The organism is Phenylobacterium sp. LjRoot225 (assembly GCF_964252855.1).
Classification (GTDB): Bacteria; Pseudomonadota; Alphaproteobacteria; order Caulobacterales; family Caulobacteraceae; genus Phenylobacterium.
This window is the reverse complement of the sequence record NZ_CAXUPL020000005.1, coordinates 1-55,844: the sequence shown is the minus strand read 5'-3', so window position 1 is coordinate 55,844 and position 55,844 is coordinate 1. Positions and strand designations below refer to the sequence as shown.

Genomic DNA, 55,844 nt, shown 5'->3' with positions numbered 1-55,844 from the left:
CCAGGGCGAATAGCGCGCCAGCCGCTGGCCGTTCAGCTCCACCAGGCCCTCGACATTGTAGGGATCGTCGCTCGGCTTGTAGTGCATGTCGATCACGCCGACGGCCAGGTCATCGCTATCGACGTCGCGCGGCGTGGCCTTGGTCGGGTGGTCCTTGAGCGGGCCGAAGACCTTGCTGAGCTCGACCTGCATCTTCGAGGTCGGCTCGACGTCGTCGAAGACGATCACGCCGCGCTCTTCGAAGACCCGGTTGATCTCGGCGCGGACCGCCTCGTCGGCGAGCGCCTCCCAGTTGACGCCCGCCACGCGCGCGCCGAACGCCAGGTCGTCGCTGAGATTCTGGACCTTGATACCCGCCATTTGCATCCTCCCTACCCTGTCGCCTAGGGGTCGGCGGCTCGCCGCCCGGACCCCGCTGAAGCGCTTGTTTCCCGACCTTACCCCGCACGCCCGCGATTGAAAATTTTCGTTCGCAGTTTGCGACGCGGCCATGATGCGATTGCGGCGGCAGGCAAGGCGCCCGCGCGCGGCGCACGACCCCCCCGGCGTTTCGGGCGCGGTCAGCTGCGGTGCGACAGCTGCCGCGCCGCCGTGAGGACCGCCTCTTCCAGTCCCGCCAGGCGGGCGCCGTCCAGCGCGCTCGCCCGGCCGATCGTATTGATGCCGTGGCTCACCGACCCTTGGGCGTCCCAGACGGGGGCGGCGATGGAGATCATGCCGGAGATGAAGTTGCCGGCGTCCACCCCGTAGCCCAGCTCCCGGGTGCGTTCGACCTGCTGTCGCCAGGTCTCGTAGTCCAGCGGCTGGTCCCACTTGATCTGGGCGAACCGGGCCCGGATCTCGTTCTCCGGGTGGCCTCCAAAGGCGGCGATGCACCGCCCGGTCGCGCTGGTCAGCGCCGGGAAGCGGGTGCCGATATGGGCGCTGAACCGGAAGGCGCCCGCCGAGCGGGAGATGGCGATGATGGTCACGTGGTCCAGGCCGAAGATCTCGGTGGCGACCACGGTGACGTCGAACGCCTCGCTGATCTGGTCGAGGTGCGGCTGCACCAGATCGCCGAACCTGTTCTGGCGGGACCAGTATTGCGCCAGGGTGAGCACGCCGGGGCCGAGCGAATAGCGTTTGGTGTCCGGATCGAAGGCGACCATCTCCTCGGCCAGCAGGGCCTGGAGCAGGTAGTAGCAGCTGCTGGTCACCACCCCGAGCTGGCGCGCGATCGCCTGGACCCCGAGCGGCGTGGGGCTTTGCCCGAGGATATGCATGGCCGCGAGCGCGCGCGAGATCGAAGGGACCTTGCCGCCCTTGGCGACGGTCGCGGGGTCGCGCTCCGCGGTCGGCGCCTTGGACCCTTCCCCTCCATTCGCCCCCCCATCATGCGGCATCGGATCATTCCTGTTCTGGCCGGGCGGAGAACTCCGCGCCCGGGCGCGAAACTCTGCGAGCGCTCGCCTGCGCCATCTGCTTACATGCCGCCGCCGTCGCCGGCCAGTATCTTTCTATATGTAGAAAGACTTTCTATATCGACAAACCGCGGACCGGCCAGTAATCAGCCTTGCACACTCGCGGCGCCGCAAACCGCTTGGCGCAACAGGGAGACAAATAATGGGCGTACCCGTCTACGAGCGCATCCTGCAGCTTTTCGAAGCCGAAGGGATCAACACCCTGTTCGGCATTCCGGACCCGAACTTCGTCCACCTGTTCCTCGAGGCGGAATCGCGCGGCTGGACCGTCGTCTCCCCCCACCATGAGGCCGCCGCCGGCTTCATGGCCGAAGCCGCCTCGCGCATCACCGGCAAGCCGGCGCTCGCCATCGGGACGCTTGGCCCGGGCATCGCCAACGCGATGCCGGCGATCCAGTGCTGCAAGGTCGAGAATTCGCCGGTCATCTTCATGGGCGGCCAGCGCGCCCGCATCACCGAGCGCCGCGTCCGCCGCGGCCGCATCCAGTTCGTCCGCCAGGAGCCGATGATCGAGGATTCGGTGAAGTATTCGGGTTCGATCGAATACGCCGACCAGACCGACGAAGTCATCCGCGAGGCGATCCGCCAGTCGATGTCCGGCACGCCCGGCCCGTCCTACGTCGAGTTCCCCTCGCACGTCATCCTCGAGGAGCTCGACGTTCCCGAGCCGCTGCCGCCGCACCGCTACCGCCTGGTCAACCAGGGCGCTGACGGTGACCGCCTGGCCGAAGCCGTCGAGCTGATCCGCGCCGCCAAGAACCCGATCCTGCTGGTCGGTCACGCCGTTCACACCACGCGTTCCGGCGCGGCGGTCAAGGAACTGGCCGACCTCATGCAATGCCCGGTCATCCAGACCTCGGGCGGAACCGCCTTCATCCCGGGCCTGGAAGAGCGCACCTTCCCCTACGGCTTCTCGGAAGTTTCCATCGACGCCGTGGTGGAGTCCGACCTCTGCCTGGCGCTGGGCACCGAACTGGGCGAGCCTTCGCACTACGGCCGCTGGCGCCATTGGGTGGCCAACGAAGCCAACCGCAAGTGGATCTACGTCCAGCAGGACCCGACCGCGATCGGCGTGAACCGCCCGATCGACGTGCCGCTGGTCGGCGACCTGCGCGCCGTCGTCCCGCAGCTCGTCCGCGCGCTGAAGGACACCCCGCGCCAGCCGACCGAGGCCCTGTCGCGCTACATCCAGCGCGACGCCCAGCAGCTCGAGGAACTGGCCGCTGAATCGCGCACCAAGGCCGACGGTTCCAACGGACCGATGCACACCTCGCGCTTCGTCGTCGAGGCGTCCAAGGCCTTCCCGAAGGACGGCATCCTGATCCGCGACGGCGGCGCCACGGTGATCTTCCAGTGGACCTACTCGCAGTCCAAGCCGCATGACGTGATCTGGAACCAGAACTACGGCCACATCGGCACCGGCCTGCCCTACGCCACCGGCGCCATGCTCGCGGACTACGCGGCCACCGGCAAGAAGCGCCCCGGCATGCTGCTGACCTCGGACTCCTCCTTCATGTTCCACATCGCCGAGCTGGAAGTGGCGGTCCGCAAGGAGCTGCCGCTGGTCTGCATCGTCGGCGTCGACAACCAGTGGGGCCTCGAGGTCGGCGTCTACAAGCGCACCTTCGGCCTGGGCACCGCCGAGACCGGCACCCACTGGTCGAAGGAAGTCCGCTTCGACAAGGTCGCCGAGGGCTTCGGCTGCCGTGGCGAGTACGTCGAGAAGGCCGAGGACATCGGCCCGGCGATCGAACGCGCCTACGCCTCGGGCAAGGTGACGGTCATCCACGTGCCGATCGACCCGAAGGCCAACTCGGAAGAGATGCCGAACTACAGCGAGTTCCGCACCTGGTACGCGGAAGGCACCCAGTAAGAGGGACCTCGGTCTCTCAGCCTTTTGTGATGCCCGCGTCGCGCCGCAAATTGCGCGGCGCGGGCATTGCGTTTAGGCCGTTCGAAAATAGCCGTTGGCGAAACCAACCGTTGGAAAGTCAGGAAGCGGGCATGCGCGAATATCTGAAGTTCTACATCGACGGACAATGGGTCGATCCGGTCGAGCCCAAGACGGCCGACGTCATCAACCCCGCGACGGAAGAGGTCTCAGGCCGGATTTCCCTGGGCTCGCCCGCCGATATCGAGAAGGCGGTCGCCGCCGCGCGTAAGGCCTTCGCCAGCTGGTCGGAAACCACCCGCGAGCAGCGCCTCGAGGTGATGCTGGCGATCCAGGCCGAGTACGAACGCCGCAAGCAGGAGATGGGCGAGGCCATCACCGAGGAGATGGGCGCGCCGCTCTCCCTCGGCACCGGCTTCCACACCATGCTCGGCTCGGGCCACCTGCAGACCGCCATTGAGGTGCTGCGCGAGTTCAAGTTCGAGGAGCTGCGCGGCTCCACCCTGATCCGTCATGAGCCGATCGGCGTCTGCGGCCTGATCACCCCGTGGAACTGGCCGATGAACCAGACCTGCGTGAAGATCTTCCCGGCCCTGGCGACCGGCAACACCGTGATCCTGAAGCCCCCGCAACTGGCCCCCTATTCGGCGCAGATCCTGGCGGAAGTGCTTCACGCGGCCGGCGTTCCGGCCGGGGTGTTCAACATGGTCCAGGGCTCAGGCGCGGTGCTCGGCACGGTGCTCTCGAAGCACGAACAGGTCGACATGATCTCCTTCACCGGCTCCGAAGGCGTCGGCGTCCAGATCTCCAAGGATGCGGCCCCGACCGTGAAGCGCGTCGGCCTCGAGCTCGGCGGCAAGAGCGCCTATGTCGTGCTCGACGACGCCAGCCTGGCGGCGAACGTCGGCGCCGCCACCGGCGCGATGATGGGCAACTCCGGCCAGACCTGCTCGGCCGGCTCGCGCCTGCTGGTGCCCGCCGCGCGCATGGCCGAGTGCATCGAGGCCGCCCGCACCGCCGCCAACAGCGTGACGGTCGGCGATCCGCTGGGCAACGCCGCCATGGGCCCGGTCGTCTCCAAGGGCCAGTACAACATCATCCAGGAATACATCCAGAAGGGTCTGGACGAGGGCGCGGAGCTGATCGCCGGCGGCCTCGGCCGTCCGGCCGGCCTGGAGAAGGGCTTCTATGTGAAGCCGACCGTCTTCGTGACCACCAACGACAAGGTCATCGCCCGCGAGGAGATCTTCGGCCCGGTGCTGGCGATGATCGGCTACGACGACCTCGACGACGCCGTCGAGATCGCCAACGACTCCACCTTCGGCCTCGGCGGCTATGTCGTCGGCGAGGATCTCGAGACCTGCCGCACCGTCGCCAAGCGGATGCGTACGGGCGCCATCTGGGTCAACGGAAGCTTCGACTTCCACGCGCCGTTCGGCGGCTACAAGCGCAGCGGCAACGGGCGCGAGTGGGGCGACTTCGGCTTCCTGGAATACCTCGAGGTCAAGGCCATCATCGGCTACGGGGCGACGCCCGCCCACCCCGCACAGATCTGAGGCCCCTCCCCGCCCGGCCCTCGGCGGCCGGGCGGGGCTGCGGCGCAGAACACTTCCACGATCATCTCCAGTACGGCGTCGTGTCGGCGCGAAAAGGATACACAGGATGTCTCTCTCCGAGATGGAGCAGCATGTGTTCGCCTACTTCGTGGCGAACGGCGCGCAGGACTTCGCCATGGTCGGCCGGTTCTGGCCCTACGGCGAGCTCACCATGGTGCTCGAGGACAAGATCCGGATCGCCACCCGCAAGTTCGGTGCAAAGGCCGGAGCCGCGGCGCCCGCCGTCGCCAAGGCGTTTCTCGACCTGATCATCGAGCACGACGCCTTCTCGACCGTCAAAAACAAGTTCGGCGGCACCATGCACCAGTATCAGGCCGACAAATACCCGGGCTACATCAAGGACCTGCAGCAGACGAACCCGATCATCCAGAAGGCCCAGGCCGCGGGTCCGGCGTTCTGGGACGAGACCTTCGCCGCCCTCGGCTGAGGGCATCGGAGACCTCCGGGAGATGGCGGGCGTTCTGGAGGGCCGGAACTAACGAACGGCCCATTATTGTCGCGGAGGCAAGTCATCCGCCGTGGGGAATGAAGGTCATAACCAGCGCGGAGCTTTCTCCTCCGCGGTCATGGCCCGTTCGCGACATGCCGTGCGCACAAGATGAAAGCAGAACCAGACAATCGATCTCGGCGCGGAGTTCGACGTAGTCGCCTGCGCAGCACGCTGGCTCCCGCGTAGCGTAGCTGCCGTTCGGGGCTACGCTTGTGGTCATGAACAGGTTCCAGGGTTGCGGCGCGTCGAGTTGCTCGACGCCGAAACGCGACAGCGTCGCCGACAGTCGCGCTGTGCAGCTTGGAGGGTCCCGAAGGGGCCCCGACCTGCGCGAGAGCGCCGGACTACAGGCGGGGATAGAGCTGTCGTGCCGCCCATGGGAGATGTCGGCAAAGACCCGTAGGATCGCTCCATGATCGCTCGCAACCAGCAGATCACCTGGCTCTAGAAAGACCTTCCGGATCAAGGCTTGGCTGTGAGTCATCGACACGCGGCGCTCGAGGTTCGTGGCGTCATAGGCCCAGAGCGCCACGACTTGAACTTCGTCCAGCGCCGTCACCCTGACATGTCGGCCGGCCGGCATTCTCAGCAAGAGCCATTCGCCTACTGGCAGGAGATCTATCTGGGCCGCCCCAGGCGCTCGCTCTTGTGAGGTCGACAGGCTGGCCCCAAACATCGTCTGCTCTCCGAGTTGATTGACTAGCCAATCAACATAGTGCTAAGGCCAGATTGTCAACATGCAGGGGCCGGCCCAGCCGGGGATCAGTCGATGAAGGCTCTCGTGCTCAGTTCTAGTCCGCGGCGAGACGGGAACTCCGCTCAGCTAGCGCAGGCCGTCGCCGAAGGGCTGCGCGAGGCGGGTCACGACGCGGACTTTGTCTTCGCCGCCGACATCCTCAACGGCTTCCTGCGGGACTGCCGAACCTGCCGCAACGCGCTCGGGGAATGCACGATCGACGACCGTTTCGAGACCACGTTCCTTCAGAGCTACCTGCCGGCTGAGGGGTTCGTCGCCGCAACGCCGATCTACTGGTACGGCGTGTCCGCCCAGTTGAAGGCCTTCTTCGACCGCATGTTCTGCAACGTTGCGGCGTCGTCGCCACGTTCAGCTCGGGTCGTGACCCAGATGCAGGGCAAACGGGTCGGCCTCGTCCTCAGCTCGGAAGAGACCTTTCCCACGGTCACGGCCGGTCCCGTGCATCAGGTCCAGGAATTCGCCCGCTACACTGCCTCGACCTTCGTGGGCGTCGTTCACGGCGTCGGCAATGCGCGGGCCGATGTTCCGAAGGATCCCTCACGGCCTCTGGAGCGTGCGCGCCAGTTCGGTCGCGAATTCTTCGAGCGGCACGCCACCGACTACCGGATCGACACGCCCAGAGCCGGACGGGTCTGGGGCTGAATCCAGCAATCCACAACACTCACAGCGAGTAATCTCAATGAGCGGTACTGCGGCGGAACTTCTGAAGCATCTGGACGAACAAGGTGTCCAATACTGCTATGTGACCTTTGTCGACATCCACGGCGCCTCCAAGACCAAGTGCGTGCCTCTGAGTCACTTCGACGCGATGGTCCGTGGATCGGAGTTGTTCACAGTCGGCGCCCTCGACGGCATGGGGCTGGTAGGGCCGCACTTCGATGAGTGCGCGGCGGTTCCGGACCTGGCGAGCGCGATCATCCTGCCGTGGGACCGCCGCTACTGCTGGTTCGCGGCGGACCTTCATTTCCGCGGCGAACCCTATCCGAACTGCAGCCGTGTCATCCTGAAGCGTGCGCGCGAACGCGCCGCGCGGGCCGGCTTCAGGTTCAATCTAGGAATCGAGCCCGAGTTCTACATCTACCGACGTACCGCCGAAGGCCTGGCGCCGCTCCAGCCGAAGCGGTTCGGCGGGGTGACGCCAGCCTACGACCTTCACCAGATGTCGCAGGCCCAGCCCTTGCTCGAGCAGCTGGCCGGCTATGTCGATCAGCTCGGCTGGGGGCTGTACTCCTTCGACCAGGAAGGGGGCCATGGGCAGTTCGAGATCGACTTCGGCTACGCCGACGCGCTGACGACGGCCGACCGCCTGACCTTCTTTCGCTTCATGGTGAAGGTCGTCGCCGAGCAGCACGGGGCGATCGCCACCTTCATGCCCAAGCCCTTCAGCGACGATTTCCGCTCCGGCGCGCACTACAACATGTCACTGGCCGAACTCGAGGGCGGGGCGAACGTCTTCGATGCCCGGGCCGGCGGACCCGGCCAGCTTGGCGCCCGCTACGACCTGCAGACGACCGACTTCTGCCTGCAGTTCGTGGGCGGATTGCTGAAGCATGCCGATGCGCTCTGCGCCATCACCTGCCCGACCTACAATTCCTATAAGGGGCTCGTGGCGCGCGGCGACATGCCGGACATGTCCTGGGCGCCGGTGCTGCGGGCCTATGGCCGCAACAACCGTTCCGCCATGCTGCGGCTGCCGATGAACAGGGCCTGCATCGAGAACCGCACGCCCGACATGAGCACCAACTTCTATCTCGCCGCGGCCTTCAGCCTGCATGCAGGCCTGGAGGGTATCGACCTGGCGAGCGATCCAGGCGCTCCGCTGAACGACAACCTCTATCTGGAACCGGCGGGACGCAACGCTGTGCAACGATTGCCGCGGACGCTGCTGGAGGCCGTGGACGCCCTCGACGACAGCGAATTCGCGCGCACCGTCCTCGGCGAGGCCTTCGTCTCCCTCTTCGTCGCCCAGAAGCGGCGTGAATGGGACGCCAGCTTCTACGCTGTCTCCGCCGCTGAGCGGGAGAAGTTCCTCGAGTTCGTCTGAAGGCGCCCCGATGACCAGATGGACGAGCGTCAGGAGTCCTGAGATCGCCGCCCGCATCGCCTCGGGGCGGACTGTGGCCGTGCTGCCGGTGGGCGCCACCGAGCAGCATGGCCCGCACCTGCCGAGCGGGGTCGACACCTTGCTTGTGGAGAGCATTAGCGCAGCCGCCTGCGAGCGGCAGGACGTGCTGATGCTGCCGCCGCTGGCCTACGGCTGTTCGCACGGGCACACCGGTCGGTGGGCGGGAACCCTGTCGCTCTCACCGCGCCTGTTGGCGACCCTGGTCGAGGAGATCGCGACCTGGGCCGTGCGGGCGGGCGTGGACCGGCTGCTGATTGTCTCGGGTCACGCCACCAACGGCCCGTCGATCGAGTCCGCCATCCTGCAGCTTCGCCATGACCTGCCGCAGGCGCGCTTCGCCACGCGAGGCCTATGGGAGCTTTCGCCTGAGGCGCTGCGCCTCTACACGATGGACGGCAGCGACGTGCACGCCAATCTCGCCGAGACCGCCATGCTGCTGGCGCTCCGCCCCGACGAAGTCGATATGACTCTGGCTCGGGATGTGGAGGACGTGACGATCGGCAAGCTTTGGAGGTACGACATGCCAGCCGTGACGGCGAACGGCGTGGTCGGCCGCCCGAGCCAGGCGACGGCGGAGTTCGGGCGCGAGATGTACGAGCGTCTCGTCAGCGACCTGGCGGCCCTGCTGGCGGCTGCCGAGGCGGAAGCATGGCCGGGGCCGCCGTCCTGAGCGGCGTGGCGAAGAGGGCGTTGGGATGAAAAAGAGCGGGGCCGCACCTCGAGCAGACGCGTCCGGCGAGGCGCGCCCCGGGGTGGACGATCGCCGTGAGGCGATCGCGGACGCCGCCCTCAAGCTGTTCTCCGAGGTCGGCTTCGACAATGTGACGAACAAGGACCTGGGCCGTGCGGCGAGCGTGGCCCCGGGCCTGATCTACTACTACTTCAAGGATAAGGACGACCTGTTCCGGTATGTCCTGCGCAAGTCGCTGCAGGACATGCTGGCCTGCTACGCCGAGATCAAGGGCGAGGGCCGTGGCGAGGATCTCAACGCCTGGATCGCCAGCAACATATCTCTGTCGCGGCCGACCTCCGGCTTCCTCAAGATCATGCTGGACTACGCCGTGTCCGACCGTCGCAGTGCTGAGACAGACGAGGCGATCCGGCAGTTCTACGCCAGCGAGACAACCATCCTCACCCAGTCCCTTGCGGGACGCGATGACGCAGCCCAGCTCGCGATCCTGGTGTCGGTCTTCCTCGACGGCCTGATGGCGAGCCGGATCATCCGGCCGGAGCTCGACATCCAGCGCCTGACGCAAGCCTTTATTGCCCTCCTGGCCTCGCGACCGGCGCGCTGAGCTCATTCAAGGTGGAAGCAAGGGAGCGTACCAGATTTGGGCGGTTCGTTAGTTCGGACCTGAAGGGCGGTTCAGGGGTGGATGGCTGATAGCCGACGCTGAATGGTGGTCATTCAGCCCCCTCACAGGCGCCTATCGCCCCAACCCTGGTTTTTCTGGGCCCAACAAGGGGGCCTGAGCGCCGTCCGACTGTTCGCTAAGCCAGTCGACGAAGGCCGCGACCAGGGGCCTGGCGAGGGCGGCCGGGCTCGCCACGGCGGCATAGACGGCCCCGGTCGCCCAGGCCGGCGCCGGCGCGACGAGGCGCCCGGATGCGAGATCCGCCGCGACGAATAGATCCGGCAGGAGGGCCAGGCCCGCCCCCGCTCGCGCCGCCTCCAGCAAGATGAAGAAATGCTCCAGTTCGAGCCTCACCGGCGGGGCGTCGCCGGGAATCTCCACGCCCGTCGCCCGCGCATAGGCGCTCCAGGCGTCGGCGCGGGTCGTGTGCGCCAGCCGCGGCGCCCTCCAGAAATTCGCCGCCTGCTCCAGACCATGGGCTTCAGCGAAGGCGGGCGAGCAGACCGGCGACATCCTTTCCTTGGCCAGGCGACGCACGGACAAGGACCGCCAGCCGCCCCGCCCCCAGGTCAGGACCACGTCGACCGTGGATGGATCCCAGTTGACCGGATCCTTGTGGGCGTCCGCAAAGTCGGCGTCGATCATCACCATCGACACGGTGACAGCCGGGTGGGCCGCCAGGAAGCCTGGCAATCTGGGCGCGAGCCACAGCCCGCCGATAGATGGCAAGGCGCCGACCCGGATCGAACCGGCGATCACGCCGCCAAGGTCCCCGCGCATGCGCTCGATCAGGCGCATGGCGTCGCCGGCGGCTTCGGCGAGGCGCAAGCCGTCGCCCGTGATCGCGATGGCGCGGCCGCGGCGGGAGAACAGCGCGACGCCCAACCCCCGCTCCAGGGCCGCGATGCGGCGCGACAGGGCGCTCTGGGTCACGCCCAATTCCCGCGCCGCGCGGGTGAGGCTGCCGAGCCTGGCCGCCGCCTCGAAGGCAGGAAGCGCGGAGAGCACCTGAGCGTCGCTGAGGCCGTGTGATGAGTCGATTTTCATGAGTTTTGATCATGTATGGGTGCGCCATCGGGCACTATACCATGCACTCTGATCAGCCTAGAGCTGGCCGCGCGGACCCAAATCGAGGGAGATCATGCGCCCGTTCCACCTTGCCTTCACCGTCCATGACCTGGCTGCGGCGCGGGCCTTCTACGGGACGCTGCTGGGCTGTCCCGAGGGGCGCAGCGCCGAAACCTGGATCGATTTCGATCTCTATGGCCACCAGATCGTCGCCCATCTGAAACCGGACATGAGCGTGACGGAGGTCCACAACCCCGTCGACGGTCACGACGTTCCGGTCCCCCACTTCGGCGTGGTGCTGGAGATGGGCCCGTGGGAGGCGCTGGCCGCGCGTCTGACGGCGGCCGGCGTCCAATTTCTGATCGAGCCCCACGTGCGTTTCAAAGGCCAGCCGGGCGAGCAGGCGACGCTGTTCTTCCTGGACCCCTCGGGCAATGCGTTGGAGTTCAAGGCGTTCGGCGACGACGCCGGATTGTTCGCCACCTCGGCCCCCGGCGGAAAGGCATGACCATGGAGATTCTCCGAACCAAGGCGTCCGAAACCGGGCGGCGGCAAGACATCCTCGTCATCGGCGTGGCCCAGATCGCGCCGGTGTGGCTCAGGCGGACGGAAACCCTTGAGAAGGCGTGCGCCGTCGCGGAGCTGGCGGCGTCGCAAGGATGCCGCCTGGTCGTCTTCGGCGAGGCCCTGGCCCCCGGCTATCCGTTCTGGATCGAGCGCACGGACGGCGCCCGTTTCGACGACCCCAAGCAGAAGGCGATCTTCGCCCAGTATCTCGATCAGGGCGTGGTGATCGAGCGTGGCGATCTCGAACCGCTCCAGGCGGTCGCCCGCCGCCATGGCCTGTCGATCTATATCGGCGTGATGGAGCGCGCGCCCGACCGCGGCGGCCACAGCCTCTATTGCAGCCTCGTCTATATCGACGCCGAAGGCCGCATCGGCTCGGTTCACCGCAAGCTACAGCCGACCTACGAAGAGCGCATGGCATGGGCTCAGGGCGACGGCCATGGCCTGCGCGTGCATGACCTTGCGCCCTTTCGGGTGGGCGGCCTGAACTGTTTCGAAAACTGGATGCCGCTTTCGCGGGCCGCCCTTTATGCGCAGGGCGAAGACCTGCACATCGCCGCCTGGCCAGGCGGACTGCACAACACCCAGGACCTGACCCGGTTCGTCGCCCGCGAAGCCCGCGGATTTGTCGTGTCGGTGTCGGGCCTCATGCGCCCGCAGGACTTTCCCGCCGACACCCCGGCTCTGGCGGAGATACTGGCGAACAGCGGTCCGTTCCTGGCCAACGGCGGATCGGCCATCGCGCTTCCGGATGGTCGTTTCCTGGTCGAGCCGATCATCGACCGCGAGGTGCTGATCGTCGCCGAACTGGATCACGCGCTGGTGCGCGGGGAACGGCAGAATTTCGATCTCGCCGGGCATTATGGCCGGCCAGACGTAACCCGCCTCACCGTCGATCGCCGTCGTCAACGGATAGCGGACTTTATCGACGAGACCGGATGAGCCGGATCCTCCCCCATCGTAGGGCGATAGGGGAGGTAGACGTCCGGCTCAGGCCTCGACGAGGTCTTTCGTCAGGACGAGGCCTTCCATGCCGCCCTCGGCGCGCCAGTCCTCGAGCAGCTGTTCGAAGACGTAGTAGCCAGGCCCATAGGTCTCGCCCAGGTAGGAGCGAAGCTTCTTTTCGCCCTTCTGGTTCACCACTTCCGAGCCTTCGTTGTTGAAGTAGCTGGGCGTGCACTCGCGCTGGAAGGCGGAGATGTCGATCGCCGTCGCGCGGATATGGTCGACGTAGGCGTTCTGCGCCTCGAGGCTGGGCTCGACGGCGGCGACGCCGCGCTCCAGCGCCTGGCGGATGATCCAGGCGATGTGCTTGCCCTGCTGGCTGAAGGTCTCCGTGGTCGAGGAATTCACCCCGCCCTGGATGAAGCCGGTGAAGAACTGGTTCGGGAAGCCGTGGGTCATCATCCCGTGGAAGGTGCGGAACTCGGCGGCCCAGTGATCGTAAATCGACGCGCCATTGCGGCCTTCGACCACATCGATGCCCCAGCGGCGGTCGAGATCGCTGGTGACTTCGAACCCGCTGGCGAAGATCAGGCAGTCGAGCTCGTATTCGACGCCGTCGGCGACGAAGCCGTGCTCGGTCAGGCATTCGACGCCCTGGGTCTTCGACACGTCGATGACCTTCACGTTGGGCCGGTTGAAGGTGTCGTAATAGTCGTCGTTCGAGGCCGGCCGCTTGCAGAGATAGCGGTACCAGGGCTTGAGGATCTCGGCGGCCTGCTTGTCCTGGACGATGCTTTCGACGCGACCCCGCAGCCGCTCCATCACCCGGTAGTCCATGACCTCGCGCCTGGCCACGTACTCCTCGGCCGACTGCGGCCAGCCCGTGACGTCGAACTCGGCCGCCAGGTTGCGGTTGATCTCGGTCCAGATGTCGCAGATCAGGTCGCCCTCGCCCGGGGCCGGAACCTCCATCGCATTATGATGGAAGTTCATCTGCCGCTCGCGCTGCCAGCCCGGCTTCAGCGACTTCGCCCATTCCGGATCGGTCGCCACGTTCAGGCGCTGGTCGACGGTCGAGGCCGTGCGCTGCAGGACATAGAGCTGCTTGGCGTACTTGCCGAGGAAGGGGACCGCCTGGACGGAGGTCGCCCCGGTGCCGACGATCGCCACCCGCTTGTCGGCCAGCTTGTCGAGCGTCGGGTTCTTCTGGTCGCCGCCGGTGTAGTCGTACTCCCAGCGCGCGGTGTGGAACATCTTGCCCTTGAACTGGTGGATTCCGGGGATGCCCGGCAGCTTGGGGATGTTCAGCAGGCCGTTGGCCATGACCACGAAGCGGGCGCGAAGCTCGTCGCCACGGTCCGTGGTGACCCGCCAGCGCTTGATCGCCTCGTCCCAGCGCAGCGAGGTGACCAGGGTGTGGAAAAGCGCGCCCTCGTAGCAGCCGAACTTGCGCGCGATGCTCTGACAATATTCACGGATTTCAAAGCCGTCGGCGAACTTCTTCGACGGCAGGAAGCCCATCTCCTCGAGCAGCGGCAGGTAGCAGTAGGCGTCGTTGTCGCAGCTCAGGCCCGGGTAGCGGTTCCAGTACCAAACCCCGCCGAAGTCGCCCGCGTGGTCGATGACCCGGAAGTTGGAGACCCCCATCTTGCTCAGGTGATAGCCGGTGAGGACGCCCGCCCAGCCGCCGCCCAGGACCGCCACGTCGAGGTCCTCGGAAATCGGATCCCGCGGCAGGACCGGCATGTGCGGGTCGCCTTCGTAGACCTCCGCGAAATCGTCCACCGGACGGACATACTGCTCCTGGCCCTCGGCCCGGGTGCGCAGCGTCCGCTCCTGGCGGTACCGCTCCCGCAGGGCGGCGATGTCGACGTCTTCAGGCGCAGGGCACGGGCTGGGCTTGCAGGTCATATTCGATCCCAATCTGGATAGATCAACAGTGTTGTTGATTTCGGATCGGATTGCAAGGTGGGTCGACCTCTCAGGCCTGCTGAACGACCGAGCCCCGCCGCCCCAATAAATCCGTCCTGGCCCGGCTTGTCCGGGCCACCCAGCCCAAGGCGCCAGCCTCTTCAGCTGCGGAACGCCAGCCGGATGGTTCCCGAACGGCATAGGAGATCGCCTCACGTCCGGCAGGCCGAGGGCCGTGTCGGCGGGGGTGATGATCCACCAATTTCGCTCGACGGCGGACCTCCCCAGCGTCTCAGACGACAGCTGCGACGGCGATCTCGTGTGCGCGGTGCTGGCCGAGGACTGCGTGCTCGACTATATGGGCTGCTGCACGGACCCTGCGACGGGACGAGACTTCATTCCCGCGACGAACGTCGTCCTCCGCGGACGCGCCGCCTGGAGGTCAGACGGCATGTCGAGCCTTGGGATCGTCAGCGTCCATCAGGGCCACAACTTCGAGCTTGAGTTCACCAGCGACACGACCGCCAGGGGCATCTGGTCGATGACGGACCGACTCTATTTTCCGTCAGGCAGTGCGTTCTCGCTGATGACCGGCTATGGCCACTACCTTGAGACCTACGAGAAGATCGACGGGACCGGGTTGCTCGAGACCACCCACATCACCCCTGAAATCCGGTTGCGTCGCCGATGGGGGTAAAACGCCACGCGATCGCCGTCGCTTCCACGCGGAGTCGATGCGATGAGACAACGACCGGTCGACGAACTCGAGGCGGCCACGGCCTTCTATGCCGAGCTTGACCTGGACGTCAGCTATTTCGCCGCTCAGTGGCATACCTTCAATGTCGGCCACATGCTGGCGACGGACCTCGACCGGATCGCGCGGCGCAACGGGCTCAGCGTCGCCGACTTGCATCTGCTTGGGGCGTTGAGGATTAAGCGCCCCAAGCCCCTGCGGGCGACGGATCTGGCGCAGACGCTTCACGTGTCCAATGCGGTCCTGTCCGCCCGCATCGCCAAGCTTGAGCGCAATGGGCTGCTGGTGCGCTCGCCGAGCCAGGAGGATCGCCGGGCCTTCGTCCTGAGCCTCACGTCGGAGGGCGCTGCAAAGGCCGTAGCCGTCGTCGCGGAGATGGGCCGCGAGTCGACCTTCGTCCGCTACTACAAGCGCCTGTCCGACGAGGATCGCGCCGCGCTCGCCCGCATCATGGGTGAGCTGCACAACATGCTCGACCGCGAATTCGTACCCGCGCCGCGCGGGAAGCTTTAGGGGGCTAAACAACTCCGTCTTGGACCGTTCCCGACCCGTCGATAGGCATGCGTTTCAGATCGAGGCCGAAAGGCCTCAGGCGATGACGCAAGTTCGCCAAGCTGGATTGGGAAGGGAACACCGGAGAGATGGAAGTCGCGGCGAAGGACAAGAGCAGTGCGTTTCGGTCGGTGACGCCCGAGGAAATCAACCACTACCGGCAGCACGGCTGGGTGAAGCTCGAGAAGTTCATTCCGGCTCCGCAGGTTGCTGAACTTCTTGCGATGGCGACGGACCTGATGGGCGAGAAGGGTGACAGGAATCCGCCGCCAATGGCCTTTTCCTACTTCAACCCTTTGACCATGCGCGGCCTCGACGACCCGCTCCTGAGGCCGATCATCGATCACGTCGGACGCGGCGCAAGGGCGCTGATGGCGCGCCGCGCGCCCATCGGGATCCGCTATTTCACCGACTATTTCGCCGTCAAGCTGCCGTCCGGGAGCGCCGCCGAGCACGGCGGAAACGGCAGCTCTGACTGGCATCAGGACTACGCCGCCTCGGCCTCAGATCGATCGGGAGGCATGGTCTTCTGGATGGCCCTGACCGACATGCCCCCCGAGCTCGGCACCATGAGGTTCCTCAACGGCTCCCACCGCTACGGGGTCATGGGTCACTATGCGACATATGGAAAGGGCAACCTTCTCGACAGCTACCCGGAGCTGCTCGACGACTGCACCGACAGCGGACAGCTGTCCTACGCCGCCGGCGACGTGACCGTGCACTCGAACATGTGCGTGCATGGCGCTGGAGCGAACCTGACGGACAAGCCCCGCTGGACCTATATCGTCATCGTCAATCCGGCGGACGCCTGCTGGAACGGCGGGCCGGCCGACGCCTTCGACACGACGGGGCTACAGCTCCACAAGGAGATGGACGACGGTCGCTTCCCTGTAATCACCTAAGGCCCCGGCGATCAGGCCGGCCGGCCCCGCCCGTACTGCTCCCGCAGCAGGGCGACGAACGGGCTGGCGTCATGGCGCAGGTCGTCACGGTCGGCGCCGTAGAGGACGCCCACCTCCCGCTGCAGATCGAAGTCCACCACCCGGACGAACCGCACCAGGGGGTCGTGGAAGCTTTCCGGCATCATGCCGATGCCGAGGCCGGCGCGGACGACCGCCAGCATCCGTTGGTCGCTGGTGGTCTTCAGCACGAAGCGCGGACGCACGCCGCGTTCGCTGAAGAAGCGGCTGATCTCCGGCAGGGCCTCGCAGTGGCGCCGCACCACCATCCGGTCGCCGGCCAGCTGCTCGGCCTGGACGAACTCGGCGTCGGCGAGCGCGTGGTCGCGCGGCAGCACCATCAGATAGCGCTCGCCCCGCAACAGCTCGGGCCGGAAGCGCGCGTGGTGGGGACGGACCACGGTGAGCGCGATGTCGAGCCGGCCGCGGTCCAGCCGCTCGGTGAGGTCGCGCTCCGTCCCCTCCAGGATCTCCAGCACCTCGTTGGCGCCGGCGAGCCGATGACGGGCGAGCATGGTTTCGAACACCGCGGTCGGAATGGTCAGCAGCACCCCGACGCGCAAGGTCCGGGGCTCGGGCGCATGCTGGACTTCCTGGACGGCCAGCTCGTACTCGGCGGCGATGCGGCGCGCGCGCACCAGGAACCGGCTCCCGGCCGGGGTCAGGGCGACCTTGTGCTTGTCCCGATCGAACAGGCGGACGCCCAGCTGGCCCTCCAGCTTGGCGACGCCCGCCGACAGGCTAGGCTGGGTCACCCCGACGCGCTTGGCGGCGCGGCTGAAGTTTCCGGCTTCGGCGACCGCCAGGAAATACCGCAGCATATGCCTCATAGGCAGCGCCTATCACCGAGCCGGTAATCTTTCAATTTCCGTCAATTAGGCCGGGCCGTTAGAAGTGCGGACAATTGAAGGGGCGCCCGGCCTGTGCGAACCCGAATCTGGCCGAGAGGCGCCGGTGACGGCGCCGTCTCTCGCTGCGATCTGATCGGAGGACATCCGTGACCGTTCTTCCCAACGCCGTCGATCCGATGAGCGAGGCGTTCAAGCGCAACCAGGCGCACAATCTGCAGCTGGTCGCCGAGCTGCGGGAACACGCGGCCACCGTCATGGCCGGCGGGCCGGCGGAGCAGCGCGCGCGTCACCAGAAGCGCGGCAAGCTGCTCGCCCGGGACCGCATCGAATACGTCCTGGACCCCGGCTCGCCCTTCCTCGAGGTCGGCCAGCTGGCCGGGTTCGGCCTCTACAACAACGAGGCGCCGAGCGCGGGCGTGGTGGCCGGGATCGGCCGGGTGATGGGCCGCGAAGTCATGGTCGTCGCCAACGACGCGACGGTGAAGGGCGGCGCCTACTTCCCAATGACGGTGAAGAAGCACCTGCGGGCACAGGAAATCGCTCAGGAAAATCGCCTGCCCTGCGTCTATCTGGTGGACAGCGGCGGGGCCAACCTGCCGCACCAGGCGGAGGTCTTCCCCGATCGCGAGCACTTCGGCCGCATCTTCTACAACCAGGCCAATATGAGCGCCCTGGGCATCGCCCAGATCGCCTGCGTCATGGGCCTGTCGACCGCCGGCGGCGCCTATGTCCCGGCGATGAGCGACGAGGCGGTCATCGTCCGCGGCGCCGGCGAGGAGAGCCAGGGCGCCATCTTCCTGGCCGGCCCCCCGCTGGTGAAGGCGGCGACCGGCGAGGTGATCAGCGCCACGGACCTCGGCGGCGCCGACGTCCATGGCCGCAAGTCCGGCGTCGTCGACCATGTCGCCGCCAATGACGAGCAGGCCCTGGCGATCGTTCGCGAGATCGTCGGCAACCTGAACACGGTGAAGCGCCCCGACATCGACATCGCCGAGCCGCGGCCGCCGCGCTACGACCCGCGCGAGCTCTACGGCATCGTCCCCACCGACCTGCGCGAGCCCTACGACGTGCGCGACGTCATCGCCCGGATCGTCGACGGCTCCGAGATGCAGGAGTTCAAGCCGCTCTATGGAACCACCCTGGTCACCGGCTTCGCCCGCATCTGGGGCTATCCGGTCGCCATCCTGGCCAACAACGGCGTGCTGTTCTCGGAGAGCGCGGAGAAGGCGGCGCACTTCATCGAACTGGCCTGCCAGCGGCGCATCCCGCTGGTCTTCCTGCAGAACATCTCCGGCTTCATGGTCGGCGGCCGCTACGAGGCGGGCGGGATCGCCAAGCACGGCGCCAAGATGGTCACCGCGGTGGCCACCGCCAGCGTGCCCAAGTTCACCGTCCTGATCGGCGGCAGCTTCGGGGCCGGCAACTACGGCATGTGCGGCCGCGCCTACGGCCCGCGATTCCTGTTCAGCTGGCCAAATTCGCGGATCTCCGTCATGGGCGGCGAGCAGGCCGCGAGCGTGATGGCGACCATCCGGCGCGACGGCATCGAGGCCAAGGGCGGCGCCTGGAGCGCCGAAGAAGAAGCCGCCTTCAAGGATCCGATCCGCGCGCGGTACGAAGAGGAAGGCAACCCCTACTTTGCTTCGGGCCACCTGTGGGACGACGGCATCATCGATCCGGCCCAGACCCGAGACGTGCTCGGCCTGGCCATCTCCGCCTCGCTCAACGCCCCCATCGCCGAGGCTCCGCGCTTCGGCCTGTTCCGGATGTGACCATGCTGGGCTCGCTTCTCATCGCCAATCGCGGCGAAATCGCTCGCCGCATCATCCGCACCTGCCGGCGCCTCGGGATCCGCACCGTCGCGGTCTATTCCGAGGCCGACGCTCAGGCGCCCTTCGTCCGCGAGGCCGACCAGGCCGTGGCGATCGGCCCGGCCCCGGCGAGCGAGAGCTATCTGGTGGGCGCCAAGATCCTCGAGGCGGCGCTGCAGAGCGGCGCCCAGGCCATCCACCCGGGCTACGGCTTCCTGTCCGAGAACGCCGACTTCGCCGAGGCGGTGACCGCGGCCGGCCTGATCTGGGTCGGCCCGCCGCCGTCCTCGATCCGCGCCATGGGCCTGAAGGACGCCGCCAAGAAGCTGATGGCCGAGGCCGGCGTGCCGGTGACGCCCGGCTACATGGGCGACGACCAGTCCGAGGCGACCCTGCTCGCCGAGGCCGAGCGCATCGGCTTTCCGGTGCTGATCAAGGCCGTGGCCGGCGGCGGCGGCAAGGGGATGCGCAAGGTAGATGCGGCGAAGGACTTCGCCGCGGCCCTGACGTCCTGCCGACGTGAGGCGAAGGCGTCGTTCGGTGACGACCACGTGCTGCTGGAGACCTATGCGACCCGGCCGCGGCACATCGAGGTCCAGGTGTTCGCCGACTCCCACGGCAACGCCGTGCACCTCTACGAACGGGACTGCTCGCTGCAGCGCCGCCACCAGAAGGTGATCGAGGAGGCGCCGGCGCCGGGGATGACCGACGAAGTGCGCGAGGCGGTCTGCCAGGCTGCGGTCCGCGCGGCGCTGGCCGTCGGCTACGTCGGCGCGGGCACCATCGAGTTCATCGCCGACACGACCGACGGCCTCAAGGCCGACCGGATCTGGTTCATGGAGATGAACACCCGGCTGCAGGTCGAGCATCCGGTCACCGAGGCCATCACCAGCCAGGACTTGGTCGAATGGCAGCTGCGCGTCGCCTCAGGCGAGCCCCTGCCCCTGACCCAGGCCGAAATCCCGCGCCGCGGCCACGCCATCGAGGCGCGGCTCTACGCCGAGAACCCGCACACCGGCTTCCTGCCCTCGATCGGCCGGCTCGATCATTTCCGCACGCCCAGCGACATCCGGCTGGACAGCGCGGTCGAAGAAGGCGGGGTGGTGACGCCCTTCTACGACCCGATGATCTCCAAGCTGATCGTCCATGGCCCGACCCGCCAGGCCGCGGCGGCCAAGCTCGCCGCCGCCTGCCGCGCCGTGGAGGTCTATCCGGTGAAGACCAACGCCGGCTTCCTGGCCCGCTGCCTGGCGGACCCGGACTTCCTGTCCGGCGCCGTCGACACCGGCTTCATCGGCGAGCGGCTGGCCAGCCTGCTGCCGCCGGCCGAACCCTCGGAGCGCGTGCTGCAGGCCGCCGCCAACGAGATGGTGAGGCGCGCGGGCGTCCCGCCGGCGCTGACGGGCTTCCGGGTGAACGCCGACCCGTCGTTCCGCGTGCCACTGGACCACGAGGGAACCCGCTACACCGCGCAGATCTCGCCGGGCGCACAGCCGTCGGCCCTGCACGTCGTCGTCTCCGGACGGGACTTCATCGTCTTCGAAGACGGCGAGCCCTACGTCCTGACGCTGCCGCGCGTGGAAGCCGGGCCCGAGGGCTCGGACGGCGACGGCGGGGTGGAGTCCTCCATGCCCGGCCTGATCATCGAGGTGATGGTCGCGGTCGGCGACACGGTCAGCAAGGGGGCGCCCCTGCTGGTGCTCGAGGCCATGAAGATGGAGCACACCCTGACGGCGCCGTTCGACGGCGTGGTAGCGTCCCTGTCGGTCAAGAAGGGCGACCGCGTCGCCGAGCACGTGCTGCTGGTCAAGCTCGACCCCAGCGAGGTGAAGTAATGGCCGGAAAGCTCTACGACGCCTGGGAAATCGGCGAGATCATCCTGCACGACCTGCGCCGGACGGTGACCGAGACCGACAACCTGCTGATCTCCACCCTGACCCACAATCCGCAGCCCCTGCACCTCGACGCGGTCTTCGCCGGATCGACGGAGTTCGGGCGGATCGTGGTCAACGGCATCTTCACCTTCGGCCTGATGATCGGCATCTCGGTGGGCGACACCACCCTGGGAACCCTGGTGGCGAACCTGGGCTATGACGAGGTGGTCATGCCCAAGCCCGTCTTCATCGGCGACACCCTGCGCGTCGAGACCACGGTCCTCGAGAAGCGGCCGAGCAAGTCGCGGCCGACCCAGGGCCTGGTGGTGTTCGAGCACCGGACGTTCAACCAGGACGACGAGCTCGTCTGCCGCTGCAAGCGCACCGCCCTGTTGCGCCGGGAAGCGGCTTAGGCGACAGAGCTTCGGCCCGGCGCGATCGCCGGCAGGGAGAAGTCCGACATGACCGCGTCCGATGATCTGCCGCGCTACGAGACCATCGAGCTCGTCCGGAAAGATCGCCTGCTGACGATCACCCTGAACCGGCCGGACTCGCTGAACGCCGTCAACCTCGCCCTGCACGAGGAGCTGGCCGAGGTCTTCCTGTTCGCCGGCCAGGACCAGGGCTCCGACGTCGTCGTGCTCACCGGCGCCGGCCGCGCCTTTTCGGCGGGCGGCGACCTCGACCACATGTGGCGCAACGCCACCAACCCCGAGTTGTTCGACCAGGAAGCCCGGGCGGCCAAGCGCATCATCTTCGCCATGCTCGACGTCGATAAGCCGCTGATCTGCCGGATGAACGGCCATGCGGTCGGCCTGGGCGCGACCTTGGCCCTGATGTGCGACGTGATCTTCGCCGCGGACACCGCCAAGATCGGCGACCCGCACGTCAACATCGGCCTGGTGGCCGGCGACGGCGGGGCGGCCATCTGGGCCCAACGCATCGGCCTCGGACGGGCCAAGGAATTCCTGCTCACCGGCGAGCTGCTGGGCGCCAAGCGCGCCGCGGAGATCGGCCTGGTCAACCACGCCCTGCCGCTCGACGAGCTCGACGCCGCGGTCGAGGCCTTTTGCGACAAGCTGCTGGCCGGCTCGTCCAATGCGATCCGCTACACCAAGATCCTGACCAATCTGGAGCTCAAGCGGATCACCCACGCAGTGCTCGACGCCGGCATCGCCTACGAGTCCCTCACCGTCCGCGGCGCCGATCACCAAGAGGCGATTCAGGCCCTGAAGGAAAAGCGCAAGCCGGTGTTCGGCAAGCGCTAGCCGGGGGACCCGCCCTCCCCTTCATGGGCAGGGCAATCGCCTACGAAGCGCCTGCATCCTTCTCCCCCTGTGGGAGAAGGTGGCCCGCGAAGCGGGTCGGATGAGGGGTCGATCGACCTATCCGGCTAAGCCACTGGAAAATCAGGCGATGGAGCGAGACCCCTCATCCGTCAGCCTGCGGCTGACACCTTCTCCCACAAGGGGAGAAGGGCTATCGAACCGCAGACACAACTTCCGCAGCCCTTCCAGGCGCATATGGAGAGCAGCGCGATATTTGTTCGCTAAACAACGCGGCCCTTATCAACCAAAGACAGCAATGGACGATTGGATGCTGATGCCGCCGTCCTTGGTGCGCCGCATTTGGCGGCCGACCGCGTGGGCGAGGACAGCGGGAAGTTGTAGGGCGGGCGCGACCCGGGTCCAGACCGTCTGCGCTGTTTCGCGGCCCTTCCTCGATCGTCGCACCGTCTGACCGGCGACCACCCGCTGAGACCAGCGGAAACCGATCTCGTGGAAATGGAGATCGGCGTGCTTGGGGCTGATGTGGTGGAAGACCCCGGCGATCGTGCGCCGGACTCGGTTGTTGAACCCTTCGGCGGAGTTGGTGTGGACGATCCCGCGGGCGTACTCGCTGACGCTGTGCCGCACGGTGTCGTGGGCGCAGAAGCCTGCCGCACCCAGGGGCGCGAAGGCCTTCCACTCGTCGGTCATCAGGTGCGTATCTTCGCAGGCCGCCGCCGCCTCCAACACCCGCTCCGCCTCATTTGCCGAGAGGTCCTCAATAACGGCCGCCCCGGCGCGGCCGGCCGGAGCTCCGGGCTCGCGGCTTTGCGGCCGTTCGACCATGGCCAAGGCGGAGGTCTTGCTGGTTCGCGGCAACCCCTTGCCGCCGCGGCCCGAATGCGGCCGGTCCGGATCGCGTGGGCGACGGCCGCCGAAGTAGAAGCCATCCACCTCGAGGACGCCTTCCATCGGATCGGCCGCGCCCTCGGCTCCCGCGGCGCACAGGTCTGGGTCGAAGATCCAGGCCATGTCGGGGCGCGGCGGATCCTGCAGCGGGAGGGGCTGAAGGTGGCGCCGGTGCCCGTCGACGCCGAAGGGCTGGATGTCGCCGCCGGCCGCCGGCTGGCGCCGAGGGCGCGGTTCGCCCTGGTCACGCCGTCGCGTCAGTTTCCGTCGGGCGCAGCCCTCAGCCTGTCGCGGCGCGTCGCGCTGATCGACTGGGCGCATGAGAACGACGCCGTCATCATCGCCGACGACTACGACAGCGAGCTGCGTTTCGCCGGGCGTCCCATGGCGGCGCTGTCGAGCCTCGACAGCAGTGAGGCGGTCCTGTCGATCGGCAGCTTTTCGAAGATCACCTTCCCGGGCCTGCGGCTCGGCTATGTCGTCGGGCCACGCTCGCTGATCGCCCAGCTCGTCAAGGCCAGGGCGCGACGGGGTCCTGGTCGCCACCGGGGCTCAGCCGGCCCTGGCCGAGTTCATCGCTGGCGGCGGTCTGGCCAAGCACCTGCGCACGCTTCGCCTGCAGATGGGACTAAGGCGGGAGGCGCTCGCCGCGGCGCTTGGGGCGCGGCTGGGGACGGCGGTGACCATCCTGCCGCAGGAAGTGGGCATGCACCTGGCGGTCGCCCTGAGCCCCGCGTTGGCGAACCGGCATTCGGACGTCGAGATTGCAGCCTTCGCCGCCACGCGTGGCCTCAATCTTGATCCGCTCTCCAACCACGCCGCGGCGGCGCACGGACGCCAGGGGTTCCTCCTCGGCTACGCCGCCTGGGACGAAGCGAGCCTCGTGGCCGGCGTCGAGTCGCTGGCGCGCCTGTTGGAGGATTGCGATCACGCTCTCGAATCAAGAGCTTGATCGTGTCTGCTCACAAACTGGATCCACTTAGCGGAATCGGGCTCCGGGTCAGCGGGTCTGGCCCGGGGCGACCGACGCATTCAGGAACGGGTCATTGCCGATGAAGACCGGGGTGCTGTCGAACAGGGCGATGCGCCATTCGCCGTCGGCTTCGAGGCGGCACTCCATCTGGCAATCGGCGATGATCGTCGGGCCGACCAGGTTGAGCGCCGGGGCCTTGCCTTCCGCGGAATAGTTCACCAGCAGGAAGATGACCTGCGCAGAGTCCGCGGCCGGGAACGACACCCGCAGGCCGGAAATCGTGTGGCGCTGGGTCCGGACGCCGTCCTTCTGCTGGGTGCGGACACGCTCGCCGCGGTCGCTGTAGAACTTCAGGATGGCGGCGTGGCCGAGGTAGGGCGTTCCGCCGACCAGGTAGCGGCAGTCCTCGGTGCAAAGCCGCGGCATGGTCAGCCCGCCGTTGAAGTCCAGCTCATAGCCCCATTCCGCGATCAGCTGGTGCAGCGCCACCGCCTTGATCGCCGTGTCCTGGTCGAACTTCGACATAGTCTCTCCTGATGTAAGCGACGCGGTTGCTCTCGGACCTCAGGCCGGGCGGAGCGCCAGCACGCAGCCTTCGGCGTCGGCCGAGACATAGAGCGCCCCGTTCGGTCCCGCGGCGACCCCGGCGAACGGCCCCATGGGGCCCGAAAGGTTGCCGATCGCACCAAGGAACTTGGGAACGACGCCCGGGGGGGCGCCGACCGGCAGGTTGGAGGCGATGATGCTGCGGGCGCCGCTGGCCAGGTCGTATTCGATGAGCGTCTTGGCGAGCGCATCGACGATGTAGAGCCGTCCGGCGCGCGCCAGCAGGCCCTGGGGCTGCTTGAGGCCGTCCACCACGGTCTCGGCCTTGCCGCCGGAGATCTTGGCCACCCGGCCGCCGTCGGATTCCGCGACGTAGACGACGCCGTCCGACCCGACCGCCACGCCCGAGGGCTCCTTGAGGCCAGTCGCCAGCACCTCGAGCTTGCCGGCCTCGACGGAGAGCACGCGGCCCGTACCAGCCTCGGCGAACACCACGGCCCCGCCGGGCGCGATCGCCACGCCGTAGAGCCGGTCGAAGCCGTCGGCGAGCACTTCGCTTTCTTGCTGCGCAGGCCGCCAGCGCGCGACGCTGCCGGTCGCCGTGGTGACGGTCACCTCGCCGGGCCCGGACGCCGCGACGCCGCGGGTGTAGCCCGGGCAGCCCGGGGTGAAGAGCATGCCGGCGAGCTCCGGCTTCCCGCCGGGCTTGAGGTTGTAGCAGAAGGGCCCGTCAGCCACGAACAGCACGCCGTCCTCGCCCACGGTAAGGCCCAGGGGCCAGTTGAAGCCGTCCGGGATGACCGAGCGCAGCTTGCCGCCCTCGAGGATCTCGTTGACCTGGCCGGAGATGCTGGAGACGAAGATCCGGTCGCCGACGAAGGTGACGTTGTCGAGTCCCGGCGCAATGTCCGCCAGCACCTCGCGCGAGCCCGTGCGCAGGTCGATCCGCAGCACCTGGCCGCTGTGCACCTGGGTCGAAACGATCCGGCCCTTGGAATCGAACTTCACGGAATCGGGCACGCCCAGGTCGCCGGCCACCCGCTCCGGCGTCCCGCCGTCCAGGCCGACGCGCCAGATCTCGTTCACCGCCTGGGCCGGATAGTAAAGCATCCCGTCCGGCCCGACCTCGAAGGCGTTGGGCATCGGCACGTTTTCGGCGATGACGCGCGGGGCGCCGCCGTTCCGGTCCAGCTCGACGATGCGCCCGCCCATCCGCAGTTCGCCGGCGATCAGGCGGCCCTGGTGGAAGGTGATCGGGTTGGCGACCGGCAGGTCGCCGTAGATCACCCGGGTCTCGCCCTTGGGCGTCAGGACGCTGACCCGTCCCTCGGTGATCTCGGTGGCGTAGAGATTGCCCTCGTCGTCGAACGCCAGGTCGTCGGGGGCGACGATCCCGCCGCCCATCGGGCTGATCGCCTCAACCGCGCCGGTCTCGGGATCGATCGCGCTGATCTGGCTGCCCGACACCTGGGCCACATAGATGCGTCCGTCCGCGCCGGTGCGCAGGCCGTTGGCGCCGTAGAGGCGGCTCATCGGAGTGAGCCGCTCCAGCGTCCAGCCCTCGGCCAGGCCGGCAGGCCGTTCAGCGATATAGCGCCCAAACTGCATCGACATCCCGACATCCTCCCTGGCGAGCCGTTCTCGGGGCTCGTACGTCTGGGGGCCCCGGGCGTCTCCGCGCCGCCGCCCGTTCCGACTGGCCGCTAATCAACGACGTTGTTGAGTAGTCGTCAACCCGGCCTTAGCCTCCGGCCGCCGACCCTGCGGGAGAGTGTGCCGGAGGTCAGGCCGGCCGGCTATGGGTTTAGGCCTTGCGCGGAACCCAGTCGGTGCTGAGCGCGCGTTCCGACAGGTATTTGGTGGAGCTCCAGCCGCCGTCGACGACGATGGTCTGGCCGTTGATATAGGAGCCGCCCGGCGAACAGAGGAAGGCGATGGTCGAGGCGATGTCCTCGATCGTGCCGAGGCGCGGGTAAGGCGTCATCTCGACGTTGATCCGCTTGAACATCTCGTCCTCAAGGCGGTGCTCCACCATCGGGGTGACGGTGACGCCGGGCGCCACGGCGTTGCAGCGGATGCCCTCGGCCCCGTACTGGCAGGCGATATGGGTGGTCAGCGCGGTGATGCCGCCCTTGGCCGCCGAATAGGCGCCGCCGCGACGTCCGCCGATCACCGCGAAGGTCGAGGAGATGTTGATGATCGCCGAGCCCGGCTTCATGTGGACGATGGCGTCGCGCGCCAGCCGGAACGGCGCGCGCAGCATCAGGCCCAGGAAGTAGTCGAGGGTCTCGTCGTCGGTCTCGTGCAGCGGCTTGGGGCTGCCGGCCCCGGCGTTGTTGATCAGGAAGTCGATCTGGCCGAACCGCTCCAGCGCCAGGTCGACGATCGCCTTCGGCGCCGCGTCGTCGGTGATGTCGACCGCCAGGGTCGCCACCCGCGCCGGATCGCCGATCTCCGCTTCCAGCTTGGCCAGCTTCTCGGCGTCGCGGCCGACGCCGACGACGGCCATCCCCATCTCGTGCAGCTTGACGGCCGTGCCCCAGCCGATCCCGCTGCTGGCGCCGGTGATGATCGCGACCTGCGTGGTCATTCTGCGGAGTCCTCAAACAAGAGCTGGAAGGTGTGGGCGTGCGGGCTCAGGCGACCGACGGCAGGTCGGCCAGCCGCTCCGTCGCCGCCTCGACCCCGCCGGCGACGGCGGTGAGCAGCTGGGCGCGCTTGACCAGCAGGTGCGGGTCCGCCTCGTCGCTGAAGCCGATCCCGCCATGGATCTGGATGTTCTTGCCGGCGTTCTCGATCGCCGCCGTGCTGGCGATCAAGAACGCGCTCTCGACGCTGATGGCGGCGTCGGCGCGGCCCTGGTCGAGCGCGACCGCGGCGAAACTGACCTGGTCGCGGGCGCAACGCGCCTGGATCGCCATGTTGGCGCAGTGGTGCTTGATCGCCTGTTGCGAGCCGATCGGGCGGCCGAACTGCTCGCGCATCTGGGCGTATTCGACGCCCATCTCCAGCGCCGCCTGGGCGACGCCCGCCAGGGCCGCGGCGTCCAGCAGCCGCAGGCGCAGCAGACCTGCCTCGTCGAAGCGCGCCAGCGGCTCGCCCAGCTTGCTGACGCCCTGCAGCCGGGCGACCCAGTTGCGGCTGTCGAGCTCGGCGTTGGGCCCATCCAGCCGGTGGAGGGCGGCGCCCGCTCCGTCGCGCAGCAGCACCAGCTGGGCGTCGGGGTCTCCGATCACCACCACCTGATCGCCCCGGCGATAGGCGCCGACGACGCGCGCGGTTCCGGCGGCGCCGGTGCGCAGCTCCGCGGGAACGACGTGGGCGGCGGCGATCGTCGCCAGCACCGTCGGCGAGGCGAGCCGGCGGCCCAGCGCCAGGACGATCAGCGCCTCCTCGGCCGCGCCAAGGGCGCTGCCGCCGGCCTCCTCGGCGAGGCTGATCCCGAACGCGCCCAGGCCGTCGAGCTGGGTCCAGACGTCGGCGGTTTCTTCAGCGCTCTGGTGCAGCCGGGCGAGCGGCAGGAGCTCGACCAGCGCATCGTCGACCGCGCCGACGATCTCCAGCTGGTCCTGGCTGGGATGGTAGGATCCCTCACCCGACATCGCCTTGGCTCCCGATACGTGAAATGCGGAGCAATCCCTACTGAGCCGAGGCGCCGGGGTCCAGACCTTAGCTGATCATGGCGCCGGGCGCGGTCAGAAAAGCCCGATCGTCTGAGGGGCAGCATCTTATCGCCGCCGCAGAACCCGCCCCCGCCGCTCTTGCCGTTACGGCCCGGAAATGATCAATGCGGCCCAATTGACGCTCGTCCCTACAGGCAGCCTATGACGACGACACCCAGCGCCCTCGAAGGCATCCGCGTGATCGACATGAGCCGGGTGTTCGCGGCGCCTGTGGGCGCCCAGATCCTCGGCGATCTCGGGGCTGACGTGATCAAGGTCGAACGTCCCGGCGTCGGCGACGACGGTCGCGGCTACGGCACCGCGTGGGTCAAGGGCAAGGACGGCGTCGAGACCCGCCAGTCGAGCTTCTTCACCGTCTCGAACCGCAACAAGCGGTCGATCACGCTCAACCATTCGAAGCCCGAGGGGCAGGAGATCATCCGCAAGCTGGCCGAGACGGCCGATGTGCTGATCGAGAACTACAAGGTCGGCGATCTCAAGCGCTTCGGGCTGGATTACGAGAGCCTGAAGGCGATCAATCCGCGCCTGATCTACTGCTCGGTCACCGGCTACGGCCAGACCGGCCCCAGCGCCGCCCTGCCCGGCTACGACGGCCTGTTCCAGGCCCAGGGCGGCATGATGGCGGTGACCGGCATTCCCGACGGCCAGCCGGGCGCCGGACCGCTCAAGGCCGGCCCCAGCCTCGTCGACTTCATCACCGGCCACAACACCGCGCTGGCGATCATGGCCGCGCTGATGCACCGGACGCGCACCGGCGAAGGCCAGTACATCGACATCGCCCTGCTCGACACCTCGGTGGCGATGGTCAGCCACATCATGCAGGACTACCTGATCAGCGGCGTCGCCCCGCCCAGGCTCGGCAACGGCGGCAATGGCGGCGGCCCGGCCGACCTGCTCCACGCCAGCGACGGCATCGTCTACCTCACCGCCGGCACCGATGAGCACTACCGCCGCCTGACCGTGCTGATGGGCCAGCCCGAGCTGTTCACCGATGACCGGTTCGATTCGAACTTCAAGCGCGCCCGCTCGGGCCAGGCCGAGCTGATCAGGATCATCAACGCCTGGTCCAGCCAGATCACGGTCGCCGACCTGCTCGCCAAGTTCGACAGCGTCGGCATCCCGGCGTCCAAGTACAACGAGCTCGACGAGGTTTGGCAGGATCCGCAGGTGGAACACCGCAAGCTGCGCGCGACGACGCCCCACCCTCACGCCGAGGCCGGCTCGGTCGATCTGATCGCCAGCCCGCTGGCGCAGATGTCGGCGAGCCCCGCCACGATCCGCCGTCCGCCGCCGTTGATCGGCGAGCACACGCGCGAGATCCTGGGCGAGCTCGGCTACGACGAGGCGCGCATAGTGGAGTTCCAGGAGCTCAAGGTCATTTGAGCGAGGCGGCTGTGCTCCATCATCGCACCGGGGAACTCGGGCGCGCCATCATCGCCGACAGCGAGAAGGTTTGATCTATGGAATTCGGTTGGTCGGCGGAGGAAGACGCGCACCGTACGCGGATCCGCGAACTGCTGGCGCGCACCCTCCCCGCGAATTGGGAGCAGATCTCGCTGCACGGTCCGGGCAGCGACGCCCAGACGGCCTATTCGCGCGAGTTCTGCCCGATCCTCGCCGAAGAAGGCCTGCTGGTCCCCAACTGGCCGAAGGAATACGGCGGGGATGACGCGCCGGTCTGGCTGCAGTTCATCCTCGGCGAGGAGATGTGGGCCGCCGGCGAGCCGCGCGGCGGCCAGTACATGAACATCAACTGGGTCGGCCCGGTGCTGATGCGCTACGGCACGCCGGCCCAGCTCGAAAAGCACCTGCCGCCGATCCAGGCCGGCCAGGCGCTCTGGTGCCAGGGCTTCTCCGAACCGGGCGCGGGCTCGGACCTGGCGGCCCTGCGCACCACGGCCACCCCCGTCGCGGGCGGCTACAAGGTCTCCGGCGCCAAGGTCTGGACCTCCTACGCCGGCCACGCCAACACCTGCTTCCTGCTGGCGCGGGTGCCCGCGGCGGCGGGTGGGCCGGAGGGCAAGGCCGGCATCGTCATCCTGCTGACCGACATGAGCTCGCCGGGCATCCAGGTGAAGCAGATCCCCGCCCTGATCGGCGAAGGCGACATCCACGAGGTCTTCTTCGACGACGTCTTCGTGCCGGAGACGGACCGGCTGGGCGCCGAGGGCCAAGCCTGGGAGATCATCAACTACGTCCTGCAGCACGAGCGGGTCGGCATCGCGCGCTACGAATTCTCCCGCCGCAACCTCGACCGCGCGGTGGCGAAGCTGAAGGCCGACGGCCGCTGGGACGACCCGATCGTCCAGGAGAAGGCCGGCCGCGCGCTGATGCTGTGCGAGGCCGCCCGGATGCTGGTCTACCGCATCGTCGACGGCAAGGCGCGCGACCTGCCGGCGGACGCCTTCGGCAGCGTCGCCCGCTGGTCGGTCGTCCTGGCCGACAACGGCGTCAACGAGTTCCTGACCGAGTTCCTGCCCGAAGGCCTGCTGGGCGAAGACCCGGTGCAACAGGCGCACCACCAGCGCGCCATCGCCGCCGGCATCGCCTCCGGCGCGGCCGAGATCCAACTCAACCTCGCCGCCAGACGCTGGCTGCAGCTGCCGGGGGAGAAGAGACGATGAAGTACGAGCTGACCGACGACCAGGCCAGCGTCATGGCCGGCCTGGACCAGCTGCTCGCCGGCGTCGACACCTCCCCGCCGACCGAGCCGGTCCTGTTCGAGTATGCGACCGAGCTCGACGCGACGCTGGCGGAATCCGGCTTCCTGGACATCGCCCGGGAAGAGGGCTTCACGGCGCTGGACGCCACCCTGATCGTCGAGCGCCTGGCGCGCCTGCCGCAGGTGGTCGAGGCCGCCGCCTCCGCCATCGTCGCCCCGGCCGTCGGCGTCCCCGTCGGGACCCGCCCGGTGGCGCTGGTGTCGGGCGATCCGACCAAGCCCGCGCGCTTCCTGCCGATGGCGCAGGTGCTGCTCTGCGACCGCGGCGACCATGGCCTGATGATCACCGTCGAGCCCGAAAACGTCGAGACGATCGAGACCCTGTTCGCCTATCCCTACGGCCGGCTGAAGAGCCTGGAGGGCGTCGAACAGACCCGCATCGAGGACGTTGGCGCCCTGCGTCGCCGCTGGCGCATCGCCCTGGCGGCCGAGGCGGCGGGCTGCATGGCCTCGGCGCTCGACCAGATCCTCGACCATGTGAAGACCCGCCAGGCCTTCGGCCAGCCGCTGGGCGCCTTCCAGGCCATCCAGCACCGGCTCGCTATGGCGGCGGAGACGGCGGAGTCGACCAAGTTTCTCGCCTTCCGGGCCGCCTGGTCCGACAGCGAGAGCGACGCGGCGATCGCCGCGGGCTTCGCCCAGACCCGCATCGCCCAGCTGACCTACGACCTGCACCAGTTTGCCGGCGCCATGGCGCTGACGCTGGAATTCCCCCTGCACCTTTGGACCTACAGGCTTCGCGCCCTGGCCGGCGAACTCGGGGGCGGCAGCCGCCAGGCCCGCGCCGCCGCCCTGGCCACCTGGTCGGACGCCGCATGATGACCGCCTCCATCGCCGAATTCCGCCAGCAGGCCCGCACCTGGCTCGAAGCCAACGTCCCGACCGAACCGCCGCCGGAAGACGGCCCCGCCTCGCGCGACTTCGTGCTGGGCTGGCAGAAGAAGCAGGCCGAGGGCGGCTGGGCCGGCGTCGCCTGGCCGAAGGAGCTGGGCGGCCGCGGCCTCTCCGTCCTGGAGCAGATCGTCTGGTTCGAGGAATACGCCCGCGCCGGCGCGCCCACCCCGCTGAACGCCTCCTTCGTCGGCCTGAACCACGCCGGCCCCACCCTGATGGCCTGCGGAACCGAGGCGCAGAAGGCCTATTACCTGCCGAAAATCCTGAACGGCGAGCACATCTGGTGCCAGGGCTTTTCCGAGCCCGGCGCCGGCTCTGACCTGGCCTCGCTGAAAACCCGCGGCGAGGTCCAGGGCGACACCGTGGTGATCAACGGCCAGAAGACCTGGTCGAGCTTCGCCGATATCGGCGACGTGCAGGAGCTGCTGATCCGCACCGACCCGACCGCCAAGATCTCACAGGCGCTCAGCTGGGTGATCTGCCCGATGGACACGCCCGGGATCACCGTGCGCCCGATCCGCACCATGGCCGGCGTGCTGAAGTACTGCGAGGTCTTCTACGACGACGTCCGTATTCCGCTCTCGAATGTTGTCGGCGGACTGAACAATGGTTGGGCGACGGCCATGTCGACGCTCAGCTTCGAGCGCGGCACCGCGGCGCTGGCCCTGCTGATCGGCGTCACCCTGAAGGTCGAGAAGCTGCTCGCCGACTGTCCGAAGGACCGGCCGCAGATGCTGGCGCGCCTCGCCAAGCTGCGAGCCGAGGGCGCCTCGATCCGCGCGATGAACTACCGCTTCGCCCTGGATTCCGAGCAGTCCGTGCCCGACGCCAGCGGCTCGATGATCCGCGTCGCCTTCGCCGAGTTCTCCCAGCGGGTATCGGCCGCAGCCATCGATCTCTACGGGCTCGACGCGCCGGAGACCGTCGGCGCCCACGGCTGGGCGCACGACTACCTCGACGCCTTCTCCGAGACGATCGCCGGCGGCACCGCGGAAATCCAGCGCAACATCATCGCCGAGCGGGTGCTGGGGCTGCCGAAGGGACCGCGGTAAGGGGCTCCGACCGCGGATCCGCCGGGACCCGCGGCCAACGACCGCTTCAAGGCAGGTTAGCCCGCTGTCGAGCCTGATGAGCTAAATAGGCTGTCTGCCGTGCGGTCAGGTCGGCGACGGGCGGCGCAACCGACGGGTGAGGCCCAACTTGCGCCTTCATCGGTTCGTTTATCGCCTCCATGCTCGCCGATATCCTCGCCATGCCCCGCAAGCCATGGCCGCCGACGCGTGCGGCCGCGCGGATTCGCTCGCCTACGGGCGCGGCCGGCCGAGAGTGAGACCCATGGACGACCGCCGAACATCAGGGCTGACCGACAATCCCATACCCTCGCAGACCTATGGCGGTTTTGCGGCTCAGCGACCTGCCCAGTCGGAAAGCTGGGACGGTCTGCCGGGGCCGGCGCCTGCTTACGCAGGCTCGGAAATGCGCCGAGGGGCCTCCCGGCCGGGCTTGGTCCCAAGCATCATAGGCTGGTCGCTTGCCGCCTTCGTTGGGGTGGCCGCGGTCGTGGGCGTCACGCAGAGCCGCCGGTCGCCGCCCGTTCCGCCAGCGGAGACCCCGGAGACGGCGAGCCAGAGCAATGGCGCCACGGTGACCGCCCCACCGCAGCCCGCCCCCCTGCCCGTCGCCAGATTGAGCACCGCGCGGATCGTCGAAGACGTCCCCGCGCGTGAGCCAGCCTCCCCGGTCACAAGCCCCCGCTCAGCGAAGACGGCGTCCAAGACGAAGACAGAGGCGCAGTCGCGCTGTGGCGGGGCCACGGCCGGCGGACCTTGCCCGGACGTCGCATTCGCGGCCCTCGACAAACAGGTGAACGCCGCGTTCGCCGCCGCGATGCGTTCGAGCGCGACGCCTGGTCCGCTGGGCCGCGATCAGCAGGACTGGATCATCCGCGTCGACCGCATCCGGCGTGAGGACCCCGCCTCGGCTCAAGACCTCTATCGCGCCCGCGTCACGGAACTGCGCGCCCTGGCCTCAAAGGACGTCGATCAAACGCAAGCGCCGACTACGCAAAACAATGCTGAGAGTCATAATAGATGACATCTCCAGGCGCTCGCCGCCCCAGGTCCGATATGCAGACCGACGCTTCAATCCCGGCTCCCGCCTCCGCCCAGGACGTGCTGGCCCGCGTTCAAGCGGTCAGGACGGCGGCTGCGGTCGGCATCGGGCTGCCGGGACCGCAGGCCCCCACGACGGCTCAGCGCCTCCGGGCGCGCGCCGGCGGCGGACTTGCCGTGGTCGGCGATGCGGCGGCGAAGAAATGGCGCAGCTCCCGAGCGCCCCGGAGCGGTTCGGATGGACAGCTCGTCTACGCCGTCGGCGATGTGCACGGACGCTTCGACCTGCTGCAAACGCTCCTGGGAAACATCGCGGCGGACGCTGCGGGACGTCCGAACTTGCTGATCTTCAGCGGCGACTACATCGACAGGGGGCCGGATTCCGCCCTGGTGATCGAGCGGCTGATCGGTCTTCGCCGACACCTCGGCGCCAGCCTCTTCCTCTTGAAGGGCAATCACGAGGCGGCATTTCTGCGGTTCCTGGATTCGCCCTCGACCGGCGCAGCCTGGATCGAGCATTTCGGGGGCGGGGCCACCTTGCGCTCCTATGGCGTCGCCTCGCCGGAGCCCGGCGCGCCCGAGCGAGCGTTCGTCGCCGCCCGCGATGAGCTGCTGGGAAACATGCCGGCGTCGCATTTGCGATTTCTGCAGGACCTCGATCTGATGATCGTGCTTGGGGACTACGCCTTCGTTCACGCCGGTGTCTGCGTCGACGCCTCCCTGGCGGAGCAGACGGAGGACGACCTGCTCTGGGCGCGGCGCGAATTCCTGGCCGCTGAGCGGCGGTGCGAGAAGATCATCGTGCATGGGCACACCTGGGCGAGCGATGCGCCTGAGCTCCTGAGCCATCGGATCGGCCTGGACACCGGCGCCTACGAGACGGGCGTGCTCACCGCCGTTCGGATCGAAGGGCCCCAACACCGGATTGTTCAGGCCCTGGATGCAACCGCCGAAGCGCGCCGGTCGAACACCAGGACGGCGCCGGACGTTCCCCTTATCGGCCTCCCCCTGGACTACGTGAATCCGGCCGCGGGTGAATTGGCGGCGATGTTCAGCGCGCCCACCGTGAACCGGCCCAAGATCCCGTCGTAACTCACGGCGCCTGTCGGCCTGACCCATCGATTTGGCCGATGGGGCCCATATCTGGATCGCCCCTTCCGAAGGCCTCGGTGATCGTAGAAGTCTCGCCTCTGGAGAAGCCAGCGTGCGGCGACGTCCGACCGCGGCCCGCGCAAAGGGAGGGGATGAAGATGGCCGCAAGAGGAATCAGGTTCGTGGCGGGCCCAGCGGCCGCCTGGCGGCTGGCTCTGCCGGCCCTCGCCACGCTGATGTTGGGGGTCGCCGTCGCGCCGGCGAAGGCGGCCGACTGCGCGGCGATCGGGAACCTGACGCCTTACTGCGGCCTGCCCCATCCGGAGGATCTGGAAGTGCTTCCGGGCGGCGCCGGCGTGATCGCCAGCGACATGCATATCGCAACCGGTCCCGCTGGCATTGTCGGACGGCCCGGGAGCCTGAAATGGCTCGATCCGAAGACGCGCGCCGTCACGGTTCTCTACCCTTCCGCCACAGCGCCGCCTGGCCGCGCCGATTGGGGCGACCCGACCTGTCCCGGCGAGATCGGCGCCGCGCTATTGCCGCATGGCTTCCACCTGTCGCAACGCAGCGGCGGCGGCTGGCAGCTGCTGGTGGTCAATCACGGCGACCGCGAGTCCGTGGAGTTCTTCGAGCTCACCGGCAAGGGCGACCAATGGTTCCTGAGCTGGCGCGGCTGCGCCGTTCCGCCCCCGCCCAACCGGCTCAACGACGTCGTCGCGACGCCCGGCGGCGGCCTGCTCGTCACGACCATGCACAGGACGGGCGCGACAGGCTCGAGCGAAGCCGCGAAGAGCCCCAACCCGGCCACCGGCCTCCTCTGGCGCTGGACGCCGGGTCAGGGGTTCAGCGAGCAGGCGGGCAGCGCCGCGCCGAGGCCCAATGGCGTCCAGATCGACGCGGTCGGTCGCTATGCCTACCTCAGCAGCGCGGCCGGGGGCGGCGAAGTGCGCAAGGTGGATCTGGTCCGCGGCGAGGTCGTCGGGACCGCCTCGGTCCCGAAGCCCGACAACAGCTCCTGGACCGCGGATGGCCGCCTGCTCGTCACCGGCATGACCCCGGACGCAGATGGATCGGCCTGCTTCGTGACGCCCGCCGCACCCTGCCCGGCCGCCTTCGACGTCTACGCGATCGACCCTGCGTCGATGCGGGCCGAACGCATCTTTTCGCACTCCGGCGCGCCGCTCGGCGGTGGAACCGTGGCCGTGCAATACGGGTCCGACCTGATGATCGGAAGCTTCGCCGGAGACCGCGTCATGGCGGTGCGCGACTTTTTCAAGCCCGGCTCGCGCGAGCCGGCGGCGCGGATGGACGCCTCGCCGTCCGGAAAGTGATGGGATAATAAGGTCGGGATGGAACAGCTTGAGCGTAGCCGCCGCGATTTCGACGCCGACGCTCTGCGAGAGAAGTACCGCCAGGAACGCGAAAAGCGCCTGCGCGCGGACGGGAACAGGCAGTACGTCGAGATGGGGGGCCGCTTCGCCTCCTACCTCGACGACCCCTACACCGAGCCGTTCGAGCGCGCCCCGTTGCACGACGAGACGGAGGTCATCCTGATCGGCGGCGGGTTCGGCGGCCTCTTGGCCGGGGCGCGGCTGCGCGAAGCCGGCTTCACGGATATCCGCATCATCGAGAAAGGCGGGGACTTCGGCGGCACCTGGTACTGGAACCGCTATCCTGGCGCCGCCTGCGACGTGGAATCTTACATCTACCTGCCGCTGCTGGAAGAGATGGGCTTCATGCCCCGGCGGAAGTACACGCCGGCGCCGGAAATCCTGGACTACTCCCGCCGCATCGCCGAGCGCTTCGACCTCTACCGCAACGCCTGCCTGCAGACGATGGTCACCGAGCTGCGCTGGGACGGGGCGAGCCGGCGCTGGATCGTCTCCACCAATCGCGGCGACCGGATGCGGGCCAGGTTCGTCGCCATGGCCAACGGGCCGGCGCACAAGCCGAAGCTTCCCGGCATTCCCGGCCTCGAGGCCTTCAAGGGCCATACCTTCCACACCAGCCGGTGGGACTATGACTACACCGGCGGCGGGCCGGACGGCGGGCTCGACCGGCTCTCCGACAAGGTCATCGGGGTGATCGGCACCGGCGCGACCGCCATCCAGTGCATCCCGCATCTGGGCGAGGCTGCGAAGCGCCTCTACGTCTTCCAGCGCACGCCGTCCTCGGTGGACGTTCGCGACGACCGGCCGACCGACCTCGACTGGTGGAAGAGCCTGACGCCGGGCTGGCAGAAGGCGCGGATGGAGAATTTCACGACCATCGTCGCCGGCGGACAGGCGGAGGTCGACCTGATCAACGACGGCTGGACCGACGTCCTCACCCGCTTCCTGCGCAAGGAGACGCTGGCCGGCCTCGAGGGATCGGAACACGCCGCGTCAGATGCGGTGGAGCTGGCCGACTTCGCCAAGATGGAGGAGATCCGCGCCCGCGTCGCCACGGTCGTGAAGGATCCGGCGACGGCCGAGGCGCTGAAGCCCTACTACCGCCAGTTCTGCAAGCGGCCCTGTTTCCACGACGCCTATCTGCCGACCTTCAACCGCCCCAACGTCTCGCTGATCGACACGGACGGGAAGGGCGTCGAACGGATCACCGAGCGCGGGGTGATCGCGGCGGGCGTCGAATATCCGCTCGACGGCCTGGTGTTCGCCACCGGCTTCGAGATCGGCACCAGCTATACGGGGCGCTCAGGCTACGACGTGGTCGGCGCGGGCGGGCTCAGGCTTTCGCAGAAGTGGGCGAAGGGCATCTCGTCGCTGCACGGCATGCACGTCCACGGCTTCCCGAACCTGTTCATCTTCATGCGGGATCAGTCCGCGCACACGGTGAACTTCACCCATTCGCTGGACGAGCAGTCGAAGCACCTGGCCTACATCCTGCGCGCGGCGAAGGATCGGAACGCCGTCAGGATGGAGGCGACCCGGGACGCCGAAGACGCCTGGGTAGAGACCATCATCGAGTTGGCCCAGCTCAACCAGGAGTTCCTCGAGCGCTGCACGCCCGGCTATTACAACGGCGAAGGCCAGATCAACGCCGAGGCGGCGAAGCGCAACGCCGGCTATGGCCGGGGCCCGGGGGCCTTCTTCGACGTGCTGGACGACTGGCGCAACGACGGCCGGCTTGCCGGCCTGACGTTGGAGCCGCGAGGCGCCGGCTCATGAAAGCTCCCTAGCATACGTCCACGGCCGCGCACGAATTCCACCGGCCCAAAGTAGAGAGGGCGCGGAGCGCCCAATCTCACCCTAGCAACCGGATGTGCAGCCGAGGGACTCCCGTTCGTCGATCCTTGCAATGCAAGATCAGGCGTGAGTTCCTGTCCCCTACCGTGGCCGTGAGTCGCGGAGCATCAAAAACACCGTTCGAGCGGCTGCTGACCAGCGCCGCCCGATCGCACAGGGGGAAGCGCCATGACTAAGCGTATTCTATTGATGACGGCTGCTGTCGCGCTCGCCCATGCCGGTGCAGCGGCCGCGCAGGATCAGGGCGAGGCGACGGTGACGGAGGTCGTCGTCACCGCGCAGAAGCGCTCCGAGCGCCTGATCGACGTGCCCATGTCCGTCTCGGCCGTCTCCGGTGAAGCGCTCGCCCAGGCCGGGATCACCTCCACAGTCGAGCTGTCGCAGTCGACGCCGGGCCTGGTGACCGTCAACAACGGCTTCGGATTCGTGCCGGTGATCCGCGGCGTCCAGTCCTCGGGCACCTCTCCGGGCGACGAGAGCAACGTCGCGCTCTACCTGGACGATATCTCCATCGGCACGCCGATCGCGGGCTTCTTCGACCTGGCCGACATCGAGCGGATCGAGGTGCTGAAGGGGCCGCAGGGCACGCTGTTCGGCCGCAACGCCACCGGCGGCGCCATCCGCATCGTCACCCGCCGCCCATCCTTCACGCCGCAAGGGAGCGTGAGCGCCGACTACGGCTTCCGCTACGACGAGGTGAAGCTCGGCGGCTATCTGACCGGCCCGCTGAGCGACAAGGTCGCCGGCTCGCTGAGCGGCGTCCTGCGCAAGGGCGACGGCTACATCAAGGGCATCGGCCCGAACGTCGGCAAGACCTACGCCAAGCCGGACAACTACGTGGTCCGCGGCAAGCTGCTGTTCGAGCCGAGCGACGTCTTCAACGCCATGCTGTCCGCCGACAGCTGGCAGTCGCGCAACGACATCACCTTCATCAGCATGGTCCCCGCCGGCACCAACCCCTTCCCGCAGCTGCCCGGGACGATCCCCAACGGCCCCTACACCTTCGCCGGCTCCACCGAGCCGAGGGCGCGGGTGAAGGGCGACGGGCTCAGCCTCGACGCCAATTGGGAGCCCAGCAAGGATGTGACCGTCCGCTCGATCACCGGCTACCGCGAGGCCGAGGTCCATTCGCAGGCGGAAAGCGACCGGACCAGCCAGTCCCTCGCGGCCAATCAGATCAGCCAGTATCAGAAGAGCTTCAGCGAGGAGATCAACGTCTCCGGTCCGGCCGACGAGGCCGTGTCCTGGCTGATCGGCGCCTTCTACTACAACTCCCTGGCCTCCAATCCTTACTTCCGCCAGTACGCGGGCGATGCGCCCGGCGGGACGATCGTCACCAACTTCACCAACCGCATGCGCAGCATCGCCTATGCGGGCTTCGCCGACCTGACCTGGAACGCCACCGAGAAGCTGCACCTGACGCTGGGCGGCCGCTACAGCTCCGAGACCAAGACCTTCCGCTACCGCGACCTGGTGAAGCCCGCCGGCCAGGCGCTGATGTCCACCGACACCCGCAAGACCTGGAACAGCTTCACCTACCGCGCCGTCGGCCGATACGATTTCGCGGACGATGCGAACGTCTACGCCTCGTTCAGCAACGGCTTCAAGAGCGGGGTCTACAACGCCTACAGCTTCATCCCGAACCCGGTCGATCCCGAGAAGATCAAGGCCTTCGAAGTGGGCGCCAAGGCTCGTCTGCAAGGCGTCACCTTCACCGCCGCAGCCTACGCCTACAAGTACAAGGACATTCAGCTTTCGTCGCACACGACGATCAACGGCCTGCTGCTGGTGGCGCTGTCGAACGCCGCCAAGGCGAAGATGCGGGGCGTGGAGTTCACCGCAGACGGCCGGCTGACCGACCATCTCTCGTTCAACGCCGGCGTGGGATATCAGCCGACCGCCAAATACCAGGACTACACCAGGGCTCAGGTCACGGTGCCCATCCCAGGCGCCACCGGCCAGGGGACGGTGGCGCAGCTGGTCGTGCCCTTCGACGCCTCGGGCAGCCGGATGACTCGCGCCCCGAAGGTCACCGCCAACCTCCGCCTGAACTACAACACATCGCTGATGGGCGGCGAGTTCCTCGGCACGGTGAGCGGATCGTACAATTCCGGCTTCTACTGGCAGCCCGGCAACCTCTCGCACGAGGGGGCCTACACCGTGGTCAACTCGCGCCTGTCGTGGACGGAGCCCAAGGGACGCCTGACCTACTCGCTGTGGGCCAACAACCTCACCGACGAGGTCTACCGGATCGACGTCACCCCGAACGTGCTGGCCGGCGACAGCTTCAAGGTTCCGCCGAAGCGTCAGATCGGCGTCGGCGTCGAATTCGAGTTCTGACCTGGCGTCTCCCGCGGCCGGAGCGAGAGCATGACGATCGTTGATCCAGCCAAGGCGGCGGACGTCGGCTCTTCGGAGGCGGGGGCGGCGTCCCCGCCCGCCGGCCTCGCCTACCCGGGACGCGGCGGGCTCCTGCTGGCGCTGCTGGTGCTGGTCAACGTTTTCAACTTCATCGACCGGCAGCTGCCGTTCATCCTGATCAGCGCCATCAAGGCCGACCTGCATCTCACGGATTCGCAGATCGCGCTGATGGCCGGGCTCTCCTTCGCCGTGGTCTTCTCGCTGTCGGCCCTGCCGCTCGCCCACATCGCCGACCGCTGGAGCCCGCGTCGGGTGCTAACGATCTCGCTCAGCGTCTGGAGCGCGATGACGGCGTTGAGCGGCCTGGCGGGCAGCTTCTTCCATCTGTTGATCGCGCGGGCCGGGGTGGCGGGCAGCGAGGCCGGCTGCACGCCCGCCGCCCACGCCCTGATCTCGCGGACCTGCACGGCCGAGCGTCGGGCGATGGCGCTGGCCATCTTCTCCCTCGGGGTTCCCATCGGCAGCATGCTGGGCCTGGTGCTGGGCGGCTGGATCAACGACCTCGCCAACTGGCGAGTGGCCTTCTTCATCGTGGGCCTGCCCGGTCTGCTGCTGGCGCTGGTCTGCTGGTTCGTGCTGCCGGAGCTTGGCCACGGGACCGCGCGCCAGGCGCCGACCTCAGGCTTCTGGGCGGCGGTGCGCCACCTCTTCGGTCGGCCCGCCTTCCGGCACATGGCGGCGGGCAGCGCCCTCTACGCCTGCGGCAGCTATGCGATGAACGTCTTTGCGTCCGCCTTCCTGATCCGCGTGCACCACCTCTCGACGGCCCAGGCGGGCCTGGGCTTCGGCCTCGCCTTCGGCGTCGGCGGCCTGGTCGGAACCTTCGCCGGCGGCTGGCTCAGCGACCACCTGGGCCGGCGCGACGTGCGCTGGCGCCAGCGCATCCCCGCCATCGGCCAGCTGCTGTCGCTGCCGACCGCGCTGGGGGCCTGGCTCGCGCCCGACCCCGTTCTGGCGGTGGCCCTGCTGACGCTGACCTACGTCTTTGGCCTGCTGTATTTCGCCCCCTCGTTCGCCACGGCCCAGCTATTGGCCACCGGCCAGATGCGCGCCACCGCGGCGGCGGTGCTGAGCTTCTGCCTCACCCTGGTCGGATCTTCGGTCGGTCCGCTGGCGGTCGGCTGGGCGAGCGACGCCTGGGCGCCGCGTTTCGGCGACGAGTCCCTGCGCTACGCCATGTGCCTGATGGGGATCACCATCCTGTGGTCGGCCTGGCACTTCCACCTCGCCGCCCGCGCGCTGCCGAAAGACCTGGCCTCGACCGACTGAAGGGCTTCGGACGGCGAGCCGCCCCTGCCCTCAGGCGACCGATTCCTCGCCGTGCAGCGTCGTGCGGTCCATCAGGCGCTTGCTCCTGGTGTCGTAGGGCGCGGCCTTGTGCATGGCGCCGGTGTTGTCGAACAGCAGGAAGTCGCCCACCGACCAGCGGTGGCGATAGACATATTGCGGCTGGGTCGCGAACTCCTGCAGGCGGCAGAGCAGCGCCTTGCCCTCCTCGAAGCTCATGCCCTCGACATAGTAGGCGGTCGCGCCGATCAGCAGCGATTTCTGGCCGCCGGGGTGGGTCCAGACCAGCGGGTGCGACTTCGACGGATAGGACTGCCAGCGCTGCAACTCGGCGTAGGTCGGGTCGGGGTTGACCATGCGCTGGGTGCTCTCCAGGCAGTGGCGCACGCGCAGGCCCGCCACCAGCGTCTTGTCCTCGTCGGGCAGGTCCTCATAGGCGGCGTAGGTGTTGGCCACCATGGTGTCGCCCTGCCCTTCCTCGGCCAGAACGCGGCAGTTGAGCATGGTCGCCTTGGCCGGGATGTCGTCGTTGGCGCCGTCGATATGCCAGTAGAAGGCTCCGCGGGTGTAGTCGGCCACCGGGTTCACCTCGGGGTCGAGCGAGATCTTCTGCATCTCCTTGCCGCCGACGAGAAAGACCTCGCCGATCGTGCTGGCGAAGGCGAGCTGTTCTTCCGGGGTCAAATGGACCTGCGGAAAGACCAGGGCGCTGCGTTCCTTGAGCAGCCGGTTGATCTCCTCGGCGTGGGCGCCGCTGACCATCTCTTCCTTGGTGGTCCGGATCACCGAACCGACGCGGGGGGAGGCGTGCTGGACTTCGAACATGTGACCTACCGTTCCTGGTTCGGTTCCGCCTGGAGCCGCTTGAGCGCGAGGTCTCTCAGGCCGCTGGTCTTGACCTTGGCGCTGCCGGTGAAGCTGAGTTCGTCGTCGCCGACGAACAGCACTCTACGCGGCGTCTTGTAGCTGGCCAGCCGCGCCCGCAGGAAGTCGCGCACCGCGGCCTCGTCCAGCGTGGCGCCGGGCTCGAGCACCACGCAGCTCACCACCAGCTCGCCGAGGGTGGCGTGGGGCACGCCGACCGTCCGGCTGAGCTTGACGCCCGGACAGGCGGCCAGCTCGGCGTCCACCTCGATCGGCGAGACGTTGGCGCCGCCGGTCTTGATGATGTCGGTCATCCGGCCTTCCCAGACCAGCCGGTCGCGGTCGTCGATACGGCCGCCGTCGCCGGTCCGGAAGAAGCCCTCGGCGTCCAGGGTCTCGTCGAGCGGAACGCCCAGATAGCCCAGCATCAGGGTCACGCCCTTGACGGCGATCTCCCCGGACTGGCCGCGGGGCAGGACCTCGCCGGTCAGGGGGTCGACGACCTTGATCACCGCGCCCGGCAGCGCCTGGCCATGGGTGTCGTCGGCGACCTCGGCCGGGGTGTTCGCCGGGAAGCCGGTGACGATGGTGAAGGTCTCGGTGTTTCCATAGGACCATTTCGGCTCGACCCAGGTCGTCGAGACCGTCGGATGCCGGCCGAGCGCGGTCTGCACATCGACATAGCGCAGGCTGGACAGGTCCGTGCGAGCGAAGTTCGGCGCCTCCTCGAAGCGCGCCCACTGGTGCGGCCAGCCGACCGGCATGGTGACCCGCTCGGCCTCCATCAGCCGCAGCGCCTCGGCGGGCTCGAAGGTCGGCTGCAGGATGAGGGCGCCGCCGGAGGAGAGGGTCGGGCCCAGGGTCTGGCAGAAGTTGCCGGACCAGAAGAAGCCGTTGGCGCTCAGGCAGCGCACGTCGTCGTCGACGCCCGTGTACCAGACCCAGCGCCAGAGCTGCAGCGCCACTGCCCGATGGCTGCTGAGGATGCCCTTCGGTCGGCCGGTCGAGCCGGAGGAGAAGTAGATCACGCCCGGATCGGCCGGGGCTGTGGCGGCGGCGGTCCGCTCGACGAGCGCCGGCGAGATCGCCGCGCCGCGCGCCAGGAACTGCGGCCAGGTCTCGATAGCGCCTTGGGGCGCGCCCTCGCCCACCATGACCAGTCGCCGCAGGAAGGGGAAGTTGGGCGCGGCGAGCCCGCCCGGGGCGGCGGTCAGGATCTCCGGCGCCAGCTCCGCCAGGATGGCGGCGAAGGTCTTCTTCAGGACCTGGCCCTCGAACAGCAGGACGCTGACGCAACTGGCCTGCAGCAGCTGTTCCAGCTCCGCCGGGGTGGAGAAGGTGCTGAGCGTGACCGCCACGCCGCCGGCGAGACCGATCCCGAAGAAGGCGGCGAGCCATTCCGGACGGTTGGTCATCATGACGCCGACCCGGCTGTCCTTGCCGACGCCGCAGGCCGCAAGGGCGCGGGCGACCTCCACGGCCTGGGACCAGAGGTCGGCGTAGGTCCACCGCGCGACCTGGCCGTCGGTCTGGTGCACGACCATCGCCTCGCGCTCGGCGAAGCGGCTCGTCACCTCGCGCAGATATCCCGGCAGGGTCAGCGCCCCCAATCCCGGCTGGGCGTTCAGCGGGGGCCCGTGGATGACCGATGCGGCGGCGTGCGCGGCGGCGGCCAAGGCGCGGCTGGACACTGAACCTCCCATGGGACCTCCCATTGGCTCGGCGTTTGCGCCGCCCCTCGCGCGTTCGCGCTCACTACGCCTTGGTAGCCAGAGAGATCCGCAAGGGTCAATCGGAATTGAACTTATGTTCAACTTTTGGCTTGGACGGGTCGCGGGTTCAGGCTAACGGCTTGCAATCAGGCGACAGGCGAAGACTCTGGGACGTGAGGAAACGGGTCGAGCTCGGCCGGCCGCAAGGGAGCTTCCGATGAGCAACGAGAGCAGCGCTGCGATCTCCGCGACACGACGCGACTGGGTCACCGAACACCGGGAAATGTACCTTCGCTCCGGCGGCGCCGAAGGACACATCATGGACATCACCGCGGTCGGCGGCCGCGTCTTCGCGACGCACTGCATGATCCGCTACAAGGGCCGCAAGAGCGGGAAGACCTTCATCACCGCCCTCTGCTACGGCGACATCGGCGGCGAAGTGGTGATCTGCGCCTCGAAGGGCGGCGCCGACGAGCACCCCGAGTGGTACCTCAACCTCATCGCCAGCCCGGAGGTCGAGTTCCAGGTCGCCACCCAGGCCTTCCGCGGAACCTGGCGCGAGCCCCAGGGCGCCGAGCGTGAGAAGGTCTGGGCCTTCATGCAGGACGGCTTCCCCTTCTACACGGCCTACCAGGCCTCCACGCAGCGGCTGTTGCCGCTGGTGATGATGCAGGCGGTCGAGCCGATCCCGGTCTTCAAGGAATCCGACGCCACGGGACACCGGCAGAGCTGAGCGGGGCCCTACCTCCCGCCACCGCGGCAGCGACGGCGGGAGGGTGGTGCAGGTCGCAGTTGTTCAGTCCCCGTGCTTCAGTTCGACCCGCGTCGCCTCCCCGTTGGGACCCATCGGGGAGTCGTACTCTTCGACGGAGCAGACCGGATTGCTGTGAGACGCGAAGAGGTTGTTCTCGTCCTCCTTCACGGACGGCAGGCGGTCCGGATCGCTGATGATCCGTTGCGAATTTTCGAAGTCTTCCCGGCTATTCCACCAGATCTCCATGATGCAGTCATAGCCCGGGTCGAGCACCTCGCCCGTGACCGGGTTCATTTCCGGCTTCAGATAGCGCCGCACATAGCGCTGAGCATTGGGGATCGAGGGCGCGCGCCCGGAGCGCTTGGACAGCTGCGAGTGCTGGTTCTCGTAGTAGTCCATGAATTCTTCCATGGTCATGTCCGGACGCTTCCGAAAGAAGCAAATCTGCTTGAACATTATTGTTATCCTCCCACTGCAGATCCGAGCCGCTTCAGCAGCGCTCAGCGTCCGATCAGATCAGCTGTCGGAGGCGGGCCGGCTCAGAAAACTGAACACCTACTCAACATTCGTATCTGGACGAGTCAAGACGCCGGTTGTTCGGCGGGCTCGTCCTGTGGCTCCGGGCGCGCCACGCGCTTGAGCAACCAGTCGATCAGGGCGCGCACCTCGGCGTGGCCGTCGGTGAGACCGGTCGCCTCCTCCATGACCAGGATCCGCGAGATCCCGCTGATGAGGACGATCAGCGCCTTCGGATCGCAGATGCTCTGGTCGAGGCGTTCGCCCAGAGCCCGCGAGAGCGCCTCGGCCTCGCTGGCGCGGAAGTCGACGGCGGTGCGGGCGATCTCGGTGCGGATCCCCTTGCGATGATTGGCCAGGGCGTAGAGCTCGGTGCCGAGGCTGGTGTGCGCGGATTCCCGGCTCAGGGTCCAGAACGCCTGCAGCGCCTGCGGCGCGCTGAGCGCCTCGAGCGTCCGCTGATGCGCCTGCTGGGCGGCGCGTTCGTAGACGGCCAGCAGGAGGTCTTCCGTCGTGGGAAAATAGTAGTGGACCAGCGGCGGCTTGACCCCGGCCTCCAGCCCGACGCGCCGCGTGCTCACGGCCGCGTAGCCCTCGGCGACAATCAGCTTCTCCGCCGTGTCGAGCAGCAGCGTCCGCTTCGCCGCCCCCTTCGGTCCCCGCCCGGCCATTCCCAATTTCCTTCGCATTGCGGACCCGGCGCTGGCCGACGCCGGCGCTCGACCGCCGGGAGACGACGATCTCGGTTGCGCGGTCCCCCGCCCCGTCCGCTTCGCTAGCGACGCGGGCGCACGATCGCAAGCCTGACCCCGCCACGATCAAGCCGCAATCTGCACGTCAAATGCAACTCAAGCGAGAATGGGACGTATTAACACGATGGCCCACCCACCTGCAGAACCCCAGTCGTGGCTGGCCGGCCTCGTCGACGACGCCGGCGTGGAGGACCTGCGCCGGCAGCTGGAGGCGGTGAAAGCGGCGCTGGAAGCGCATGACACCCGGATCTTCGCCGCCGACCTGGCGCGCCTCGGCGAGGGCGAACGCTCCGGACCCGCCTGATCGCGTCGCACGAAAACGGCCGTCACCGATCAAATGGCGCCTCGCGCGTCTTTGTCTGACGCTAGACAGATCGAAACGAGCTTTCGCGCAATTCTGCTCGCTTCCGGAGGAAGCCCCATGAGCGACGTCGACGAAGTCAGCGCTGAGCAGCAGGCGGCGCTGCAACCCGCCGGCGTCTATGCCAACCAGGTCTTTCTGAACGTCATCGACGGAATGATCCGGATAAGCTTCGGCCTGAAGGCGGGCGGCCATCTCAACTTCAATCAGGCCGTCACGATAAGCCCGGGCCTGGCGCTCGCCCTGCGCGAGCTGATCGATTCGTACGTCCAGCCGCCCGCGAAGGCCGAGCGGACCAAGACGCAAAAGCCGAGCCGGCCGGGCCGGGTCAAAGAGATCCGCAGCTACAACTGACCCCGGGCCTCAGGCCCTCCGCGCGACCCTTGCACCCCTCCATCCAGCGGCGCGGCCGTCACGGACGACCGCGCCAAAGCCTCGCTCAGGCCTACTTCTTCAGGAGCCGCGGCGAGCCCGTGCCCATGACGTGGGCCAGGTTGCGGTGGAAGTTGGTGATCTTCTGTTCCTGGTGCGGATTGGGCAGGGTTCCGCGGAAGCCGCGCGAGCGCATGCCCTTCTGCACCGCGGCCATGTTCCCGAAGTCCTGGGCCAGCACCATGCCCCACTTCTCCCCGGTGGCCTCGGCGTAGACCCACTCGGTCTTCGGCTCCTGGCCTTCGGGGAAGCGTTCGATGGCGTAGGATTCGAAGATGCACTTGTTGGGGTCGTCGCCGTACGGGCGCGAGCGGTAGCAGAGGGCGAAGGTGATCCCCTGCAGGATCGACATGTTCGGGAAGACGTGCCAGGCGAGGCCGGCTTCCGCCATCTGCTCCGGGGTGATCGTCGGCCACTCCACGCCGCGCGCCGCGTCGTCGGCCCGGGCGGAGGCCAGCCAGTGCTTGATCACCTCCGGCGCGGGCGTGCCCTCCGGCAGCTCGTCGACCAGCCGCCTGGCGGCGTTGACCAGGGTCTCGGTCGTGCTGGCGTTGTTGACCGTCGTGTAGATTTCGTTCTGCAGCTCGTAGGTGGAGACGCGGGGATCCTCGCCCTTGCCGGCCCGGGTGATGGTGCTGCTCTGCTTCATCATCAGGTCGGGATTGCGCTGGTCGAACCCGCTGACGCCGTGCAGGCCGTAGGCGGCGCTGTAGGCGTAGTAGTCGCCATGCTCGAGCATCTGGGTGTGGGTGCCGGCGACGTGGTACGGCTCCATGAAGGCTTCGAGCGCAGTCTTCCAGTTGCAGTCGAAGATCACCCACTGGCGCCACTTGTAGCGCATCTTCTCGAACTGGAAGGGGCCGAGGATCCTGGCGGCGTCGCCCAGGTATTCCTCGAGCGGCACGGCCTCCAGATCCATGTTGATGAAGATCCAGCCGCCCCAGGTGTCGACCTTCACCTTCGACAGCGCGGTGTCTTCCGCGGTCAGCTGGTTCTTCCAGTCCTGCGGCTCGTGGACGTAGATGTTCTTGCCGTCCAGGTCGAAGGTCCAGCCGTGGAAGCCGCAGACGATCTTGTTCTTGTGGCCACAGGCGTTGTTCTTGCCGTCGGGCGTGTCGATCAGCCGACGGCCGCGGTGCGGACAGACGTTGTGATAGGCCTTGAGCGTGTCGGGGGCCGTGCGGAAGACGATGATGGAGTCGTCGCCGATCTCGTAGGTGATGTAGTCGCCGACGTTCGGAACTTCCTCAACGCGGCCGGCCATCTGCCAGACCTTGGGCCAGAGGAGCTCGCGCTCGGCCTTCGCATACTCCGGGGAGACGAACGCCTCGACCCCATAGGTCAGCGGCTCGTGCAGATCTTCGACGCCGATCTCGACCGGCTTGCCCCTGTTGATGTCGACCGGCTTGTTCACGATGTCCTCCACCTTGGTCTTGTTCGCGAAAGCCAGGCGGTCGAGGCGGACCCCCGCGGATGGCCTTCGAAAAATTTCTCCGGACAACCTGTCGAATTTCAATTCGCAAGTCATCCGCCGAATGAGACGCCTCAGGCCTCTTTAGCTCCGGCGCCGGAGCGCTCCTCAAAGGTAGGCGCCCCCGGCCGCATCGCCAGCATCGGTCCGCAGTCCGTCGCTCGTCGGGCTAAATTATGACGTCAGTTAGCAATGCCGTCCAGCCAGGCGCCAGGGCAGGCAAGCCAGCCATCCGCCGTCGATAGGTCGAAGTTTGCTCAAGGCGGCGGTTGGATGATATCGCGTGCGACGCCACATGAGCCATATTCGACGCGAGACGACCGCGCGCCTTCTGAGCTGTCGCCGACGCTCGCCCAACGAACTGAGAGATCGCAAGCCATGACTGACCGCACCCTCTTCAAAGAACAGGCCTACATCGACGGCCGTTGGTGCGACGCGGACAACGGCGGCACCATCTCGGTGACCAATCCGGGAACCGGCGAGACGCTCGGCACGGCGCCGAACATGGGCGCGGCGGAGACCGCCCGGGCGATCGCTGCGGCCGAGGCCGCCCTGCCGGCCTGGCGGGCGCTCACCGCCGGCGCGCGGGCCAAGATCCTGCGCAAGCTCTACGAGCTGATGATGGCCAATCAGGACGCGCTGGGCGAGCTGATGACCCGCGAGCAGGGCAAGCCGCTGTCCGAGGCCAAGGGTGAGATCGCCTACGCCGCCGCCTTCGTCGAATGGTTCGCCGAGGAGGGCAAGCGCGCCTACGGCGAGGTCATCCCCAGCCACGCCGCCGACAAGCGCATCGTCGTTCTGAAGCAGCCGATCGGCGTGGTCGCGGCGATCACGCCGTGGAACTTCCCCTCGGCGATGATTACCCGGAAGATCGGCCCGGCCCTGGCGGCCGGCTGCACCGTGGTGCTGAAGCCGGCCTCGGCCACCCCCTATTCCGCCCTGGCCCTGGCGCTGCTCGCCGAAGAGGCCGGCGTGCCCGCGGGCGTCTTCAACGTGGTGACCGGCAGCGCCCGCGCGATCGCCGGCGAGATGACGCGCAATCCCGTGGTGCAGAAAATCAGCTTCACCGGCTCGACGGAGATCGGTCGCGAGCTGATGCGCGACAGCGCTGAGACCATCAAGAAGCTCTCGCTCGAGCTCGGCGGCAACGCGCCCTTCCTGGTCTTCGACGACGCCGACGTCGATGCGGCGGTCGAGGGCGCGGTGCTCTCGAAGTTCCGCAACGGCGGCCAGACCTGCGTCTGCACCAACCGCTTCTACGTCCAGGACGGCGTCTACGACGAATTCGTCCAGAAGCTCGCCGCCCGCGTCGCCAAGCTCAAGGTCGGCTACGGCCTGGACGCCGGGACCGAAGTCGGACCGCTGATCGACAACAAGGCGGTGGCCAAGGTCGAGGAGCATCTGAGCGACGCCGTGGCCGGCGGCGCCAAGGTGCTGGTCGGCGGCGAGCGCTCGAGCCTGGGCGAAAGCTACTTCCTGCCGACGGTCCTCTCCGGCGTCACCGCCGAGATGAAGATCGCCAAGGAAGAGACCTTCGGCCCGCTGGCCGGCGTGATCCGTTTCACGGACGAGGCCGACGCGATCCGCCAGGCCAACGACAGCGAATACGGCCTGGCCAGCTACTTCTACGCCCGCGACATCAGCCGCGTCTGGCGGGTGGCCGAGGCGCTCGAAGCCGGCATGGTCGGCATCAACACCGGCCTGATCTCGACGGAAGTCGCCCCCTTCGGCGGGGTCAAGCAGTCGGGCCTCGGCCGCGAGGGCTCGCGCCACGGCCTCGATGACTACATGGAGATCAAATACCTCTGCATGGGCATCTGACGGCGCCACGGTGGCGGGGGCGGATTCATCGAAGGACGGCGCAGACAGGACGGACAGGGAAGACGCCGGTCCGCGCGCGATCCTGCGGGTTCCGGAGGTGCTCATCGCCATCGCCGCCAAGCGCGGCGGCGCCGGCCTCGCCGAGCTCAGCCAGCAGCTGAAGCTGCCGAAGACCAGCCTGCATCGGCTGCTCGCCACCCTGGAGCACGGCGGCTATGTGATCCGCCAGGCGGGCCTCTACACCCCGGGGCCGGAGAGCTTCCGCCTCTCGCGCCTGATCGGTCAGGCGGCGCCCTCGGCGGACTTCCCGGCCTGCGCCCGGCCCGTCCTCGAATGGCTGGCCCATGAAACCGGCGAGACGGTGATGCTCTGCGTGCTCTCCGAGCGAGGCGCCGAAAGCATCTACGTCGACGTCATCGAGTCCGAGGCGCCTTTGCGGTTTGCGGTCCGGGTCGGCAACCGGCGGCCGCTGTTCAGCGTCGCGGCGGGCAAGGCGATGCTGGCCTTCCTGCCGCCGGAGGCCCAGGCGCGCTACCTGGACCAGACCGACTTCCTGCAGTTCACCGCCGACACCACCCGCAAGGACGAGATGCCGGACCTGCTGCGCCAGGTTCGCGAAACCGCCGTCGTGCTCGACCGCAACGGCATCGTCGACGGCGCCAGCGGCGTCGCCAGCCCGGTGTTCGATCGCGAAGGCGAGGTCTTCTGCGCGGTCTCCATCGCCGGCCCGACGGACCGCGTCGCGGCCCATCGCGCCCGGGCCGAGCTGCTGGTTCTGCAGGCCGGCGAGCGGATCTCACGGATTCTGGGCTACAGCGGCGACTATCCTCCGCAAGGCGAGGGCCGTTCTCCGGCGGATTGAGGCAGGGCTGATCCGGCGGTCGCCGTCGCGCCGCCGCGGGATCTCGCGATCGACCGCGTCCGACAAACGGACGTTCCGAATGACTGCTGAGGGTGGATCGAGGACATACGCGCTGGCTCGAGCGCCTCAGCTCACCCGGAGGTGCGAAGCACGCACCGGAAGCCCACGTGGCTCGTCGTCGTGTCGATGCTCTGGGGGTGGCGCGCGGCCGGGCGATAACGCTGGCAATAGTTCTCGGCGCAGAGGTGCGAGCCGCCCTTCAGGACCTTGCGCGGCCTGCGCATCGGATCGGCGGGATCGAAGCTCTGGTCGCGCCTCGGCCCGCGCGGGTTGTCCGCCGCGCAACATGCGGCTTTCGTCGAGAGCTCGCTCTTCGGCTCCGCATACCAGTCACGGGTCCATTCCCAGACGTTGCCGATCATGTCGTGGAGGCCGTAGCCGTTAGCCGGGTAGGACTTCACCGGCGATGTGAGCGCCCAGCCGTCCAGCTTGAGGTTTTCGTGGGGGAAGGCGCCTTGCCAGTAGTTCGCGAGCATCGCCCCGCCTGGAGCTAGCTCGTCGCCCCACGCGTACTCGCAGCCGTCCAACCCGCCACGCGCAGCGACTTCCCACTCGGCTTCCGTAGGGAGGCTCTTGCCGGCCCAGCGGGCGTAGGCTTCGGCGTCTTCATAGGCCACATGCACCACGGGATGATCCCAAAGCTCCTCGATCGAGCTCTCAGGCCCGCGCGGATGCGCCCAGTCGGCGCCGAAGCAGAAGGCCCACCACTGCGGCGGGCGATTCGGGTCAGCCAGACCGGCGGGGGGCGCAAAAACAGCGGAGCCCGCCCTGGCCGTGGATGGATCCATCCCGGGATACAGCCTCGGGTCCGGGGCCTTTTCGGCGAAGGTGGCGTAGCCGGTTTCCCGCACGAACTGCGCGAATTGGGCGTTCGTCACCGGGGTCTCGTCCATCCAGAAATCGCTCACGCGCACGCGCCTGACCGGCCGTTCCTCGGGATAGAAGCGCTCTGATCCCATGGCGAAGGCGTCGCCGCTGATGCGGCGCATGCCTTGCGTCCTTGGGCCGCCGAAAGCAGCCGTCTGTCGCATCAAGCCTCCACCAGCTCGGCGGCCGCACAACAGCCGCTTGACTAAGATAACGCATCTGCCTCATTTTGTATGCAGGAAGAGGGGCCATGGCGAACACTGCTCGGAAACGGAACGATCCACGACGCGAGGCCACGCGCGTCGCGCTGATCGAAGCGGCCGAGACGCTGTTCGCGGAACTCGGGGTAGAGGCCGTCTCGGCGCGCCAGATCGGGGCGGCCATTGGCTCGCTCAACACCAATGTTGTCGCTTATCATTTCGGCGGCAAAGATCAGTTGATCCAGGCCGTGTTCCATCATCGGCTGCCGGCTATCGACGCCCGACGGGCCGAGCTGCTGGCGGAGCTGGAGGCGGCCGGCCGACCTTTGGCCGCGCCCAACCTGCTGAGGGTCTTCGCGCTCCCGCTGTTCGAGCAGACGGACGGCGCCGGCAAGCACAGCTTTGCTCGTTTCCTGGCGGCGCTGGAGCGCTCGGGCCTGGCGGCCGCGCGCGGACTGGTGATCGAGGAGTATCCGGAGACCGAGCGCGTCACCGATCGGCTGAACGCTTTGTTGCCGAGCGGCGCGCAACCTGACGGGCGAACGCGGATGCGCCTGGTCGTCAGCATGCTCAGCACCATGCTCCAGATCATCGACCGGGACGAAGGTCTTACGCCCACGGCCGCCCTGATCAAATTCGAGAGCGCCATCGCAATGGCGGCCGCGGCGTTCGCGGTTCCACAATAAATCTGAGGATCCGCACGCATGAAATCCCGTCTGATGCTTGGCTGCGCCGTCCTCGCCATATCGGCGTCCGTCGGCGCGAAGGCGCAGGACCGCACTGTGCTGCCGATCGGGCCTTCGCCTTTCTCCGGCGTGATCGCCGAGAACGCCGCCGACGCCAAGCCAGCGCCCCTTCGGCCCGTTCGCCCGCCGCAAGGGGCGCCGAACGTGTTCCTGTTCATGTCGGACGACACGGGCTTTGCGATGTCGAGCGCGTTCGGCGGGCCGGTGCCGACGCCCCACTTCGACCGGCTGGCCGCGATGGGCCAGCGCTACAATCGCTTCCATACGACGGCGATCTGCTCGCCGACCCGCGCTTCGCTGCTCACCGGCCGCAACCATCACAACGCCGGCGTCGGCTACCTGTCGGATCTGCCCACGGGCTTTCCCGGCTACGGCGGCCGCATCCTGCCGCAGACCGCCACCATCGCGCAGGTGCTGCGCCTGAACGGCTACAGCACGGCCATGTTCGGCAAGCATCACAACACGCCGGGTGCCGATCGCAGCGAGGCCGGTCCGTTCGACAGCTGGCCCACGGGGCTCGGGTTCGACTACTTCTACGGCTTCGTCGCCGGCGACGCCGATCAATTCGAGCCCGTCCTGCATCGCGGCACGAACATGCTGGCCCCGGACGAAGGCGGTGCAGGCGGCGGCAGGATGCTCGATCGGCGTCTGTCGGACGACATCATCCGCTGGGTGCACAACCAGAAGGCCGGCGCGCCGGACAAGCCATTCCTCATCTACTACGCGCCGGGCGCCACCCACGCCCCGCACCAGGCTCCCGCTGAATACATCGCCCGCTTCAGGGGCAAGTTCGATCAGGGATGGGACAGGGTGCGCGAGGAGACGCTGCGCCGCCAGATTGCGGCCGGTGTCGTGCCCAAGGGTACGCGGCTGACGCCCCGCCCTGCCGAGATCCCGGCCTGGTCATCGCTCAGCCCGCAGCAGAAGGCCTACGCCGCTCGCGCCATGGAGGCCGCCGCAGGGCAGATGGCCTATATGGACGAGCAGTATGGCCGCGTCCTCGCCGAGCTCGAGCGCATGGGCGAGCTCGACAACACGCTGTTCGCCGTGATCTTGGGCGACAACGGCGCCAGCATGGAAGGCAGCCCGAAGGGCGCGTTCAACGAGCTGCGCGCCATGGGCGCCGACGATGAGCGCGAGGCCTTCATCTACGCCAACGCCGACCAACTCGGCGGGCCGGAAAGCTACGGCAACTACCAGGCGGGCTGGGCCATGGCCATGAACACCCCGCTCCCACAGGGCAAGCAGTACGGCTCCATGCTGGGCGGCGTCCGCAACGGTATGATCATGACTTGGAATGGCCATGTGGCCCGGCCGGGGTCGGTCTGCGCCGAGTTCGGTCATGCGATCGACTTCGTTCCGACGGTGCTCGAAGCGGCGAAGATCCCGGCGCCGAGGCAGGTCAACGGCGTCGATCAGAAGCCGATCGATGGCCTGAGCCTGCTGGCCAGCCTGTCGCGCTGCGAGCCTGCCAAGCCCCGCACCCAGTACTTCGAGCTGGGTGGCAAGGTCGGGCTTTACAAGGACGGCTGGTTTCTCAGCGGCGATGATGGCCGGCTCGCCTGGGAGATGGCCGCAAAGGAAGGCCCCAAGCCGCCGATTAGGTGGTCGCTGTATGACCTTACCCGCGATTTCAGCCAGTCGACCGACCTTTCGGCAAAGGAGCCGGTGCGCATGCAGGCCATGATACGGGACTGGAATCGGGAGGCTGAGCAAAACAACGTCTTCCCCCTCTTCCACACCGCAGGGCGCGGCCGCGCCAGTCTGGAGACGCTGGCCGGCAGCGGGCGCAAGCACTTCGACTTCTGGGGCAAGGACGTCAGCCTGCCTATGAGCGCCGAGCCCCGGCTAATCGGCCGCTCCTACACCCTCGAGGCGGATTTGGTGCTCGACAGGCCCGATGCGTCCGGCGCCGTTGTTGCGCTCGGGAGCCGTTTCGGCGGTTGGAGCCTCTATCTGGACCAGGGTCGGCCGGCGTTCACTTGGGCCCGCTCGAGCGATCCGGTCGAAACCACCTCAATCCGCGCCGACAAGGCGCTGGCTGCCGGAAAGCAGACGCTCCGGATGCGGTTCGCCGTCTCCAGTCGAGGCGGACCCGCCGAGGTTATTCTCAGCAGCGGCCGAGAGGAACTCGCCCGGGGCAAGCTGCCGATCAGCGTGCTGATGCCCACCGGAAACACCGAGACGCTTGATGTTGGTCGGGACATAGGCGTTCCCGTCGCCGCCTACCGCACGCCGCACGGCGCGATCGAAGGCGACGTGCGGCATGTACGGGTCGACCTCGAC

The 55,844-nt window shown here is 67.9% G+C and carries 51 protein-coding genes (1 of these 51 running past the window's edge); 34 read left to right on the top strand and 17 right to left on the bottom strand.

The features are described 5' to 3' along the window. Both ACSQ2B_RS23790 and ACSQ2B_RS23785 read right to left on the bottom strand, forming a co-directional pair. Positions 1–360, bottom strand: partial view of a TauD/TfdA dioxygenase family protein gene (locus ACSQ2B_RS23790; RefSeq protein ID WP_436053860.1) — the beginning only. Its footprint begins 621 nt before the window's first position; only the first 360 of its 981 coding nucleotides appear in the window; the start codon lies at positions 358–360; its stop codon lies beyond the left edge, outside the window. 200 nt (positions 361–560) lie between these two features. Beyond that, positions 561–1,382, bottom strand: coding sequence for an IclR family transcriptional regulator (locus tag ACSQ2B_RS23785; RefSeq protein ID WP_436053858.1), 822 nt, complete (start codon positions 1,380–1,382; stop codon positions 561–563). Between the two features lie 220 nt (positions 1,383–1,602). Between ACSQ2B_RS23785 and ACSQ2B_RS23780 the strand changes: the two genes are divergently transcribed. From ACSQ2B_RS23780 to ACSQ2B_RS23770, 3 genes are all read left to right on the top strand, one after another. Then, complete coding sequence (locus ACSQ2B_RS23780) at positions 1,603–3,333, top strand: thiamine pyrophosphate-binding protein (RefSeq protein ID WP_436053856.1); 1,731 nt, start codon at positions 1,603–1,605, stop codon at positions 3,331–3,333. A 131-nt stretch (positions 3,334–3,464) separates the two neighbouring features. Further along, positions 3,465–4,907: an aldehyde dehydrogenase family protein gene (locus ACSQ2B_RS23775; protein WP_436053854.1), complete on the top strand. Its 1,443-nt coding sequence runs from the start codon at positions 3,465–3,467 to the stop codon at positions 4,905–4,907. 106 nt (positions 4,908–5,013) lie between these two features. After that, positions 5,014–5,394, top strand: a complete 381-nt coding sequence (locus tag ACSQ2B_RS23770) for a hypothetical protein (protein WP_436053853.1) — start codon at positions 5,014–5,016, stop codon at positions 5,392–5,394. 82 nt (positions 5,395–5,476) lie between these two features. On the opposite strand, the gene ACSQ2B_RS23765 is transcribed toward ACSQ2B_RS23770, so the two are convergent. Further along, on the bottom strand, positions 5,477–6,133 hold the full coding sequence (locus tag ACSQ2B_RS23765) for a DUF1989 domain-containing protein (protein WP_436053851.1): 657 nt from the start codon (positions 6,131–6,133) through the stop codon (positions 5,477–5,479). A gap of 93 nt (positions 6,134–6,226) precedes the next feature. On the opposite strand from ACSQ2B_RS23765, the gene ACSQ2B_RS23760 reads away from it, so the two are divergent. The 4 genes from ACSQ2B_RS23760 (at position 6,227) to ACSQ2B_RS23745 (ending at position 9,634) form a co-directional block, all read left to right on the top strand. After that, a complete protein-coding gene (locus tag ACSQ2B_RS23760) occupies positions 6,227–6,856 on the top strand; it encodes a flavodoxin family protein (protein WP_436053849.1) in 630 nt (209 codons plus the stop codon). Between the two features lie 37 nt (positions 6,857–6,893). Beyond that, positions 6,894–8,258 (top strand): hypothetical protein, encoded by a 1,365-nt coding sequence (locus tag ACSQ2B_RS23755; protein WP_436053847.1) that lies wholly within the window; start codon positions 6,894–6,896, stop codon positions 8,256–8,258. 10 nt (positions 8,259–8,268) lie between these two features. After that, positions 8,269–9,009, top strand: a complete 741-nt coding sequence (locus ACSQ2B_RS23750; RefSeq protein ID WP_436053845.1) for a creatininase family protein — start codon at positions 8,269–8,271, stop codon at positions 9,007–9,009. A gap of 82 nt (positions 9,010–9,091) precedes the next feature. Further along, positions 9,092–9,634, top strand: coding sequence for a TetR/AcrR family transcriptional regulator (locus tag ACSQ2B_RS23745; RefSeq protein ID WP_436053843.1), 543 nt, complete (start codon positions 9,092–9,094; stop codon positions 9,632–9,634). 132 nt (positions 9,635–9,766) lie between these two features. On the opposite strand, the gene ACSQ2B_RS23740 is transcribed toward ACSQ2B_RS23745, so the two are convergent. After that, entirely contained in the window at positions 9,767–10,741 is a 975-nt protein-coding gene (locus ACSQ2B_RS23740) for a LysR substrate-binding domain-containing protein (protein ID WP_436053841.1), read from the bottom strand. Between the two features lie 94 nt (positions 10,742–10,835). Between ACSQ2B_RS23740 and ACSQ2B_RS23735 the strand changes: the two genes are divergently transcribed. Next, positions 10,836–11,270 (top strand): VOC family protein, encoded by a 435-nt coding sequence (locus tag ACSQ2B_RS23735; RefSeq protein ID WP_436053840.1) that lies wholly within the window; start codon positions 10,836–10,838, stop codon positions 11,268–11,270. Positions 11,271–11,335: 65 nt separating this feature from the next. Next, positions 11,336–12,271 carry a carbon-nitrogen hydrolase family protein gene (locus ACSQ2B_RS23730; protein ID WP_436053838.1) on the top strand — a complete coding sequence of 312 codons (936 nt, stop codon included), beginning with the start codon at positions 11,336–11,338 and terminating at the stop codon, positions 12,269–12,271. 48 nt (positions 12,272–12,319) lie between these two features. On the opposite strand, the gene ACSQ2B_RS23725 is transcribed toward ACSQ2B_RS23730, so the two are convergent. Further along, entirely contained in the window at positions 12,320–14,185 is a 1,866-nt protein-coding gene (locus ACSQ2B_RS23725; RefSeq protein WP_436053836.1) for a flavin-containing monooxygenase, read from the bottom strand. A 250-nt stretch (positions 14,186–14,435) separates the two neighbouring features. Here ACSQ2B_RS23725 and ACSQ2B_RS23720 point away from each other — a divergent pair, with 250 nt between their 5' ends. From ACSQ2B_RS23720 to ACSQ2B_RS23710, 3 genes are all read left to right on the top strand, one after another. Next, positions 14,436–14,882, top strand: coding sequence for a nuclear transport factor 2 family protein (locus ACSQ2B_RS23720; RefSeq protein ID WP_436053834.1), 447 nt, complete (start codon positions 14,436–14,438; stop codon positions 14,880–14,882). Between the two features lie 42 nt (positions 14,883–14,924). After that, positions 14,925–15,452 carry a MarR family winged helix-turn-helix transcriptional regulator gene (locus ACSQ2B_RS23715; protein WP_436053832.1) on the top strand — a complete coding sequence of 176 codons (528 nt, stop codon included), beginning with the start codon at positions 14,925–14,927 and terminating at the stop codon, positions 15,450–15,452. A 128-nt stretch (positions 15,453–15,580) separates the two neighbouring features. Next, positions 15,581–16,393 carry a phytanoyl-CoA dioxygenase family protein gene (locus tag ACSQ2B_RS23710; protein WP_436053830.1) on the top strand — a complete coding sequence of 271 codons (813 nt, stop codon included), beginning with the start codon at positions 15,581–15,583 and terminating at the stop codon, positions 16,391–16,393. Between the two features lie 11 nt (positions 16,394–16,404). Here ACSQ2B_RS23710 and ACSQ2B_RS23705 read toward each other — a convergent pair whose 3' ends face one another. After that, a complete protein-coding gene (locus ACSQ2B_RS23705) occupies positions 16,405–17,280 on the bottom strand; it encodes a LysR family transcriptional regulator (RefSeq protein ID WP_436053828.1) in 876 nt (291 codons plus the stop codon). A gap of 197 nt (positions 17,281–17,477) precedes the next feature. On the opposite strand from ACSQ2B_RS23705, the gene ACSQ2B_RS23700 reads away from it, so the two are divergent. From ACSQ2B_RS23700 to ACSQ2B_RS23685, 4 genes are read left to right on the top strand one after another with little or no spacing between them, the layout of a single operon-like run. Beyond that, positions 17,478–19,073, top strand: a complete 1,596-nt coding sequence (locus ACSQ2B_RS23700; protein WP_436054047.1) for a carboxyl transferase domain-containing protein — start codon at positions 17,478–17,480, stop codon at positions 19,071–19,073. Positions 19,074–19,075: 2 nt separating this feature from the next. Further along, a complete protein-coding gene (locus tag ACSQ2B_RS23695) occupies positions 19,076–20,947 on the top strand; it encodes an acetyl/propionyl/methylcrotonyl-CoA carboxylase subunit alpha (RefSeq protein ID WP_436053826.1) in 1,872 nt (623 codons plus the stop codon). Then, positions 20,947–21,399, top strand: a complete 453-nt coding sequence (locus ACSQ2B_RS23690; protein ID WP_436053824.1) for a MaoC family dehydratase — start codon at positions 20,947–20,949, stop codon at positions 21,397–21,399. The genes ACSQ2B_RS23695 and ACSQ2B_RS23690 overlap by 1 nt, the downstream gene beginning before the upstream one ends. A 48-nt stretch (positions 21,400–21,447) precedes the next feature. Then, the gene (locus ACSQ2B_RS23685) at positions 21,448–22,254 is read left to right on the top strand and encodes an enoyl-CoA hydratase/isomerase family protein (protein WP_436053822.1); all 807 of its coding nucleotides are present in this window, start codon (positions 21,448–21,450) and stop codon (positions 22,252–22,254) included. Between the two features lie 300 nt (positions 22,255–22,554). On the opposite strand, the gene ACSQ2B_RS23680 is transcribed toward ACSQ2B_RS23685, so the two are convergent. Beyond that, positions 22,555–23,262 carry an IS1595 family transposase gene (locus ACSQ2B_RS23680; protein ID WP_436054046.1) on the bottom strand — a complete coding sequence of 236 codons (708 nt, stop codon included), beginning with the start codon at positions 23,260–23,262 and terminating at the stop codon, positions 22,555–22,557. On the opposite strand from ACSQ2B_RS23680, the gene ACSQ2B_RS23675 reads away from it, so the two are divergent. Further along, positions 23,155–23,964, top strand: a complete 810-nt coding sequence (locus ACSQ2B_RS23675) for an aminotransferase class I/II-fold pyridoxal phosphate-dependent enzyme (protein ID WP_436053821.1) — start codon at positions 23,155–23,157, stop codon at positions 23,962–23,964. The genes ACSQ2B_RS23680 and ACSQ2B_RS23675 overlap by 108 nt on opposite strands. 199 nt (positions 23,965–24,163) lie before the next feature. Here ACSQ2B_RS23675 and ACSQ2B_RS23670 read toward each other — a convergent pair whose 3' ends face one another. The 4 genes from ACSQ2B_RS23670 to ACSQ2B_RS23655 all read right to left on the bottom strand — a co-directional run bounded on the left by ACSQ2B_RS23670 (position 24,164) and on the right by ACSQ2B_RS23655 (position 28,284). After that, positions 24,164–24,661: a nuclear transport factor 2 family protein gene (locus tag ACSQ2B_RS23670; RefSeq protein WP_436053819.1), complete on the bottom strand. Its 498-nt coding sequence runs from the start codon at positions 24,659–24,661 to the stop codon at positions 24,164–24,166. Between the two features lie 39 nt (positions 24,662–24,700). Continuing rightward, on the bottom strand, positions 24,701–26,296 hold the full coding sequence (locus ACSQ2B_RS23665; RefSeq protein WP_436053817.1) for a Vgb family protein: 1,596 nt from the start codon (positions 26,294–26,296) through the stop codon (positions 24,701–24,703). Positions 26,297–26,486: 190 nt separating this feature from the next. After that, the gene (locus ACSQ2B_RS23660) at positions 26,487–27,272 is read right to left on the bottom strand and encodes an SDR family NAD(P)-dependent oxidoreductase (RefSeq protein WP_436053815.1); all 786 of its coding nucleotides are present in this window, start codon (positions 27,270–27,272) and stop codon (positions 26,487–26,489) included. A 46-nt stretch (positions 27,273–27,318) separates the two neighbouring features. After that, complete coding sequence (locus tag ACSQ2B_RS23655; protein WP_436053813.1) at positions 27,319–28,284, bottom strand: acyl-CoA dehydrogenase family protein; 966 nt, start codon at positions 28,282–28,284, stop codon at positions 27,319–27,321. Between the two features lie 222 nt (positions 28,285–28,506). On the opposite strand from ACSQ2B_RS23655, the gene ACSQ2B_RS23650 reads away from it, so the two are divergent. The 10 genes from ACSQ2B_RS23650 to ACSQ2B_RS23605 all read left to right on the top strand — a co-directional run bounded on the left by ACSQ2B_RS23650 (position 28,507) and on the right by ACSQ2B_RS23605 (position 42,122). Further along, the gene (locus ACSQ2B_RS23650) at positions 28,507–29,748 is read left to right on the top strand and encodes a CaiB/BaiF CoA transferase family protein (protein ID WP_436053811.1); all 1,242 of its coding nucleotides are present in this window, start codon (positions 28,507–28,509) and stop codon (positions 29,746–29,748) included. A gap of 77 nt (positions 29,749–29,825) precedes the next feature. Continuing rightward, complete coding sequence (locus tag ACSQ2B_RS23645) at positions 29,826–30,989, top strand: acyl-CoA dehydrogenase family protein (protein ID WP_436053810.1); 1,164 nt, start codon at positions 29,826–29,828, stop codon at positions 30,987–30,989. Continuing rightward, positions 30,986–31,906: an acyl-CoA dehydrogenase family protein gene (locus ACSQ2B_RS23640; protein WP_436053808.1), complete on the top strand. Its 921-nt coding sequence runs from the start codon at positions 30,986–30,988 to the stop codon at positions 31,904–31,906. The genes ACSQ2B_RS23645 and ACSQ2B_RS23640 overlap by 4 nt, the downstream gene beginning before the upstream one ends. After that, the gene (locus ACSQ2B_RS23635) at positions 31,903–33,033 is read left to right on the top strand and encodes an acyl-CoA dehydrogenase family protein (protein WP_436053806.1); all 1,131 of its coding nucleotides are present in this window, start codon (positions 31,903–31,905) and stop codon (positions 33,031–33,033) included. Before ACSQ2B_RS23640 ends, ACSQ2B_RS23635 begins: the two co-directional genes overlap by 4 nt. 283 nt (positions 33,034–33,316) lie before the next feature. After that, entirely contained in the window at positions 33,317–34,075 is a 759-nt protein-coding gene (locus ACSQ2B_RS23630; RefSeq protein ID WP_436053804.1) for a hypothetical protein, read from the top strand. A gap of 32 nt (positions 34,076–34,107) precedes the next feature. Continuing rightward, positions 34,108–35,184, top strand: a complete 1,077-nt coding sequence (locus tag ACSQ2B_RS23625) for a metallophosphoesterase family protein (RefSeq protein WP_436053803.1) — start codon at positions 34,108–34,110, stop codon at positions 35,182–35,184. 182 nt (positions 35,185–35,366) lie between these two features. Continuing rightward, a complete protein-coding gene (locus tag ACSQ2B_RS23620) occupies positions 35,367–36,518 on the top strand; it encodes a hypothetical protein (protein WP_436053801.1) in 1,152 nt (383 codons plus the stop codon). Positions 36,519–36,536: 18 nt separating this feature from the next. Continuing rightward, positions 36,537–38,354, top strand: a complete 1,818-nt coding sequence (locus ACSQ2B_RS23615; RefSeq protein WP_436053799.1) for a flavin-containing monooxygenase — start codon at positions 36,537–36,539, stop codon at positions 38,352–38,354. A gap of 246 nt (positions 38,355–38,600) precedes the next feature. Then, a complete protein-coding gene (locus ACSQ2B_RS23610) occupies positions 38,601–40,772 on the top strand; it encodes a TonB-dependent receptor (RefSeq protein ID WP_436053797.1) in 2,172 nt (723 codons plus the stop codon). Positions 40,773–40,802: 30 nt separating this feature from the next. Beyond that, positions 40,803–42,122, top strand: coding sequence for a spinster family MFS transporter (locus ACSQ2B_RS23605; protein WP_436053796.1), 1,320 nt, complete (start codon positions 40,803–40,805; stop codon positions 42,120–42,122). A gap of 30 nt (positions 42,123–42,152) precedes the next feature. Here ACSQ2B_RS23605 and ACSQ2B_RS23600 read toward each other — a convergent pair whose 3' ends face one another. Both ACSQ2B_RS23600 and ACSQ2B_RS23595 read right to left on the bottom strand, forming a co-directional pair. After that, positions 42,153–42,965 (bottom strand): TauD/TfdA dioxygenase family protein, encoded by an 813-nt coding sequence (locus ACSQ2B_RS23600; protein WP_436053794.1) that lies wholly within the window; start codon positions 42,963–42,965, stop codon positions 42,153–42,155. A 5-nt stretch (positions 42,966–42,970) separates the two neighbouring features. Continuing rightward, the gene (locus tag ACSQ2B_RS23595; RefSeq protein ID WP_436053792.1) at positions 42,971–44,707 is read right to left on the bottom strand and encodes a class I adenylate-forming enzyme family protein; all 1,737 of its coding nucleotides are present in this window, start codon (positions 44,705–44,707) and stop codon (positions 42,971–42,973) included. Between the two features lie 226 nt (positions 44,708–44,933). On the opposite strand from ACSQ2B_RS23595, the gene ACSQ2B_RS23590 reads away from it, so the two are divergent. Next, positions 44,934–45,449 carry a nitroreductase/quinone reductase family protein gene (locus ACSQ2B_RS23590; protein WP_436053790.1) on the top strand — a complete coding sequence of 172 codons (516 nt, stop codon included), beginning with the start codon at positions 44,934–44,936 and terminating at the stop codon, positions 45,447–45,449. A gap of 63 nt (positions 45,450–45,512) precedes the next feature. Here the strand turns inward: ACSQ2B_RS23590 and ACSQ2B_RS23585 are convergent, their stop codons facing one another. Both ACSQ2B_RS23585 and ACSQ2B_RS23580 read right to left on the bottom strand, forming a co-directional pair. After that, positions 45,513–45,926 carry an EthD domain-containing protein gene (locus ACSQ2B_RS23585; protein ID WP_436053788.1) on the bottom strand — a complete coding sequence of 138 codons (414 nt, stop codon included), beginning with the start codon at positions 45,924–45,926 and terminating at the stop codon, positions 45,513–45,515. Positions 45,927–46,051: 125 nt separating this feature from the next. Beyond that, positions 46,052–46,657: a TetR/AcrR family transcriptional regulator gene (locus ACSQ2B_RS23580; protein ID WP_436053786.1), complete on the bottom strand. Its 606-nt coding sequence runs from the start codon at positions 46,655–46,657 to the stop codon at positions 46,052–46,054. 205 nt (positions 46,658–46,862) lie between these two features. Between ACSQ2B_RS23580 and ACSQ2B_RS23575 the strand changes: the two genes are divergently transcribed. Beyond that, the gene (locus ACSQ2B_RS23575) at positions 46,863–47,042 is read left to right on the top strand and encodes a hypothetical protein (protein ID WP_436053784.1); all 180 of its coding nucleotides are present in this window, start codon (positions 46,863–46,865) and stop codon (positions 47,040–47,042) included. A 117-nt stretch (positions 47,043–47,159) separates the two neighbouring features. Further along, positions 47,160–47,453: a hypothetical protein gene (locus ACSQ2B_RS23570; RefSeq protein WP_436053782.1), complete on the top strand. Its 294-nt coding sequence runs from the start codon at positions 47,160–47,162 to the stop codon at positions 47,451–47,453. A 91-nt stretch (positions 47,454–47,544) separates the two neighbouring features. Here the strand turns inward: ACSQ2B_RS23570 and ACSQ2B_RS23565 are convergent, their stop codons facing one another. Then, a complete protein-coding gene (locus ACSQ2B_RS23565; RefSeq protein WP_436053780.1) occupies positions 47,545–48,945 on the bottom strand; it encodes an aromatic ring-hydroxylating oxygenase subunit alpha in 1,401 nt (466 codons plus the stop codon). Between the two features lie 435 nt (positions 48,946–49,380). Here ACSQ2B_RS23565 and ACSQ2B_RS23560 point away from each other — a divergent pair, with 435 nt between their 5' ends. Together ACSQ2B_RS23560 and ACSQ2B_RS23555 are read left to right on the top strand one after the other, a co-directional pair. Then, on the top strand, positions 49,381–50,823 hold the full coding sequence (locus tag ACSQ2B_RS23560) for an NAD-dependent succinate-semialdehyde dehydrogenase (protein ID WP_436053778.1): 1,443 nt from the start codon (positions 49,381–49,383) through the stop codon (positions 50,821–50,823). Then, positions 50,783–51,685, top strand: coding sequence for an IclR family transcriptional regulator (locus ACSQ2B_RS23555; RefSeq protein WP_436053776.1), 903 nt, complete (start codon positions 50,783–50,785; stop codon positions 51,683–51,685). The genes ACSQ2B_RS23560 and ACSQ2B_RS23555 overlap by 41 nt, the downstream gene beginning before the upstream one ends. A 131-nt stretch (positions 51,686–51,816) precedes the next feature. On the opposite strand, the gene ACSQ2B_RS23550 is transcribed toward ACSQ2B_RS23555, so the two are convergent. Beyond that, complete coding sequence (locus ACSQ2B_RS23550) at positions 51,817–52,734, bottom strand: formylglycine-generating enzyme family protein (RefSeq protein ID WP_436053774.1); 918 nt, start codon at positions 52,732–52,734, stop codon at positions 51,817–51,819. A 128-nt stretch (positions 52,735–52,862) separates the two neighbouring features. Here ACSQ2B_RS23550 and ACSQ2B_RS23545 point away from each other — a divergent pair, with 128 nt between their 5' ends. Both ACSQ2B_RS23545 and ACSQ2B_RS23540 read left to right on the top strand, forming a co-directional pair. After that, complete coding sequence (locus ACSQ2B_RS23545; protein ID WP_436053772.1) at positions 52,863–53,498, top strand: TetR/AcrR family transcriptional regulator; 636 nt, start codon at positions 52,863–52,865, stop codon at positions 53,496–53,498. An 18-nt stretch (positions 53,499–53,516) separates the two neighbouring features. Further along, positions 53,517–55,844, top strand: a 2,328-nt coding sequence (locus tag ACSQ2B_RS23540; protein ID WP_436053770.1) for an arylsulfatase, incomplete at its 3' end; no start/stop codon positions are given.

Bases quoted from the DNA above. Each gene is read 5' to 3' on its own strand.
- ACSQ2B_RS23725 (WP_436053836.1), bottom strand. From the start codon at position 14,185: ATGACCTGCAAGCCCAGCCCGTGCCCTGCGCCTGAAGACGTCGACATC.
- ACSQ2B_RS23785 (WP_436053858.1), bottom strand. From the start codon at position 1,382: ATGCCGCATGATGGGGGGGCGAATGGAGGGGAAGGGTCCAAGGCGCCG.
- ACSQ2B_RS23630 (WP_436053804.1), top strand. From the start codon at position 33,317: ATGGACGACCGCCGAACATCAGGGCTGACCGACAATCCCATACCCTCG.
- ACSQ2B_RS23775 (WP_436053854.1), top strand. From the start codon at position 3,465: ATGCGCGAATATCTGAAGTTCTACATCGACGGACAATGGGTCGATCCG.
- ACSQ2B_RS23720 (WP_436053834.1), top strand. From the start codon at position 14,436: ATGATCCACCAATTTCGCTCGACGGCGGACCTCCCCAGCGTCTCAGAC.
- ACSQ2B_RS23610 (WP_436053797.1), top strand. From the start codon at position 38,601: ATGACTAAGCGTATTCTATTGATGACGGCTGCTGTCGCGCTCGCCCAT.
- ACSQ2B_RS23600 (WP_436053794.1), bottom strand. From the start codon at position 42,965: ATGTTCGAAGTCCAGCACGCCTCCCCCCGCGTCGGTTCGGTGATCCGG.
- ACSQ2B_RS23705 (WP_436053828.1), bottom strand. From the start codon at position 17,280: ATGAGGCATATGCTGCGGTATTTCCTGGCGGTCGCCGAAGCCGGAAAC.
- ACSQ2B_RS23650 (WP_436053811.1), top strand. From the start codon at position 28,507: ATGACGACGACACCCAGCGCCCTCGAAGGCATCCGCGTGATCGACATG.
- ACSQ2B_RS23765 (WP_436053851.1), bottom strand. From the start codon at position 6,133: ATGTTTGGGGCCAGCCTGTCGACCTCACAAGAGCGAGCGCCTGGGGCG.
- ACSQ2B_RS23710 (WP_436053830.1), top strand. From the start codon at position 15,581: ATGGAAGTCGCGGCGAAGGACAAGAGCAGTGCGTTTCGGTCGGTGACG.
- ACSQ2B_RS23580 (WP_436053786.1), bottom strand. From the start codon at position 46,657: ATGGCCGGGCGGGGACCGAAGGGGGCGGCGAAGCGGACGCTGCTGCTC.
- ACSQ2B_RS23585 (WP_436053788.1), bottom strand. From the start codon at position 45,926: ATGTTCAAGCAGATTTGCTTCTTTCGGAAGCGTCCGGACATGACCATG.
- ACSQ2B_RS23750 (WP_436053845.1), top strand. From the start codon at position 8,269: ATGACCAGATGGACGAGCGTCAGGAGTCCTGAGATCGCCGCCCGCATC.
- ACSQ2B_RS23760 (WP_436053849.1), top strand. From the start codon at position 6,227: ATGAAGGCTCTCGTGCTCAGTTCTAGTCCGCGGCGAGACGGGAACTCC.
- ACSQ2B_RS23635 (WP_436053806.1), top strand. From the start codon at position 31,903: ATGATGACCGCCTCCATCGCCGAATTCCGCCAGCAGGCCCGCACCTGG.
- ACSQ2B_RS23570 (WP_436053782.1), top strand. From the start codon at position 47,160: ATGAGCGACGTCGACGAAGTCAGCGCTGAGCAGCAGGCGGCGCTGCAA.
- ACSQ2B_RS23740 (WP_436053841.1), bottom strand. From the start codon at position 10,741: ATGAAAATCGACTCATCACACGGCCTCAGCGACGCTCAGGTGCTCTCC.
- ACSQ2B_RS23700 (WP_436054047.1), top strand. From the start codon at position 17,478: ATGAGCGAGGCGTTCAAGCGCAACCAGGCGCACAATCTGCAGCTGGTC.
- ACSQ2B_RS23550 (WP_436053774.1), bottom strand. From the start codon at position 52,734: ATGCGCCGCATCAGCGGCGACGCCTTCGCCATGGGATCAGAGCGCTTC.
- ACSQ2B_RS23615 (WP_436053799.1), top strand. From the start codon at position 36,537: ATGGAACAGCTTGAGCGTAGCCGCCGCGATTTCGACGCCGACGCTCTG.
- ACSQ2B_RS23780 (WP_436053856.1), top strand. From the start codon at position 1,603: ATGGGCGTACCCGTCTACGAGCGCATCCTGCAGCTTTTCGAAGCCGAA.
- ACSQ2B_RS23575 (WP_436053784.1), top strand. From the start codon at position 46,863: ATGGCCCACCCACCTGCAGAACCCCAGTCGTGGCTGGCCGGCCTCGTC.
- ACSQ2B_RS23715 (WP_436053832.1), top strand. From the start codon at position 14,925: ATGAGACAACGACCGGTCGACGAACTCGAGGCGGCCACGGCCTTCTAT.
- ACSQ2B_RS23625 (WP_436053803.1), top strand. From the start codon at position 34,108: ATGCAGACCGACGCTTCAATCCCGGCTCCCGCCTCCGCCCAGGACGTG.
- ACSQ2B_RS23640 (WP_436053808.1), top strand. From the start codon at position 30,986: ATGAAGTACGAGCTGACCGACGACCAGGCCAGCGTCATGGCCGGCCTG.
- ACSQ2B_RS23545 (WP_436053772.1), top strand. From the start codon at position 52,863: ATGGCGAACACTGCTCGGAAACGGAACGATCCACGACGCGAGGCCACG.
- ACSQ2B_RS23685 (WP_436053822.1), top strand. From the start codon at position 21,448: ATGACCGCGTCCGATGATCTGCCGCGCTACGAGACCATCGAGCTCGTC.
- ACSQ2B_RS23755 (WP_436053847.1), top strand. From the start codon at position 6,894: ATGAGCGGTACTGCGGCGGAACTTCTGAAGCATCTGGACGAACAAGGT.
- ACSQ2B_RS23670 (WP_436053819.1), bottom strand. From the start codon at position 24,661: ATGTCGAAGTTCGACCAGGACACGGCGATCAAGGCGGTGGCGCTGCAC.
- ACSQ2B_RS23735 (WP_436053840.1), top strand. From the start codon at position 10,836: ATGCGCCCGTTCCACCTTGCCTTCACCGTCCATGACCTGGCTGCGGCG.
- ACSQ2B_RS23690 (WP_436053824.1), top strand. From the start codon at position 20,947: ATGGCCGGAAAGCTCTACGACGCCTGGGAAATCGGCGAGATCATCCTG.
- ACSQ2B_RS23590 (WP_436053790.1), top strand. From the start codon at position 44,934: ATGAGCAACGAGAGCAGCGCTGCGATCTCCGCGACACGACGCGACTGG.
- ACSQ2B_RS23645 (WP_436053810.1), top strand. From the start codon at position 29,826: ATGGAATTCGGTTGGTCGGCGGAGGAAGACGCGCACCGTACGCGGATC.
- ACSQ2B_RS23675 (WP_436053821.1), top strand. From the start codon at position 23,155: ATGCGGCCGGTCCGGATCGCGTGGGCGACGGCCGCCGAAGTAGAAGCC.
- ACSQ2B_RS23560 (WP_436053778.1), top strand. From the start codon at position 49,381: ATGACTGACCGCACCCTCTTCAAAGAACAGGCCTACATCGACGGCCGT.
- ACSQ2B_RS23770 (WP_436053853.1), top strand. From the start codon at position 5,014: ATGTCTCTCTCCGAGATGGAGCAGCATGTGTTCGCCTACTTCGTGGCG.
- ACSQ2B_RS23555 (WP_436053776.1), top strand. From the start codon at position 50,783: ATGACTACATGGAGATCAAATACCTCTGCATGGGCATCTGACGGCGCC.
- ACSQ2B_RS23660 (WP_436053815.1), bottom strand. From the start codon at position 27,272: ATGACCACGCAGGTCGCGATCATCACCGGCGCCAGCAGCGGGATCGGC.
- ACSQ2B_RS23665 (WP_436053817.1), bottom strand. From the start codon at position 26,296: ATGTCGATGCAGTTTGGGCGCTATATCGCTGAACGGCCTGCCGGCCTG.
- ACSQ2B_RS23595 (WP_436053792.1), bottom strand. From the start codon at position 44,707: ATGGGAGGTTCAGTGTCCAGCCGCGCCTTGGCCGCCGCCGCGCACGCC.
- ACSQ2B_RS23605 (WP_436053796.1), top strand. From the start codon at position 40,803: ATGACGATCGTTGATCCAGCCAAGGCGGCGGACGTCGGCTCTTCGGAG.
- ACSQ2B_RS23695 (WP_436053826.1), top strand. From the start codon at position 19,076: ATGCTGGGCTCGCTTCTCATCGCCAATCGCGGCGAAATCGCTCGCCGC.
- ACSQ2B_RS23655 (WP_436053813.1), bottom strand. From the start codon at position 28,284: ATGTCGGGTGAGGGATCCTACCATCCCAGCCAGGACCAGCTGGAGATC.